The organism is Stenotrophomonas sp. a6 (assembly GCF_030913325.1).
GTDB classification, from domain to species: domain Bacteria; phylum Pseudomonadota; class Gammaproteobacteria; order Xanthomonadales; family Xanthomonadaceae; genus Stenotrophomonas; species Stenotrophomonas maltophilia.
This window is the reverse complement of the sequence record NZ_CP133161.1, coordinates 113,519-167,982: the sequence shown is the minus strand read 5'-3', so window position 1 is coordinate 167,982 and position 54,464 is coordinate 113,519. Positions and strand designations below refer to the sequence as shown.

General features: G+C 66.4%; 58 protein-coding genes, 1 pseudogene and 1 riboswitch (2 of these 60 running past the window's edge). Of the genes and pseudogenes, 26 read left to right on the top strand and 33 right to left on the bottom strand.

The window, feature by feature from the left end; translation table 11 throughout:
* From Q9Q79_RS00770 to pnuC, 5 genes are all read left to right on the top strand, one after another.
* A protein-coding gene (locus Q9Q79_RS00770) for a peptidoglycan-binding protein (protein ID WP_201862202.1) crosses the window boundary here: on the top strand, positions 1-140 show its final stretch. Its footprint begins 1,852 nt before the window's first position; only the last 140 of its 1,992 coding nucleotides appear in the window; its start codon lies beyond the left edge, outside the window; it ends in the stop codon at positions 138-140.
* A gap of 245 nt (positions 141-385) precedes the next feature.
* Positions 386-793: a glycine zipper 2TM domain-containing protein gene (locus Q9Q79_RS00765; RefSeq protein ID WP_014645533.1), complete on the top strand. Its 408-nt coding sequence runs from the start codon at positions 386-388 to the stop codon at positions 791-793.
* A gap of 125 nt (positions 794-918) precedes the next feature.
* Positions 919-2,043 (top strand): phosphotransferase, encoded by a 1,125-nt coding sequence (locus Q9Q79_RS00760; RefSeq protein WP_201862173.1) that lies wholly within the window; start codon positions 919-921, stop codon positions 2,041-2,043.
* A gap of 123 nt (positions 2,044-2,166) precedes the next feature.
* A riboswitch (TPP riboswitch) is annotated at positions 2,167-2,262 on the top strand.
* A 71-nt stretch (positions 2,263-2,333) separates the two neighbouring features.
* Positions 2,334-4,523, top strand: coding sequence for a TonB-dependent siderophore receptor (locus tag Q9Q79_RS00755; protein WP_201862174.1), 2,190 nt, complete (start codon positions 2,334-2,336; stop codon positions 4,521-4,523).
* Positions 4,524-4,531: 8 nt separating this feature from the next.
* Positions 4,532-5,101, top strand: a complete 570-nt coding sequence (pnuC, locus tag Q9Q79_RS00750; RefSeq protein ID WP_024956293.1) for a nicotinamide riboside transporter PnuC — start codon at positions 4,532-4,534, stop codon at positions 5,099-5,101.
* Between the two features lie 104 nt (positions 5,102-5,205).
* Here pnuC and Q9Q79_RS00745 read toward each other — a convergent pair whose 3' ends face one another.
* The 5 genes from Q9Q79_RS00745 to Q9Q79_RS00725 form a co-directional block, all read right to left on the bottom strand.
* The gene (locus tag Q9Q79_RS00745) at positions 5,206-5,622 is read right to left on the bottom strand and encodes a hypothetical protein (protein WP_201862175.1); all 417 of its coding nucleotides are present in this window, start codon (positions 5,620-5,622) and stop codon (positions 5,206-5,208) included.
* An 85-nt stretch (positions 5,623-5,707) separates the two neighbouring features.
* Positions 5,708-6,682: a Dyp-type peroxidase gene (locus Q9Q79_RS00740; protein ID WP_010487139.1), complete on the bottom strand. Its 975-nt coding sequence runs from the start codon at positions 6,680-6,682 to the stop codon at positions 5,708-5,710.
* Between the two features lie 123 nt (positions 6,683-6,805).
* Positions 6,806-7,174: a VOC family protein gene (locus Q9Q79_RS00735; RefSeq protein ID WP_010487140.1), complete on the bottom strand. Its 369-nt coding sequence runs from the start codon at positions 7,172-7,174 to the stop codon at positions 6,806-6,808.
* 68 nt (positions 7,175-7,242) lie between these two features.
* Positions 7,243-8,010, bottom strand: a complete 768-nt coding sequence (locus Q9Q79_RS00730; RefSeq protein WP_201862176.1) for a DUF6597 domain-containing transcriptional factor — start codon at positions 8,008-8,010, stop codon at positions 7,243-7,245.
* A 121-nt stretch (positions 8,011-8,131) separates the two neighbouring features.
* Positions 8,132-8,707 (bottom strand): Ax21 family protein, encoded by a 576-nt coding sequence (locus Q9Q79_RS00725; protein ID WP_004134798.1) that lies wholly within the window; start codon positions 8,705-8,707, stop codon positions 8,132-8,134.
* A 374-nt stretch (positions 8,708-9,081) separates the two neighbouring features.
* On the opposite strand from Q9Q79_RS00725, the gene Q9Q79_RS00720 reads away from it, so the two are divergent.
* Positions 9,082-9,621 (top strand): hypothetical protein, encoded by a 540-nt coding sequence (locus Q9Q79_RS00720; protein WP_201862177.1) that lies wholly within the window; start codon positions 9,082-9,084, stop codon positions 9,619-9,621.
* A 192-nt stretch (positions 9,622-9,813) separates the two neighbouring features.
* On the top strand, positions 9,814-10,398 hold the full coding sequence (locus Q9Q79_RS00715; RefSeq protein WP_201862179.1) for a hypothetical protein: 585 nt from the start codon (positions 9,814-9,816) through the stop codon (positions 10,396-10,398).
* 181 nt (positions 10,399-10,579) lie between these two features.
* Here the strand turns inward: Q9Q79_RS00715 and Q9Q79_RS00710 are convergent, their stop codons facing one another.
* Positions 10,580-10,750 carry a hypothetical protein gene (locus Q9Q79_RS00710; RefSeq protein ID WP_201862181.1) on the bottom strand — a complete coding sequence of 57 codons (171 nt, stop codon included), beginning with the start codon at positions 10,748-10,750 and terminating at the stop codon, positions 10,580-10,582.
* 539 nt (positions 10,751-11,289) lie between these two features.
* On the opposite strand from Q9Q79_RS00710, the gene Q9Q79_RS00705 reads away from it, so the two are divergent.
* The 6 genes from Q9Q79_RS00705 (at position 11,290) to Q9Q79_RS00680 (ending at position 17,272) form a co-directional block, all read left to right on the top strand.
* Entirely contained in the window at positions 11,290-12,312 is a 1,023-nt protein-coding gene (locus Q9Q79_RS00705) for a hypothetical protein (RefSeq protein WP_201862182.1), read from the top strand.
* A 1,318-nt stretch (positions 12,313-13,630) separates the two neighbouring features.
* Positions 13,631-14,221, top strand: coding sequence for a hypothetical protein (locus tag Q9Q79_RS00700; protein ID WP_201862183.1), 591 nt, complete (start codon positions 13,631-13,633; stop codon positions 14,219-14,221).
* 38 nt (positions 14,222-14,259) lie between these two features.
* Positions 14,260-14,847 carry a hypothetical protein gene (locus Q9Q79_RS00695; protein ID WP_201862184.1) on the top strand — a complete coding sequence of 196 codons (588 nt, stop codon included), beginning with the start codon at positions 14,260-14,262 and terminating at the stop codon, positions 14,845-14,847.
* Between the two features lie 145 nt (positions 14,848-14,992).
* Complete coding sequence (locus Q9Q79_RS00690) at positions 14,993-15,943, top strand: DUF2268 domain-containing putative Zn-dependent protease (protein WP_236672501.1); 951 nt, start codon at positions 14,993-14,995, stop codon at positions 15,941-15,943.
* A 212-nt stretch (positions 15,944-16,155) separates the two neighbouring features.
* Positions 16,156-16,428, top strand: a complete 273-nt coding sequence (locus tag Q9Q79_RS00685; protein WP_010487149.1) for a hypothetical protein — start codon at positions 16,156-16,158, stop codon at positions 16,426-16,428.
* Positions 16,429-16,585: 157 nt separating this feature from the next.
* Positions 16,586-17,272 carry a hypothetical protein gene (locus Q9Q79_RS00680; protein WP_043034949.1) on the top strand — a complete coding sequence of 229 codons (687 nt, stop codon included), beginning with the start codon at positions 16,586-16,588 and terminating at the stop codon, positions 17,270-17,272.
* Positions 17,273-17,295: 23 nt separating this feature from the next.
* On the opposite strand, the gene arsH is transcribed toward Q9Q79_RS00680, so the two are convergent.
* Positions 17,296-18,024, bottom strand: coding sequence for an arsenical resistance protein ArsH (gene arsH, locus Q9Q79_RS00675; protein WP_029380128.1), 729 nt, complete (start codon positions 18,022-18,024; stop codon positions 17,296-17,298).
* A 17-nt stretch (positions 18,025-18,041) separates the two neighbouring features.
* Here arsH and Q9Q79_RS00670 point away from each other — a divergent pair, with 17 nt between their 5' ends.
* The 5 genes and pseudogenes from Q9Q79_RS00670 to Q9Q79_RS00650 all read left to right on the top strand — a co-directional run bounded on the left by Q9Q79_RS00670 (position 18,042) and on the right by Q9Q79_RS00650 (position 21,242).
* The gene (locus Q9Q79_RS00670; RefSeq protein WP_010487154.1) at positions 18,042-18,371 is read left to right on the top strand and encodes a metalloregulator ArsR/SmtB family transcription factor; all 330 of its coding nucleotides are present in this window, start codon (positions 18,042-18,044) and stop codon (positions 18,369-18,371) included.
* A 1-nt stretch (position 18,372) separates the two neighbouring features.
* Positions 18,373-18,744, top strand: a pseudogene (locus Q9Q79_RS00665) (GNAT family N-acetyltransferase); the annotation flags it as partial.
* Between the two features lie 84 nt (positions 18,745-18,828).
* Entirely contained in the window at positions 18,829-19,332 is a 504-nt protein-coding gene (locus Q9Q79_RS00660) for an arsenate reductase ArsC (RefSeq protein WP_138970100.1), read from the top strand.
* Positions 19,333-19,345: 13 nt separating this feature from the next.
* Positions 19,346-20,377: an ACR3 family arsenite efflux transporter gene (gene arsB / locus Q9Q79_RS00655; protein ID WP_010487158.1), complete on the top strand. Its 1,032-nt coding sequence runs from the start codon at positions 19,346-19,348 to the stop codon at positions 20,375-20,377.
* A gap of 490 nt (positions 20,378-20,867) precedes the next feature.
* Positions 20,868-21,242, top strand: coding sequence for a hypothetical protein (locus Q9Q79_RS00650; protein ID WP_100443442.1), 375 nt, complete (start codon positions 20,868-20,870; stop codon positions 21,240-21,242).
* A 60-nt stretch (positions 21,243-21,302) separates the two neighbouring features.
* Here Q9Q79_RS00650 and Q9Q79_RS00645 read toward each other — a convergent pair whose 3' ends face one another.
* Positions 21,303-21,977, bottom strand: coding sequence for an Ivy family c-type lysozyme inhibitor (locus Q9Q79_RS00645; protein WP_100443441.1), 675 nt, complete (start codon positions 21,975-21,977; stop codon positions 21,303-21,305).
* A 135-nt stretch (positions 21,978-22,112) separates the two neighbouring features.
* Here Q9Q79_RS00645 and Q9Q79_RS00640 point away from each other — a divergent pair, with 135 nt between their 5' ends.
* Positions 22,113-22,565: a nuclear transport factor 2 family protein gene (locus Q9Q79_RS00640; RefSeq protein ID WP_100443440.1), complete on the top strand. Its 453-nt coding sequence runs from the start codon at positions 22,113-22,115 to the stop codon at positions 22,563-22,565.
* Between the two features lie 143 nt (positions 22,566-22,708).
* Here Q9Q79_RS00640 and Q9Q79_RS00635 read toward each other — a convergent pair whose 3' ends face one another.
* From Q9Q79_RS00635 to Q9Q79_RS00615, 5 genes are all read right to left on the bottom strand, one after another.
* Positions 22,709-23,734 carry an NAD(P)H-dependent glycerol-3-phosphate dehydrogenase gene (locus Q9Q79_RS00635; RefSeq protein WP_010487166.1) on the bottom strand — a complete coding sequence of 342 codons (1,026 nt, stop codon included), beginning with the start codon at positions 23,732-23,734 and terminating at the stop codon, positions 22,709-22,711.
* A 20-nt stretch (positions 23,735-23,754) separates the two neighbouring features.
* Positions 23,755-24,273, bottom strand: coding sequence for a protein-export chaperone SecB (gene secB, locus Q9Q79_RS00630; RefSeq protein WP_004153553.1), 519 nt, complete (start codon positions 24,271-24,273; stop codon positions 23,755-23,757).
* A gap of 99 nt (positions 24,274-24,372) precedes the next feature.
* Entirely contained in the window at positions 24,373-24,810 is a 438-nt protein-coding gene (locus tag Q9Q79_RS00625; protein WP_005411869.1) for a rhodanese-like domain-containing protein, read from the bottom strand.
* Positions 24,811-24,867: 57 nt separating this feature from the next.
* Complete coding sequence (locus Q9Q79_RS00620) at positions 24,868-25,293, bottom strand: hypothetical protein (RefSeq protein WP_019338209.1); 426 nt, start codon at positions 25,291-25,293, stop codon at positions 24,868-24,870.
* A gap of 32 nt (positions 25,294-25,325) precedes the next feature.
* A complete protein-coding gene (locus tag Q9Q79_RS00615; RefSeq protein WP_005407593.1) occupies positions 25,326-25,793 on the bottom strand; it encodes a YiiD C-terminal domain-containing protein in 468 nt (155 codons plus the stop codon).
* A 35-nt stretch (positions 25,794-25,828) separates the two neighbouring features.
* Here Q9Q79_RS00615 and Q9Q79_RS00610 point away from each other — a divergent pair, with 35 nt between their 5' ends.
* From Q9Q79_RS00610 to Q9Q79_RS00600, 3 genes are all read left to right on the top strand, one after another.
* Complete coding sequence (locus Q9Q79_RS00610) at positions 25,829-26,638, top strand: uroporphyrinogen-III synthase (RefSeq protein ID WP_109814520.1); 810 nt, start codon at positions 25,829-25,831, stop codon at positions 26,636-26,638.
* Between the two features lie 104 nt (positions 26,639-26,742).
* Entirely contained in the window at positions 26,743-27,720 is a 978-nt protein-coding gene (locus tag Q9Q79_RS00605) for a uroporphyrinogen-III C-methyltransferase (RefSeq protein WP_109814519.1), read from the top strand.
* A gap of 6 nt (positions 27,721-27,726) precedes the next feature.
* Positions 27,727-29,022, top strand: coding sequence for a heme biosynthesis HemY N-terminal domain-containing protein (locus Q9Q79_RS00600; protein WP_019338206.1), 1,296 nt, complete (start codon positions 27,727-27,729; stop codon positions 29,020-29,022).
* Positions 29,023-29,140: 118 nt separating this feature from the next.
* On the opposite strand, the gene Q9Q79_RS00595 is transcribed toward Q9Q79_RS00600, so the two are convergent.
* Positions 29,141-30,436, bottom strand: coding sequence for an acetyl-CoA C-acetyltransferase (locus Q9Q79_RS00595; protein ID WP_029550824.1), 1,296 nt, complete (start codon positions 30,434-30,436; stop codon positions 29,141-29,143).
* 93 nt (positions 30,437-30,529) lie between these two features.
* Here Q9Q79_RS00595 and Q9Q79_RS00590 point away from each other — a divergent pair, with 93 nt between their 5' ends.
* A complete protein-coding gene (locus tag Q9Q79_RS00590; RefSeq protein ID WP_201862186.1) occupies positions 30,530-31,417 on the top strand; it encodes a hypothetical protein in 888 nt (295 codons plus the stop codon).
* 151 nt (positions 31,418-31,568) lie between these two features.
* On the opposite strand, the gene Q9Q79_RS00585 is transcribed toward Q9Q79_RS00590, so the two are convergent.
* The 11 genes from Q9Q79_RS00585 to glnA form a co-directional block, all read right to left on the bottom strand.
* Entirely contained in the window at positions 31,569-32,195 is a 627-nt protein-coding gene (locus Q9Q79_RS00585; protein ID WP_043034935.1) for a superoxide dismutase family protein, read from the bottom strand.
* Between the two features lie 31 nt (positions 32,196-32,226).
* Positions 32,227-32,796, bottom strand: a complete 570-nt coding sequence (locus Q9Q79_RS00580; RefSeq protein WP_010487189.1) for a superoxide dismutase family protein — start codon at positions 32,794-32,796, stop codon at positions 32,227-32,229.
* A gap of 93 nt (positions 32,797-32,889) precedes the next feature.
* Positions 32,890-34,338: a nitrogen regulation protein NR(I) gene (gene ntrC / locus Q9Q79_RS00575; protein WP_201862190.1), complete on the bottom strand. Its 1,449-nt coding sequence runs from the start codon at positions 34,336-34,338 to the stop codon at positions 32,890-32,892.
* On the bottom strand, positions 34,331-35,392 hold the full coding sequence (locus Q9Q79_RS00570; RefSeq protein WP_029380135.1) for an ATP-binding protein: 1,062 nt from the start codon (positions 35,390-35,392) through the stop codon (positions 34,331-34,333). The genes ntrC and Q9Q79_RS00570 overlap by 8 nt, the downstream gene beginning before the upstream one ends.
* A gap of 171 nt (positions 35,393-35,563) precedes the next feature.
* On the bottom strand, positions 35,564-37,609 hold the full coding sequence (locus tag Q9Q79_RS00565) for a TonB-dependent receptor (protein ID WP_201862192.1): 2,046 nt from the start codon (positions 37,607-37,609) through the stop codon (positions 35,564-35,566).
* Positions 37,610-37,716: 107 nt separating this feature from the next.
* On the bottom strand, positions 37,717-38,031 hold the full coding sequence (locus tag Q9Q79_RS00560; protein WP_012478730.1) for a hypothetical protein: 315 nt from the start codon (positions 38,029-38,031) through the stop codon (positions 37,717-37,719).
* A gap of 108 nt (positions 38,032-38,139) precedes the next feature.
* On the bottom strand, positions 38,140-39,306 hold the full coding sequence (locus Q9Q79_RS00555; protein ID WP_111197141.1) for an MltA domain-containing protein: 1,167 nt from the start codon (positions 39,304-39,306) through the stop codon (positions 38,140-38,142).
* A gap of 67 nt (positions 39,307-39,373) precedes the next feature.
* On the bottom strand, positions 39,374-40,120 hold the full coding sequence (locus Q9Q79_RS00550; protein WP_201862194.1) for an N-acetylmuramoyl-L-alanine amidase: 747 nt from the start codon (positions 40,118-40,120) through the stop codon (positions 39,374-39,376).
* Between the two features lie 221 nt (positions 40,121-40,341).
* Positions 40,342-41,772, bottom strand: coding sequence for an ammonium transporter (gene amt, locus Q9Q79_RS00545; RefSeq protein ID WP_201862196.1), 1,431 nt, complete (start codon positions 41,770-41,772; stop codon positions 40,342-40,344).
* A 21-nt stretch (positions 41,773-41,793) separates the two neighbouring features.
* Positions 41,794-42,132, bottom strand: a complete 339-nt coding sequence (locus tag Q9Q79_RS00540) for a P-II family nitrogen regulator (protein WP_004134334.1) — start codon at positions 42,130-42,132, stop codon at positions 41,794-41,796.
* A gap of 323 nt (positions 42,133-42,455) precedes the next feature.
* Positions 42,456-43,865 carry a type I glutamate--ammonia ligase gene (gene glnA / locus Q9Q79_RS00535; protein WP_005407550.1) on the bottom strand — a complete coding sequence of 470 codons (1,410 nt, stop codon included), beginning with the start codon at positions 43,863-43,865 and terminating at the stop codon, positions 42,456-42,458.
* Between the two features lie 223 nt (positions 43,866-44,088).
* Between glnA and Q9Q79_RS00530 the strand changes: the two genes are divergently transcribed.
* From Q9Q79_RS00530 to Q9Q79_RS00520, 3 genes are all read left to right on the top strand, one after another.
* Positions 44,089-44,883: an undecaprenyl-diphosphate phosphatase gene (locus Q9Q79_RS00530; RefSeq protein ID WP_024956253.1), complete on the top strand. Its 795-nt coding sequence runs from the start codon at positions 44,089-44,091 to the stop codon at positions 44,881-44,883.
* A 73-nt stretch (positions 44,884-44,956) separates the two neighbouring features.
* Positions 44,957-45,784, top strand: coding sequence for an META and DUF4377 domain-containing protein (locus Q9Q79_RS00525; protein ID WP_201862198.1), 828 nt, complete (start codon positions 44,957-44,959; stop codon positions 45,782-45,784).
* 124 nt (positions 45,785-45,908) lie between these two features.
* A complete protein-coding gene (locus Q9Q79_RS00520) occupies positions 45,909-46,394 on the top strand; it encodes an META domain-containing protein (protein ID WP_236672500.1) in 486 nt (161 codons plus the stop codon).
* Between the two features lie 85 nt (positions 46,395-46,479).
* Here Q9Q79_RS00520 and Q9Q79_RS00515 read toward each other — a convergent pair whose 3' ends face one another.
* The 8 genes from Q9Q79_RS00515 to Q9Q79_RS00480 all read right to left on the bottom strand — a co-directional run.
* The gene (locus tag Q9Q79_RS00515; RefSeq protein ID WP_005407546.1) at positions 46,480-47,091 is read right to left on the bottom strand and encodes a YbhB/YbcL family Raf kinase inhibitor-like protein; all 612 of its coding nucleotides are present in this window, start codon (positions 47,089-47,091) and stop codon (positions 46,480-46,482) included.
* A gap of 10 nt (positions 47,092-47,101) precedes the next feature.
* Complete coding sequence (locus Q9Q79_RS00510) at positions 47,102-49,171, bottom strand: tetratricopeptide repeat protein (RefSeq protein WP_201862200.1); 2,070 nt, start codon at positions 49,169-49,171, stop codon at positions 47,102-47,104.
* A gap of 56 nt (positions 49,172-49,227) precedes the next feature.
* Positions 49,228-50,217 carry an alpha/beta fold hydrolase gene (locus tag Q9Q79_RS00505; protein ID WP_032965474.1) on the bottom strand — a complete coding sequence of 330 codons (990 nt, stop codon included), beginning with the start codon at positions 50,215-50,217 and terminating at the stop codon, positions 49,228-49,230.
* 52 nt (positions 50,218-50,269) lie between these two features.
* Positions 50,270-51,061 (bottom strand): lysophospholipid acyltransferase family protein, encoded by a 792-nt coding sequence (locus tag Q9Q79_RS00500; protein WP_024956258.1) that lies wholly within the window; start codon positions 51,059-51,061, stop codon positions 50,270-50,272.
* Between the two features lie 121 nt (positions 51,062-51,182).
* Complete coding sequence (locus Q9Q79_RS00495; RefSeq protein ID WP_005407542.1) at positions 51,183-51,617, bottom strand: hotdog fold thioesterase; 435 nt, start codon at positions 51,615-51,617, stop codon at positions 51,183-51,185.
* Between the two features lie 10 nt (positions 51,618-51,627).
* Complete coding sequence (locus Q9Q79_RS00490) at positions 51,628-53,676, bottom strand: phospholipase D family protein (protein WP_076738900.1); 2,049 nt, start codon at positions 53,674-53,676, stop codon at positions 51,628-51,630.
* A complete protein-coding gene (locus Q9Q79_RS00485) occupies positions 53,673-54,290 on the bottom strand; it encodes a YceI family protein (RefSeq protein ID WP_005407540.1) in 618 nt (205 codons plus the stop codon). Before Q9Q79_RS00485 ends, Q9Q79_RS00490 begins: the two co-directional genes overlap by 4 nt.
* 4 nt (positions 54,291-54,294) lie before the next feature.
* Positions 54,295-54,464, bottom strand: the 3' end of a protein-coding gene (locus Q9Q79_RS00480; RefSeq protein ID WP_005407539.1) for a histidine phosphatase family protein. The gene runs 307 nt beyond the window's last position; 170 of the gene's 477 nt are visible here — the last part of the coding sequence; its start codon lies off the right edge, out of view; it ends in the stop codon at positions 54,295-54,297.

Sequence of the window (54,464 nt, the reverse complement as noted above, 5' to 3'; positions counted from 1 at the left end):
CGGTGGAGGCCCGAGCCGCCAGCGAGCAGAGCATCGCGCTCAGCAGCGGTGCCGTGCAGGGCGCGCCTAACGTGCTGCACCAGCAGCAGGACGCCCAGCAGGAGCAGGCCCGGCAGGCACAGAAGGCGATGGGCGTCTGAGCCCGCAACGCCTTGGCAGAGAAGGGAGGGCCACGTCCGCGTGGCCTTTTCCCTTTCTGCCAGCTGAGCGGCCGAGGCCGCTTTCAGCCTTGCTTCATGCCACCTGCCGCTAGATGAATGCGCAAGCCGCACGGTGGACCAGGCAATGTTCCGGCAATGTTGGAACGTCAGCGTGGTCTCCACGGCAGCCGGGGCGCCCGCGCCCTCCCTGCCCAGCGTGGCATGCACCTCACAGGAGAACGAACATGCTCAGTACTTCCACACTCAGCTTCCGTGGTCTGGCGATGGCCCTGGCACTGGTGGCCGGTGTCGCCGTGGTCAGCGATGCCAGCGCGATGTCGAGGAAGGACAAGCGCACCCTGGTCGGCGCCGTGGTCGGTGGCGTGGCCGGCAACCTGCTCTCCAACGGCGATCCCGCTGCCACCGTCGGCGGCGCCGTGGCCGGCGGCGCGATCGGCAACCTGACCACCTCCGACCGCCGCGACCGCCGTTACTACGACAATCGCCGTTACGACGACCGCTACGATCGCCGTTACGACCGTGGCTACTACCGCAGCGGCTACTACGACCGCGGTGATGACCGTCGCTGGCAACGCGAGCGCTACTACGACAACCGCTACTACCACGACCGCGGTCGCCATCGCGGCTGGTAAGCAGCGCGGCATCTTCCATGCCGATGCACGGACGGGCGGGTCGATGACCCGCCCGTTTGCGTTGGCCGCGTGCATGGCGTTGAATGCGCAGCCTTGGATGTGACTTTCCCAACTGGGGCTGCGGCATGACTTCTTCCTCCCACCGCGTGCAGGGCCTCAACAACGACGAGGTCGCTGCCGACTGGCCACCGATCAGCGCGGCGGACATCGCGTGGCTGCGCCAGCACTACCCGCAGCTGGACGAGCGCAGCCAACCGCACTGGCACAGCCCGCGGCCGCTGTCGGCTGCCGCCATCGTCAACGGCGCGAACGGAGCGGTGTTCGTCAAGCGCCATCACCACAGCGTGCGCAGTGCGGCCTGCCTGGAAGAAGAGCACCACTTCATCACCCATCTCGCCGCAGCGGGCGTACCGGTGGTGCAGGTGCTGCCAGCGGCCGATGGCCACACGGCGGCCGAACATGGCGAATGGACGTTCGAGCTGCATGCGATCGGCGTCGGCGAGGACCTGTACCGCGATGCCGTGTCGTGGTCGCTGTTGACCGATGCCGCGCAGGCCCGCGAGGCTGGTCGCATGCTGGCCCGGTTACACCACGCCGCCGCCAGCTACCACGCGCCCCAGCGCAGCACCCATGTGCTGGTCGCGCGCGACGATCTGATCCGTGCCGACGATCCGATCGCGGCCATCAAGGCAGGGCTGCACGAGCGTCCCGGGCTGGCCCGCTATCTCGCGCGCATTCCATGGGAAGCGCAGCTGCAGCGCGACGTGCTGCCGTGGCATGCCGGCCTGGCCGAGCGCCTGCGCGATGAGCCACGATTGTGGGCGCACAACGACTGGCACGTTTCCAACCTGCTGTGGCGCGATGGGCAGATCAGTACCGTGCTGGATTTTGGCCTGGCCTCGCCCACCAGTGCGCTGTTCGACCTCGCCACGGCGATCGAGCGCAACGCGGTGGCGTGGCTGGAACTGGAGCGCGGCATGGAGGCGGTGCGCATCGATATCGCGCTGGCCCTGCTCGACGGCTACCGCCAGGTGCTGCCGCTGTCGGCGGCACGCGTGCACCTGCTGGCCGACCTGCTGCCGATGGTTCATTTCGACTTCGCACTGTCCGAAGTGGAGTACTTCGAAGGGGCCACCGGCTCGACCGCCAATGCCGATGTCGCGTGGCAGCCCTTCATGCTGGGGCATCCGGCGTGGTTCCACAGTGCGCCGGGACAGGCACTGCTGCAGGCGCTGCACGCGGCGGCGTGACCCGGTTGGCGCACCATTGGGGTCAGATCCCTTTCCTGTGGAAAGGGATCTGACCCCGCAGCCTGGACCCCGCAGCCTGAAGGACGCCGGCTCGCAAATCCGTACCATTTGTAGTGAAATGGTCACCTGAAGCGGGGGTGCCTGGATCTGCCAGGCTGAGAGAGTCCCTTGGAACCTGATCCGGTTTGCACCGGCGTAGGGAGCTTTGAGCCGCAGCCACACCCCCATCATGGGCCCTGTGCACCTGCGCGCCGTCGCTTCGTCTCCCTTGTTGTCCGAAGACGAACCGAATGAACCGCTGCCTGCGCCCCACCCTGCTCTCCCTCGCCCTCTGCGCTGCGCTGCCACTGCACGCCAGCGAGGCCGATGCGTCCCCTGATGCGGCTGCCACCGGCGCCGAGCGCTCGCCCACCGAACTGGCGGCGGTACGCGTGCAGGCCGGCAAACCTAAGGCCGATACCTCACGCGTGAACGCCTTCGGTGGCGGCAGCTGGAAGGACACGCCGGCCTCGGTGAACGTGCTCGAGCGCGATTACCTCGACCGTCGCCAGGTGCGTTCGCTGTCCGAGCTGGCCAGCAACGATGCCTCGCTGGGTGATGCGTATGCGCCGGTGGGTTACTACCAGAACGTCGCCATCCGTGGCTTTGCGCTGGACGCCGCCACCGGCTACCGCTTCAACGGCCTGTCCATCGCCGGCGAACAGCGCCTGGCGCTGGAGAACGTGCAGTCGGTGGAGATCCTCAAGGGTGAAGCCGGCCTGGCCGCAGGCGTGATGGCGCCGGGCGGCATCATCAACTACATCGGCAAGCGCCCGGCCGAAGTGCGCACCGCCACGCTCGGTACCGATTCGGAAGGCTCGCGCTACGTCGCCGTCGATGTCGGCCACTGGATCACCCCGCGTTTCGGCCTGCGCCTGAATGCCGCATGGGATTCCAGCAACTCCTATGTCGAGCACGCCGATGGCCGCCGCAATTTCTACTCGCTCGCGGCCGACTGGCTGATCGGCGAACGCGGCAAGCTGGAGGTGGACGCCAATTACCAGACCAGTTCGCAGCGTTCGGTGTCCGGCTACCAGCTGCTGGGCGCACGTGACCTGCCGCGCGGCGTCGACCGCGAACACCTGCTGGGTTACCAGCCGTGGCAGCGCCCGGTGGATATCGCCAGCACCAACATCACCGCGCTGCATACCTACGACTTCAACGAGGCCTGGCAGTCGCGCATCTCGGTCGGCCACAGCCGTTCGGTGATCGATGACAACGTCGCCTTCGCCTACGGCTGCTACTACGCCGTGCTGTGCGCCGATGGCAGCGTGCCGGGCAACTACTTCGCGCCCAACGGCGACTATGACGTCTACGACTACCGCAGCCCGGACGACACCCGTCGCAACCAGCAGGCCCGTGCCGAGCTGCGTGGCCGCTTCGAGACCGGCAGCGTCGGCCATGAGCTGACCGTCGGTGCCGACTACTTCCGCCGCACCGTGGACAAGCGCCCGAGCGTCAACGAGTACGTCGGCACCAGCAACATCCACGAAGCACCGGTGCCGGTATTCGCGCCGTCGCCGAAGATGCCGGGACCGTCCGCACGTCGCCTGGACAGCCGCCAGACCGCGTTCTTCGCGCTGGACCGGATGAGCTTCGGCGATGACTGGCAGTGGCTGGCCGGTGGCCGCTTCGTGCGCCTCGATGAGCGCGCCTACGACAAGCGTGGCACCCCGCAGCGGCACAGCCGCTTGTCGCGCTTCCTGCCGCAGACCGCGGTGGTGTGGAAGGCCACCGACCAGCTCAATGCCTATGCCAGCTACGTGCGCGGCATTTCGCTGGGCCAGGAAGCGCCGTTCTGGACCAGCAACGCCGACACCTTCCTGCCGTCCGTGCAGTCGCGGCAGCTGGAAGTGGGCGTGAAGTACGTGCCGGTCGAAGCGCTGACCCTGGGCGCGGCCGTGTTCCGCATTTCGCAGCCGTACCAGTACGCCAGACCGGACAGCAGCGACGTCGGCTACACCTTCGTCGAGGAAGGCACGCAGACCCACACCGGCCTGGAGCTGACCGCCAACGGCCAGCTGACCGATGCGCTGCAGATCGTGGCCAGCGCCAGCGTGCTGCAGGCGCGCGCGCGCGACACCGGCACGCCGGCCTATGAAGGCCATCAGCTGGTGAACGTGCCGAAGGTGCGCGCCAGCGTGCACCTGGCCTATGCGCTGCCGTTCGTGCAGGGCCTGGACGTGACCGGCGGCTGGCGCTATGCCGGTGCCAACGTGGCCCGCGCCGACGGTGGCGTGCGCGCACCCGACTATTCAGTGTTCGACGCTGGCCTGCGTTTCCAGCATCGCCTGCGCGAGCGCGCAGTGACCTGGAACCTGTCGGTGGACAACGTGTTCAACCGCTTCTACTGGCGCGATACCGGCAGCAGCGGCGGTGACTACTACCTGTTCCCCGGCGCACCGCGACAGGCCCGCCTGTCGGTGACGTTCGCGCTGTGAGCGGCGTGATGCTCGAGTGGACCGCCGCACTGTGCAGCATCCTCGGCGTCTGGCTGATGGCCCGGCGCCGGCTGGCGGCGTGGCCGGTGGGCCTGCTGTCGGTGGCGCTGTATGGCCTGGTGTTCGCCGAGGCCAAGCTGTACTCGGACACCCTGCTGCAGGTCGCCTTCGGTGGTTTCCTGGTCTATGGCTGGCTCAACTGGCGACAGCATGCCGCCGATGAGGGCAGCATCCGCATCGTGCCGCTGGCGCGCGGCACGCTGCTGCGCGACCTGTCCATCGGCCTGTGCGGTGGCGTGGCGCTGGGTGCGGCCATGCACAGCTTCACCGACGCTGCCCTGCCGTGGTTGGATGCGCTGCTGACCGGTCTGAGCCTGGTCGGGCAATGGTGGCAGGCACGCCGCCACGTGGCCTGCTGGTGGGTGTGGATCGCAGTGGACGTGGTCTATGTGGGTGCGTACCTGTTCAAGTCGCTGCACGTGACCGCCGCGCTGTACGTGTTCTTCCTCGGCCTGGCCGTGTTCGGCCTGCGCGCATGGAGCGCCGCCGCTCGCGAGCCACAGGTGGCAACCCGGTAGAGCCACGCCATACGTGGCTGGGCTACCGGTAGTCGCCAACCTTGGTTGGCGTGCGTGCCGACCAAGGTCGGCATCTACCCAGAACATCCACGCATGGCGTGGATCTACTGGGTAAGCACCAAACCCAGCCGCAGCGGCTGGCGCATGTCGGCCGGTGGCGCGGCCTGCAGGGGTGCACTCTGCAGGGTCGCGCGCAGGGCGGCGTCGACCTGGGTATCACCCAGGCTGTCGAATTCTAGCTTCGAAATGCGGCCATCCGCCGCGATCCACACGCTCACCGGCAGCGGCGTCGGTGCGTCCGGATGTGCCTGCAGCCATTCCAGCACGCGCTGCGCCTGCGGGTCCTGCTCCTGCTGCAGGCGCTGCTGCAGCTGGCCCCCCACGGCGGCGGCATAGGCCATCCAGTGTTCAGGAGCTTCCTGCGCGGACACCGCGGCGCTCCCCAGTGCCAGCGCACCGAACAACGCGGCCAGCGGCCGCCACCAGCGGCGTGCGCCGGTTGTGTTCCTTGCCATCGCCATCGCCTGCCTCCTGCACTCGCATCCAACAGCAGATGGTCGAGGCGGTAGATGACAGGCAGATGGCGGTCGCCGATGCCCGGCGCGATCAATCGCCCAGATCGGCCAGCACTTTGCGCGAGGGCGCGAAGAAGGTCACGCCGGTGGTGGCGGTGGAGAAATCGAGGATGCGGTCGTGCAGCGGCGCGGGATTGCCGATGAACATGCGCTCGAGCATCTTCTCGATCACCCACAGGCGGCGGGTGTAACCAATGAAATAGGTGCCGTACTCGCCACGGCCCGGGTTGGCGAACGGCATGTTGTCGCGCAGGATCTCGTGCTCACCGTCGGCGTCTTCAATGGTGCACAGGGTCTTGTGCGACTTCTGCGCATCGGCCGGTGCGTCATCCAGCTCGATGTTGTCGTGCTTGGTGCGGCCGATGATGGCTTCCTGCGCTTCAGTCTTCTGTGCGCGCCAGGCATCAAGGTTGTGCAGGTACTTCTGCACCACCACATAGCTGCCACCGGCATGTTCGGGATCTTCCTCGCCCACGATGGTGGCTTCCGGCAGCGACAGCCCTTCCGGATTGGCGGTGCCATCAACGAAATCGAGCAGATCGCGGCCATCGAAATAACGGAAGCCGGCCACGTCATCGACCGTCTCCACCGCATCGCCGAAGGCCATCAGCAGGTTGCGCTCGAACGCCACGATCAGGTCCATGGTGCGTGCGCGGATGTGATACAGCAGGTCGCCGGGCGTGGACACGGCGGTGTGGGTCGCGCCCTTGATCTCGCGGAACGGCTGCAGCTCACGCGGCGGCGTGGTGCCCACCAGCGGCTTCCACACGCGGTGACCAATGGCCACGTTGCAGGTGAAGGTGCGCTCGATCTCGCGGATGGCGGTGTTCTTGATCAGGTCATCGGTGCTGGCCAGGACCTCGCGTGCCTTCGCGATCGACGCCTCGTCGTCCTTCACCTTCAGCACCAGGAACGCCGCCGAATGGGTCAGTGGCGCAGTGATCTGCTGCGGCTCGTTGTCGAGCGTGTGGTTGAGGGCGGTGATCGGTGCGGGCTGGGAGTTCACGGCGGTTCCTGCTGGCTTGAGGCGGGCGCATCGCGTGTGGCGATGTGCGGGCGATCATAGCGGAACCGACTGACCGGGGACGGAGCGGTTCTCGTTCCGTCCACCAGCGGAGGTACGAAGACCTCAATCCACGTCACTCCAGACCGCCAACTCGTAGCCATCCAGATCGCGGAACTGGAAGCGGCGGCCACCGGGGAACGCGAACACCGCCTGCACCACCTCGCCCCCAGCGGCAGTCACACGCTGCTGTGCATCGGCCAGGTCCGCGCAGTAGAGGATCACCAGCGGCCCGCCGTGGGCACGCACCGGCGCGTCGGCCACGAAGCCGCCTTTCAGGCGGCCATCGTCGAACTCGGTGTAGGCCGGCCCGTAGTCGGTGAAGTGCCAACCGAACACCTCGCCGTAGAAGCGTTTGCTGCGGGCGATGTCGGCGACGTTGAATTCGATGTTGTCGATGCGGCGTTCGGCATCGTGGGGTGCGACGTGGCTCATGGCGTGGCTCCGTGGTGGGAGCCCCAGCTTCAATCAGCGCGGTATCGAGGTCTTGAACGAAACGGCCATCATTGGCCCCACTCCAGACGCAGTTCGCGTGCGGTCATGCCACCCAGCTCACGCGCCTCGCGACTGAGATGGGCCTGGTCGGCATAGCCGGCCTCGGCGGCCAGCATCGCCAGCGAGTGCTGCGGCAGCGCGCGGCTGTGGCGAAGAAAACGTTGCAGGCGCAGGATCCGCTCCAGCGTCTTGGTGCCGTAGCCGAACTGCGACTGGCTGAAGCGCCGCAGGCTGCGCGGACTCAGGCTCAGGCGTGCCGCCAGCGTATCCAGCGTGGCGTCACCAATGGCGAGCGCCTGGAACAGGGCATGTGCACGCTGCGCCGGGGTATCGAGCGCGGACGCACCCATATGCTGTTGCAGGCAGTGCGCCATCCGCTGCAGGCGCTGTGCAGGCGCGGTGTCACCAATGGAGGCCGCCGCCTTGCTCGCCCACGCGCCCTTCAGATCGGCCAGTGGCACGGCCTGGCCGATGATCTCGGCCAGGGGCAGGCCCAGCGCGGCCAATGCCTGGCCGGGACGAAAGCGTGCCCCCAGCACCTGCGCACCGGGTGCCAGCGCCGGGTGCGCGGCCACGCGGTCCGGGCCGACCACGAACAACCCATCGTCGCGCCAGAGGATATCCACGCAGCCATCGGGCAGTACGGTGATGTGCCCATCGGCATCGGCAGGAAGCTGGCTCTGCCACAGCTGGCCAAAGTGGCCGCGCAGCGGCGCAGGCGCCGGATGCTCCTGGTAGGCCGTGCCAGTACCTGCGAGGGGGGAAGAGTCGCCCATGCCGCATTGTCGCGCTACAGGGCCCATAAAAGTGAAGCCCGGCGCGAGGCCGGGCTTCGGTTGGCGTGTGGGAGAGAGAGAGTCACACGCCAGCACAACACGCACTAACGACAGGCGTTTGTTACCAGGTGAAGCGCGGGCCCACGAACCACTCGCGGTCGCCAGCCTTGGCCAGCTTCACTTCGCCGCTCAGGCCCCAGTTCTGGTTGAACTTGGCGGTGGCGCCGACACGGCCGTAGAACTCGCCGTCCGGGTTGTAACCGTGCTTCTTGCTGAAATCTTCGTAGCCGGCCATCACGTAGCCTTCCACGTACGGGTTGAACGCGGTGCGCACGCCCACTTCAGTGGAGTAGCCGTTGAAGTCCAGGCCGCGCTTCTCGTCGTACTTCTGGTACGCAACACGGGCCACCAGATCGGTGTTCGGTGCGATGCCGTAGTTGTAGCCGACACCCAGGCGCCACTGGTCGACGTCATTCTTGAACTTGTCGGTTTCCTGGGCGCTGTAGTCGCCAAAGACGTGGAAGTTCGGGTGCACCGCAACGGAACCCTTCACCTTCCAGCCATCGGCGTCGCCGCCCTTGGCATCGGTGTTCACGTAGCCGCCTTCAACGTAGTTGTACGACAGGCCATCGGTTGCCGATGCAGCGAACGGCAGGGCAGCCAGAAGACCCAGGGCAAGCAGCGAATTCTTGTTCATCGGGACACACCTTTAATTATTTTGGTTTCGTCGACCGCCTCCCGGGAGGGGGAGAGAAAGGAGGCGGTCGACAGGTGTGAATTATCCGTTAGGGGGTCTAATCAACCCTGAATATTGAACTGACTGGTGTATAAATAAGGCTGGCGTTCAGGGAACTCTGCATGGCATTGCTGGGGGAAACGGCATAGTTGGACGCCCGCACGAGCTGGTCGCTGTGTGTTTCTGCGCCCGCAGTAGCTTTACGGAAGAAGCTCGGGGCCCGTCATTAGAAAGGAGTATCTCGCGCCAAGCTCTGGGAAGCAGTCAAGGGCAAAGCTATGAAGATTGAGTTCTTACCGATCGAAGAAGCGATCACGGGAGCATGAGGTGACGCCATGGCAGCCAAGACCCCCGAAGAGATTGCGGACTACGAGGAACGAACGACCGCCTTCGGCCTGCTGCATTACGCACATCAGTACCAACGGGCCTCCACCCTAGTGATGGAGGAGGACAGTAGGTCCGTCGTCCCGTACATGTTGATTGCACACGCGCTGGAGCTGGCCCTGAAGGCATACCTCCGCACCCGTGGCGCCGCTATGGGGGACTTGAAGAAGGCCCGACACAGCCTTTCGAAGCTCCACGATGGCGCCATGAAGAAGGGCCTTGGTACCCTCTGGCCACCTGCGGCTGACATACTGGTGACGCTGCAGATCCTGGAGTCTGCGAACGACCAACAGGCTCTGCGGTACATTGTCACCGGCATAGCTTCCCGACCGAACTGGACGGTCGTCACGGTGCAAGCTGAAGGGATCATCGACGCGTTGAAGGAAATCTGCCTGATCCACACCCTCGGCGAGACCGAAGCAGCAGTCGCGCTGCGGAATCGAGGACGGGCCAACGTGTTTGCCCCTCCTGTCCCGAAGAGCACCCGGTAGCCGCTAGAGCAACCTGCACATGCCTGCTACTGTCCGCTCAGTCACTTCTCCTTCTCGAGGTGCCTACTGAGTTGGTGGGGACGTAAGGCCAAAAACATCAATGGTTAATTTCGTGGTTATTTGACGGCCCGACGAACTAAAGATCGGCTCCACTTAACCGATGTATCTAGTCCAAGACTCGATTTGAGCACCATGCCATACGACTACGAACGTGAGTACACCGCAGCCTGCGAGCAGACAGCAAGCCTGAAATTGCAGGTACCTGTCCTAGGGCATATCTCACCGCGTCAGTTCTCAGACCGACACTGCCACAGGCTGGCCGGACTGGTCTCTGAGTTGGTGCGCGATTTGGAAGCCAAGGACCTTGTAGGCCAGTGTTTTGCTGTTCACTTGGCCGCCGCTCCTTTGATTGAGAAGGAGTTCGGCGTGAAAGCTGTTCCAACCTTCGGCTGGATCAAAGTGGCTGATGAGGAGCTCTTCCACACAGACGAACAGGTCCTCGCCCGCTATCTGGCCGAGGGCGTCCCTAGCCGGATGATGAACCTTCATTGTTGGCTCACGCTTTCATCTTTCGAAATCGTAGACATCACGATCTCCACCTCGATTGCGATCGTCAATGGAACAGAAGAAGGCGTGGGCAACATGCTGGCCAAGCACTGGAGCAGGCTCACCGGTGGCGTTGAGTATCACCCTCAGCTGGTCGGAGAGCAGTACTTGGAGCGAACGGGAATGCTGTTGAATGTACCGCTTCATCAGCTTGCCGCCGGAGAGTGGTGATGAGTGTCAACGGAGGCAGCTACTTCGCTGCCTCCGTTAGATGGATACATCCAGCCACTGTTGATGGACGCTCCAATGGGAGCTGGGAGATCGATGCGGTCCCGCTTCTCCACCTGGACGCTCCCGTGCCATTGACCTGCTACGGACCGCCGGTGCTTGTCTGATGTTTAAAGCTCGGATCTCAGTCGAGCACGTACGCTTCATCAAATTCAGGATCAACCTCGAACGGATCTCGCAAGAAGCGAAGTTCGCCGACATCCTGCGGCAGAGCATTGAGTCTCTCAAGCGACGCATTGATGTCCGAGCATTGCTGAGCACTTAAGAACAGCCGACGATCGTGGAGCCAGTTCATCGAAAGATGATAGTTGTGAGCAGATAGATCTTCGCGGAGGTCCCGCCGTGGGTGGAGTAGGACATCACTGCCAAGGCTAGGGGACTTGGTACATACAACCAAGCAATTGGACACCGTCGCCAAATGAACTGGACAGTGGCGCCAGACTGGGAGCGGCCAAGCGATAATCGTGCGCGCCGGCGTCCTGTCAACGGTTGGCAGGGAATCCTTCCGACAACAGGCATTTCCCTGCTACATCATTGAATTAACTTGTGATGTCAAAGTTCTGCGGGGCATCTCTACGCAGATAACGGCCGCCTAGTCCTGCTTAACCGGGCTTTTCGCCCCACGGCGGTCGAGGTCGGGGTGCTCTGTACCGCTTACCTAAGTAGGATCGAACTTCCGGCGGGATCAGGCGAGATAACTCCAAATTATCCCGCCTTAATTCATGTCGGCCTGGCGGCTCCGACGTAATTACGTGGTACATACCACGGCACGAAATCGTTACCCTGTAGAGCACGATTCCCTGCCAACCTTCTAGGGCACTGGACAGGCAGCAAATGAACCCAAACTACTTGCAGGCCATCTTGGATGGCAACACAACCGAAGCCCAGCGACTCGCCGGATTGATGATGCCGAAGCTGCCGTCCACCACGATCGCTGAAGCGATCGAAACGGCTATGCCGTCTGGATTGAAGTCGCTGCTCAGCCATCGAAGTCAGCTAACGAGTTTCTACGACAGGATCGAGTCCATCGCGCCATTGGCAGCCGCACTGCGCGTGCAAGGTCGCGCCAGCAGTCGGCTTCAAGACGTGAACGACCGCATGCAGTTGCTCCAGGTAATGCTGCCGCAGGCCAAGTTTGCGGGCTTTGTGCAGGCGATGACGATGCCGTCGGCGAGCCTGCAGGAGCAGGTGGAGCGGATCAGTCAACTACTGGGAGAGCCGATCGATGGTGGACGCCCGCCGCCAGACGATCCCAGCGTGGAGGCGATCAATGCCAGTGCGGGGCTCCTGATTGGCGATGAGGTAGTAGCGCACGTCTACAGAAGGGCTGATCCGTACCGCGACGCACAATGGTGGGCATCGCTGTCCCACGATGCCAAGATTCAGATATGGGTGACCATCGTTCTTACCCTGATTCTGTTGTTGCCCCAGATCCCCGGTTACATCAACGACTACCGGGAGTGGCGTGACGGGCCCGATACCATGACCAAGGAGCAAGGCCAGCAAGTAATCGCAGCAACACAGGCCACGAAGGCGACACTGGCAGACCTGGTCGCGCTCGAACGTCAGAGCGCGGCGCGCAATGCCAACTTTCAGCGCGAGAGTATCGCCCTGCAGCGCCAGTCAGCGATGCTATTGGCCCCCTTGGTGGGGCGAATCTGTGAAGTCAGCATTGCTACCTCGGTCCGTGAATTAGGCCCCCAAAGGAAGGTGATACATAGCCTGAATCCTGGGGATCTGGTCCTGTGCATGGCGCATGAGGGCAAATGGCTTCAAGTCGCCTTTGACGACAGCAATGGCGAACGCGTTGATGGCTGGGTCCGCAAGAAGCACATCTCCTCAGATGACGTGCGGTGAACACCACTCGCCTGGCGCTGGGAGCTCACGAGATGCGGTCCCGATTCTGGCTTTTTCCGGTCCGATTCCCTGCCGACCCTGCTGTAGCGGCTTGTGCAGGGTGTAGGCAAGACTTCGCGTTAGAGATTACAGGCGCCGCCGGTGATGCCGGCCGGCGGCCACGCCGCGCATCGACCCGGCGCAGGCCCACAAGACAGATTCAGCGTGCTGTGCCCGCGGGGGCGGCCAAGGGCGGGCGCAGCGGCCGTCGCTGGCTATCCGGATCCACTGAGAGCGCGGCTAGGCGGTAGCCGTACGCGCCGGTGTTCTGCAGCAGCTCGCCGGGGCAGGGCGTGGCGTGGCGTGGCGTGGCGTTAGAGATTGCACGCGCCGCCTACCAACCCGGCACTGGCCCGCAAGACAGATTCAGCGTGCTGTGGCCACGCCGAGGCGGCCGCCTTAGTCTGGCGCTTGGCATCCAAGTGGTTGGCGTGTCGTATTTGAATCCAATCAATTGCCCGAGAAATGGCTGTTCTCGGAACGATTCCCTGCCAATCCGCCATCTGGCCGCAGCGTCCAGTCTGGCACTACTTTCCAGTTCATTTGGCGGCACTGTCCAGTTTGGTTGGCAACAGGTGTCCAGTCAGTTGGCGTTCGTACCTTGGCCCCACGATGCTCGCTTGTAAGAGTAGTGGCGCGACTATGGCGGCACCCTCTCGCCACTGCCCACCACCCGTGGTGGCACCAGAAGGCTCGACCGAGCACGGAAAATCCAGCCCGCCGTCTCCAGCCGTAGTAGCCGAGCTCATCTGGGATTCCTGGCTACGGCTTGGTCAAATCGCTGGTCCACCCAGGTCGCAAGAGTCGATAAGCCTTTGATTTTAGGTAGATTGTCCTGATTTCGTCCGAAATCATTGAATTCAGGACAATTGCTTAATAAACAGGCGGTTAGAAGAAAGTTTGTCGAGTTGCGGCGATTGATTCGGCGGGCACTAGTTCTCCCGCTCGAGCGTCGCTTGAGAGACGGGGTCAAGGACACAAACTATGCAGGTTTACGGTGCCTTGCCAAGGACGATCAAATCATTGATATACATAAACATTTATGGTTGGTGCACACGCTATGCCGGCCAAGGAAGGCATAGTGTGTGCGGCATTTAACTCACACAGCACAGACTTTGCGAAACAAGGCATCACAAACTATGCCGTTCTCCCCACAAGGGCTGAAGCACCGCCGTGCCGATACCACGGTCCCCTCAATTCAAATTTGCAACTTCTTGCATGGCCGGCCGCACGCGCCCTCTCTACCATCCGCGGCCACTTCCCCCTCCGAAGATCGCCCGTGAACCCTGTGCTGCTTGGAAGCCTCCTCTGTGTCGCCTGTCTTGCCCCGGTCGCGGCCATTGCGCAGAACCTCGTCGTCGAGCCCGCTGCCGCGCCAGACGTTGCGTCGCCCAAGACCTACACGAAGGACGGGTTGAAGATGCAGGTGCCCGGGAACTGGACCGTCGTGGAAGACCATCCCGGCGACGGAGAGAACCAGCGGCGTGTGTTCATCGAAGCCGACAAGAACCGTTTCGAAGTATTGAACCTGGATGTCGCGGTCATTCTGATCCACACGAGCGAGACCCTCACGTTGCCGGATTGGGCCGCCTACCTGTACTCGCTGGATGTGGGCGAGAGCGAGAGCTACGGACCGCCCACGTACACGCCCTTCCAGTTGGCGCCAGGCCTGAAGGCCCATGCCACGCAGTTCCAGCACACCGTTTTCGAAGACGACCAACCGTATGCCCGACGCCTGCACGTGCTGGCAGTCAAGCGGTGCGGCCAACAGTGGAACTGCTACGCGTCCACCTGGACGCTGGACGCAAATCGCAAGGCCGCAGAAGCGGGCATGCGAATGATCATGGAAACCGTCACGTTCGCGGATTGAACGCCTCGTGCTGTGCGCACGCCATCCCCGGTACCTGCATGAAACGTAGCCCGAACCACCTGTTGCTTGCCATCGCGCTGATCTTGCCAACGGCTACCATGGCCAGCAGTCACACGCCAGAGCCTGCGCCAAAGGCCGATGTCGCTTCGCCCAAGAGATATCGCATCGATGGGCTGAGGCTGGAGTTGCCGGGAAACTGGTCTGTGGCCCGGGTCGGACTCGACGACGAGACGAACAACCGCTACGTGCGTGTCGAAGCCGATCTGGAGCGGTCTGGACAGATCGCGCTTGAATCAAGAGTGGACGTTGCCTTCGTCGATCAAGCTGCGACGCTGTCGGAGTGGGCGTCTGCTAAGTATGCGTCGCAGCCGGACGTGGCGCTGTTGGGGGCACCCACCTACTCAGCATTCGAGCTTTCACCTACGATCCAGGCCTATGCGACCCGGTTCCGCGACGACCGTTTCCCCGTGGGTCATCCGAATCGTGATCGGCTGCAACTGGTGGCCATACGGGGCTGCGGCCGCGGCTGGTCCTGCTATGCCTCCGCTACTACGGTCGAGGCCAATCGTGAAGCGGCTGAGGCGGGGATTCGCCTGATGCTCGAGTCGATGACCTATACCCTTTGACCGGGATTACCGGGAACTGGAGTCCCGATGCACGCCCTCGCGCCACCGCCGCGCTATCGTAACGGTCTGTGCATGAGGCTGGGGAAACCTGATGAAGCCGTCATCCGCTGAATCGCACGTTGCTCCTGGCCGCCTCTTCGGATTGCTGCGGATGTTGCTGCCCGTACTCCTGCCTGCTTCTGCGCTGCCCGCGCAGGCCGCCGGGCGCGCGCCTGCCGTCGAACACGTGGTCATCCAGACAGAGGATGTCGCGCGCTTCTTCCAGGTGCTCGACGCCAGCAAAGGACGGCCGAGCGCGCAGGATCTGGAACGCCACTACCTGGATCCCGGCAGCAAAGCATTGCACGGTTTCACCGCAAGCCGTATCGGCTCGATGGAGCGGCTGGCCAGGGCCATCCAGGACAAGCCGGCATTGTTTGCGAAAGCGAGAACCTGCGCGACAGCATTGCCATCGATCCGCACGCGCGTCGCCGCTGCCGTCGATCAGCTGGGCGCCTTGTTGCCGTCTGCGCGCTTTCCCCCGGTCACCGTACTGGTGGGCCGCGGCAACAGTGGTGGCGTGACCACCGAAGCAGGCGTGGTCATCGGCCTGGAAGCGCTGTGCAACGCCGACTGGATGCAGGCCGATGTGAGTGACCGCTTCGTGCATCTGATCGCCCATGAGTATGTGCACGTGCAACAGCCTGGTGCACGCGTGGAGGTCGAGCAGCCCACCCTGCTCTATCAGACGCTGCTGGAAGGCGGCGCCGAGTACGTGGCCGAACGGATCTCCGGGCAACCGGCCAACGCGCATCTGCAGCGTTGGACGCAGGGTCGTGAGTGTGCGCTGGAGCGCGCGTTCCTGCAGGACAGCATGGGCACCGATCTTTCGAGGTGGCTGTACAACGGCCCCGGCGACGATGCGCGCCGTGGAGATCTCGGCTACTGGATCGGCTACCGCATTGCCCATGCCTACGTTGCGCGCGCGCCCGACACGCGCAACGCCATCGCCGAACTGCTGAATGTCCAGCCTGGAAACGCTGCAGCGCTGCTGGAAGCAAGTGGATGGCAACCTGCGTGCGGAGCAGGCGAAAGCGCGCAGGCGCAGATACCGTGATGCCGGCTTCATGCTGGTGAATGGGTGATATTGAACAGGCACAAGGCGCTTGGCCGGCGCAGATCAGCTCGCCTGATCCCGCTTGTTAAGGTTTGTTGATTTACAGGCCTTCACAGCCCATCCACGTACTCAAATTCCAGCTGAAAGCGCTTGGTAGCGACGGGAACAAACGCCGCTATATTCCAGCTTCCCCAGACGAAGGAGGGAGTGCAATGAACCTGAACCCGCAACACATGAAGACGGCCCGCGCACTTGCTGTAGCGCTCATCGCCACCGTCAGCCTTGGCGCCTGCGCCTCTTACAAGAACGAGTTTGCAACCATCAACTCGCGTCTCGATCAGCTCGACGTCAAGGTGCAGGGTGCTGCGCAGAGTGCGGAATCCGCCAACCAGTCCGCACAGCAGGCCAACCAGCGTCTGGACCAGATCGAAGGCCGCGTGCAGCAGCTTGAAAGGGCACCGGCCGGCCGCAAGCCGCGCGGGTAATCGCTCCCTCACTGCTTGAATTGATCCATCTCTGTATCGGGAACCAGTGGCCTTCGCCGGCCACTGGCGTCCTTCCACCCAAGACTGCATTGCAAGGAGCCGTCCCATTCGTACCTACTCCTCCCCTGCACGCCGCGCCCTCCATGCCGCACTGGCCATGGCACTGGTCGTTGCGTGCAGCGGCGTAGCCAACGCCAGGGACAAGGACGCACCTGCATCACCGGTAGCCGCCGTTGATGAACTTCCGGCTGACCAGAGCGTGTCCGAAACGGTGATCGAGCTGGCCGGCTGGGTCGTCGCCAGCAAGGACAACCAGGGCTATCCGTTCGCAGTCATGGACAAGGCGGCGGCGCAGGTTCTGATCTTCAGCGGCGACGGCAAGCTGCGTGGCGCGGCACCGGCGCTGTTCGGTTCGGCCATCGGCGATCATTCCGCACCCGGCGTCGCCAAGCTGGCACTGAGTGCGATTCCCGGCCACGACCGCACCACGCCGGCCGGCCGCTTCATCGGTGGCTACGGCCCCTCCGACGATGCCGGGCGCGTGCTGTGGGTGGATTACGATTCCGCGGTTTCAATGCACCCGCTGCCGCCGGGCAGCCCGAAGGAAAAGCGTGCCGAACGACTGGCATCGCCCACGCCGGACGACAACCGCGTCACCCACGGTTGCATCAATGTCTCGCCCGCGTTCTACGGGCAGATCGTGCAGCCCATGTTCGAGAAGGGCGGCGTGTTCTACATCCTGCCGGACAAGGATTCGATCGCGAAGACCTTCCCGGAGTTCGCGCAGAGCCGCGGGGATGCGAAGGACGAAGACGAGAAGGGCGCGCGGCGCGCAAGCAAGTAATACGCTCGTCGGCAGATTGGAATTCAGGAAGCCGCAGCCCCTGCGGCCCGCGCCAATACCGCGGCATGCGCGTCGCCCTTCCGCTCGCTGTAGCGGTCCACCAGGTAGTCCGACCGCCCTCGCGTCAGCAGCGTGAACTTCACAAGCTCCTCCATCACATCCACCACGCGGTCGTAGTACGGCGAGGGCTTCATGCGCCCATCGTCATCGAATTCCTGCCAGGCCTTGGCCACCGATGACTGGTTGGGGATGGTCAGCATGCGCATCCACCGGCCGAGCACGCGTAGCGTATTGACGGTGTTGAACGACTGCGAGCCACCGCTCACCTGCATCACCGCCAGCGTCCTGCCCTGCGTGGGCCGCACGCTGCCATCTTCCAGCGGCAACCAGTCGATCTGGTTCTTGAACACGCCGGTGACCGTGCCATGCCGCTCGGGGCTGACCCAGACCTGGCCTTCCGACCACTGCGACCACGCACGCAACCGCTGCACTTCAGGGTGGCTCGTGTCCACGCTGTCGAGCATGGGCAGCGCATGCGGATCGAACATGCGGGTTTCGCACCCCAGATGGCGCAGCAATCGCTCGGCTTCCAGCGCCAGCTTGCGGCTGAACGACTGCGGCCGCAGCGAGCCGTAGAGCAGGAGGATGCGTGGCGGCCCCAGATCTGCCGCGGCGAGCTGGTGATGATTGGGCTGGGGCAATGACGATTCCACCAGATTGGGCAGATCAGGGCTTGTGATTGGCTTATTCATTCGATTATTCTAGAAATATGGAAACGTTAAATGCAATCACCGCCCTCACCGCGCTCGGTCATGCCACCCGCCTGGCTGCCTTCCGCCTGCTGGTGGAGGCTGGCCCGGCAGGGCGCATGGCGGGCGACATCGCCACGGCCCTGCAGGTGCCCCCAGCCACGCTCAGCTTCCACCTGAAGGAGCTGGTGCAGGCCGGGCTGGTGGAGAGTGAAAGCCAGGGCCGCCATGTCTGCTATCGGGCCAACTTCGATGCCATGAACGGCTTGATCGAGTACCTGACGCACAACTGCTGCGCGGGCTCGCCGGACGAGCGGTGCGCGGTGAGCGAACCGGCATGCAGGTGCTGAGATGAAGCCAGACCCCGTGATTCGTGCCGGCACACGCGACGACCTGTCCTCCATCCGGGACCTTCTGCAGCAGGCGCAGTTACCCGTGGCCGATCTGGAAAGCAGCAAGGTCGTGTTTTTCGTCGCAGACCTCGACGGCGTCCCCGTGGGCGCCGTTGGATTGCAGGTTTTCGGCGCCTCGGCGCTGCTCCGCTCCCTGGTGGTGTCTGATGACCGACGCAATACCGGCCTTGGGCGCGCATTGCTGGCAGCGGCCGAAGAGGTGGCCTGCCGTATGCAGGTCAGGGAACTGGTGCTGCTGACAACATCGGCAGGCACGTGGTTCGCGCGGCACGGCTATGCCGGATGTGATCGCGCGCAGATAGCGGAGGCGATCCGCAGCTCTGCCGAGTTCACTCGTCTCTGCCCGGCCAGCGCGCTTTGCATGTCCAAACCGCTCACTGACCATGAAAGCCACATGACCCGCAATGTCCTCTTCCTCTGCACCGGCAACAGCGCCCGCAGCGTGCTTGCCGAAGCCACTTTGCGTGCCTGGGACAGTGATCGCTTCACCGCCTTCAGTGCGGGCAGCCAGCCCACTGGCCAGATCAACCCCTTCGCGCTGGCCCAGTTGCAGGCCGAAGGAATGCCCATTGAAGGGCTGCGCAGCAAGTCGTGGGATGAGTTCGTGGATGCAGCCCCGATGGACCTGGTGATCACCGTATGCGATTCAGCCGCAGCGGAGGCCTGCCCGGTGGTGTTCGGTGACTTCATCCGCAGCCACTGGGGCCTGCCCGATCCGGCGGCCGTCGCGGGTAGCGATGCCGACAAGGCCGCAGCATTCGCGCAGGCCCATGCCATCGTGAAGCTGCGACTGCGTGCATTGCTCGCGCTGCCCGAATCGTTGTGGTCCGACCGCACGACGCTGCAGCACGCGCTGGACCGGATCGGCCGGCTGCTGCCGACCGACGGCGCGCAGTGACGGTGCCACTGCCATGAGCCTGTTCGAGCGACACCTGACGCTGTGGGTTGTGCTGTGCATCGCGGCTGGCACCCTGCTGGGCCACTTCCTGCCCGGCGCTTTTGCCGCGCTGGCATCCGCAGAGGTCGCCAAGGTCAACCTGCCGGTTGCGGTGCTGATCTGGCTGATGATCATCCCGATGCTGCTGAAGGTCGACTTCACTGCGATGCGCCAGTTGCAGCAGCACTGGAAGGGCATCGGCGTGACGCTGTTCATCAACTGGGCGGTGAAGCCGTTCTCAATGGCGCTGCTGGGCTGGCTGTTCCTGCGCCATGCCTTCGCCGACTGGTTGCCCGCAGCACAGATCGACAGCTACATCGCCGGGCTGATCCTGCTGGCGGCCGCGCCCTGCACCGCCATGGTGTTCGTGTGGAGCAACCTGTGCCGTGGCGATGCCAACTTCACCCTGAGCCAGGTGGCGTTGAACGACGCGATCATGGTGGTTGCCTACGCGCCGGTGGTTGCACTGCTGCTGGGCCTGTCGGCGATCACCGTGCCGTGGGATACCCTGCTGCTGTCGGTGGGCCTCTACATCGCGGTGCCGGTGCTGGTGGCGGCGTTGCTGCGGCGCTGGATACTGATGCGTCGTGGCGAGGCGGCATTGCAGCGGGTGCTTCGCAAGCTTGGGCCCGTCTCGCTGTGCGCGCTGCTGCTCACACTGGTCCTGCTGTTCGGCTTCCAGGGCCGACAGATCGTGGAGCAGCCGCTGGTGATCGCACTGATTGCAGTGCCGATCCTGATCCAGGTCTATTTCACTTCCGGCCTGGCCTACCTGCTCAATCGTCGCCTGGGCGTGGCGCATTGCGTGGCCGGCCCTTCGGCGTTGATTGGTGCCAGCAATTTCTTCGAACTGGCGGTAGCCACCGCGGTGGGGCTGTTCGGCGTGCATTCGGGGGCTGCGCTGGCGACGGTAGTTGGTGTGCTGATCGAGGTGCCGGTCATGTTGTCTGTGGTGCGGATCGTGAACCGTACTCAAGCCTGGTATGAGAGACGCGAAGAGCACTGACACACCGGAGTGCGCCGAAGTCGATTTACGTTCTTCGCCCCACACTGTCGTCATCGGCCTGGTGGAGTGCCCGTACGCCACGTCATCAACTTCGACCCATGTCGCATATTCCCCATGCCGCTACGGACGTTGCGGCGCCTGCGTCTGCGACGGCTTAACAGCATGCAAAAATGCCAAAAGCGTCTTTGATCCAGCGTTGAATGCAACTCTTCTGATTGGCGTTGCGCAGCGACGGCGGTACAGATGGTGGGCCGCCGGAAAATGGGTGGCCGGGCCTCGAAAACCCGTTAGATCACGAACGTTGTTTGCGCTTGCCAGCCGGCGTCACCCCGCGTGGCGCCGGCTGGCATTCCGTCTGCCGGCTATGGCGGGCGGAGCGTGGAGGCCTTGCGCCTGCCGGTCTTGTTCGTGATCTCCCGGTTTTCGAGCCACGTCTCCGCCCGCCACCTCTATGTGGCGGTTACCGTCTGTCCTGCACGGAGCCCTTGCCATGAGCACACCCGAATCCTCCCGCCTGCGCGCGCAGTACGTGCCCGCCAACGCGGACGCGCCCTCGGAAGCACTGCACCCGCACGATCCGCACGGTTTCATCGCCACGCTCGACCGCATCGGCAAGGGCGCGGCCGCCGACGGCCAGCCCTGGCCCGAACGTCATCAGATGCCAGGGCGCCGCATGGCGCTGGCCGACGCGGACTGTGCGTTGGCCGGGCTGCGCGTGGCGCTGGAAATGCTGCTGGCTGCCGAGCGCGTGCGCCAGAACGGACCCGACGAGGAGTACGTGGGCGACCGCGTGATGGAGGGCCTGATGATGGCCAGCCTGTCGCTGGCCGCACAGGTCAGCGCGCGCATGCGGCCGGAAGGGTAATACGGGGAGCAACGCTCACTGCAGCACCGGGCACGGCCCGGCGCTGCGGAGCGCGCCACATCACTCGCAGAGCGCGCTGTCTTCCTTCAACGCGGCATCCTGCAGTGGCTGGCGCTGTTCGATCTGCGCACGCTGTTCCGCCGTCGGCTCGCCCAGCCACCACACACGGCAGCGCGCGGTAAGACGGCCGACCAGCTTCGACTGATCGGGCGAGTACAACATCGCCAACGCGGTGCCGGGGCAATCGTGGGCCTGGCAGGCGGTGTAGAACCACCACGGCTCGCCCTGCAGCACCAGCAGCTCGCCAGGGCCGCTGGGTCCGCTCAACAGGCGCTTGCGCAGCGACGGAATGTCCTTGTCGGTGGATTCGGCGTCCTGCGTGCCCTTCATCAGCGCATCGAACGCGGCCAGCACCTTCGGGTCCTTGCGGCCGCAGTCATCCACGGTGTTGCCGCCCACCAGAGTAAAGAAGTGGGTCGCCAGCGGATTGTCCGCGCAGGTGAGCTCGCCGCCGGCGGCCGGGTCTTCCGGTTCGCCTTCGTTGTCCCATACCGCGGGATCCACGCCGTCTTCGACGGAGGATTCCTTCTCGACCACGGTGGCCGTGGCGGCCGGTGCTTCGGTGGTCGGCGCTGGCGCCGCAGCAGGTGCAGTCTCACCAGTCTTCTCCGGTGCCTGCCCGCAGGCTGCCAGCAGCGCAGCCATCATCGCCATCCCTGTGATTCGCATCTTCATCGCGTGTCCTTGTCTGATCTGCGCTGCATCCGCCGAATCGGCGGCCGCGTGATTCTAACCAGCACCGCGCTAGGATGCGTTCGCAGCTTCCCGTCATCGCCTGGAGCCGGACGCATGCGCCGTAGACCACTCGCCATGATCTTCTGCAGTGCCCTGCTGCTGGCAACGCCGGCAATTTCCCACGATGCAGAAGGCACGACGTCTGCGCGCCTGCCCGATACCCCCCTGCCCGCACCACTGGATCGCGTACTGCGCGACTACGAGCAGGCGTGGCGCACCGGTGATGCCAAGGTACTGGCTGCGCTGTTCGCCGAAGATGGCTTTGTGCTGCAGAGCAACCAGCCGCCGGTGCGCGGCCGCAGCGCGATCGAGGCCGCGTATGCCGGCCAGGGCAGCAGTCCGTTGCGGCTGCGTGCGTTGGCGTATGCGGTGGAGGGGAATACGGGCTACATCATCGGTGCGTACAGCTACGGCAACAACGTGGGAGATACCGGCAAGTTCACGCTGACGCTGAAGCGTGAGGGGGATGGGCCGTGGGTGATCTTCTCGGACATGGACAACAGCAACGCGCGGCCGCGCGCGCGGTGATGAATGCCGCCGGGCATGGCCCGGCGCTACCGGGCGCCAACCAAGGTTGGCAGCTACCACAGAAGCGGGTTCCGTCCTAGATCCACGCTATGCGTGGATGGGCCGCGCACAGAAAACCCCGGCGCGTGGCCGGGGTTTTCGATTCACTTGAACAGCGTGTCCGGGTATTCCGGTTTCTGTTCCCGCGCCAGCAGTGCGCGCAGGCCTTCTTCCGGCGTCTGCTCGCCGTGCAGCACGGCGCGCACGCGGTCGGAAATCGGCAGGTCGATGCCATGGCGGCGTGCCTGTCGCATCACTTCGTCGGCGGTCTGCACCGACTCGACAACCTGGCCGATTTCGCGCACGGCATCCTGCAGCGTCTGGCCACGGCCCAGGGCCAGGCCCAGGCGGCGGTTGCGCGACAGGTCGCCGGTGCAGGTCAGCACCAGATCGCCCAGGCCAGCCAGGCCCATCAGCGTTTCCGGCTTGGCGCCGATGGCAGCGGCCAGGCGCAGCATCTCGTTGAGGCCACGCGTGATCAGGCCGGCACGAGCGTTCAGGCCCAACTGCATGCCATCGGCCACGCCGGTGGCAACGGCCAGCACGTTCTTCATCGCACCGCCCAGCTCGGCACCGACCATGTCGTCGCCGGTGTAGGCGCGGAACGCTGGGCCATGCATCGCTTCGGCCACCGTCTGCGCGAACTCGGGCACGTCGCCGTGCACGGTGATCGCGGTCGGCAGGCCCTGAGTCACTTCCTTGGCGAACGACGGGCCGGTGACCACGGCCAGCGGCACGTCCTCACCCAGCACTTCGCGCGCTACTTCATGCAGGAAGCGGCCCGAACCGGGCTCGAAGCCCTTGGTGGCCCAGGCCACACCGGCACCGGCCGGGCGCAGCGGCGCCAGCGCACGCACGGTTTCACCGAAGGCGTGCGACGGGGTCACCACCAGGATCCAGGCCGCGCCCTCCACCGCCGACGCCAGGTCGGTGGTGGCACGCAGGCTGTCCGGCAGCGGGATGCCCGGCAGGTAACGCGGGTTCTCGTGGCGCTGGTCGATGGCTTCGACCACGGCAGCGTCGCGCCCCCACAGCACGGTCGGGTGACCGTGCCGTGCGAGCAGGCTGGCCAGCGCGGTTCCCCAGGAACCGGCGCCAAGCACGGCGATCTTGTCAGCGGGAGTGCTCATCCGTGACGTCGCGGCAGGAATCAGGCGTTGCCAGCCGGCTCGGAGTCAGCCAGCGACGGTGCGTCGCCCTGCTCCTGGCGCTGGCGCAGGGTTTCTGCGTACAGGCCTTCGAAGTTGATCGGCTGCAGGAAGAACGGCGGGAAGCCGCCGGCCTGGATCAGGTCGCTGACCAGCTGGCGCACGTACGGGAACAGGATGTTCGGGCACTGGGTGCCGAGCAGCACGTCGATCGACTGCGGGTCCAGGCCGACCAGGCCGAACACGCCGGCCTGCTTCACTTCGGCCACGTAGGCGGTGCGCTCACCGGCCTGGCAGGTCAGGGTCACGGCCAGCACGACTTCGAAGGCGTTCTCACCCAGGCGCTGCACCTGCTGGTTCAGGTTCAGCTGCAGCTCCGGCTGCACCTGGTCATTGAAGATGGTCGGAGCGTTCGGCGACTCGAAGGAGACGTCCTTGACGTAGATCTTCTCGACGGTGAAAGCGGGGCCGGTGGCGGCATCGACCGGCGCAGCGGCGCCGTTGGTGATCTCTTCGGACATTTCCAGTAACTCCAATGAATGCAATGAAAACGATGGTCGAATTACTGCGATGGGGGCGGCATCAGGCCCATACAAGGCCGGATCCGCCACCTGCGGCAATCAGTTGCGGCCCTTGACCAGCGGCAGCTCGGCCTGCTGCCAGGCGGGAATGCCGCCGTCGAGCACGTAGACCTTCTCGAAACCGGCCTTCTTCAGCGCCTTGGCGGCGGTTTCCGAAGCGTTGCCGCTGCGGCACACCAGCACCACCGGCGACTGCTTGGCGTTGGCCACCAGCTTGTGGTCCGGGCCGAAGGCACTGGCCTGGGCGTTGCGGCTGCCGGCAATGTGGCCCTTCTCGAAGTCACCGCTGGCCGACAGGTCGACCACCACCGTGCCGCCCGCGTTCATCAGCTGGGTCAGTTCGGCGGGCTTGATGCCCTTGAAGCCCCGGAACAGGCGGCGGATCTCGGTGACGATGATGGCCACGGTCAGGCCGACCAGGGCCGCGGACAGCATCGGGTTTCGGCCTGCAAAGGCCAGCAACTCTTCGTAATTCACTCAGGTCACGGGTCGATTAAGCGGGCGCCGATTGTCGCACAAGCCGGACGCGGCCCGTCACTGCCCCTTCCACAGGTCCGGCAGGCCGGCCGTCTGCCACCAGCGCTTGGCCTCGGCATCCCAGCGCCAGCGCTCGACCACCACCACGGTGCGTTCGGCCTGGGTGTTCTGGTTGATCACCCCGATTTCGACCCGGCGCTCGACCAGGCCACCGTCCAGCGAGGCGCTGCTGCGCTCGCGGTAGGACGACACGCGCAGCTGCGCGTAGCGGTTGAGCTCGAACTCGGTGGGCGGCTTCTCCTTGCGCAGCTTGGGGTCCAGATAGCCGATCGCATCGTCCATGCTGCCCCAGCGGATGGTGGCGCCGTAGGCGATCTGGGTCTCTTCCAGCAGCTTGCGCTGCTTGCGGCTGAGGTCGTCGGCCGAAGCCACGGCGCTGACCAGCAGCAGGGAACACATCAGGAACTGGATGAGGCGGCGCATCGGTGGTTTCCCCAGAACGTCAGCCTGCCATCCTACCCTTTGGCGAAGGCAACGAAGCGACCGCTGAACTCGGCGGCAGGCTTGCCATCGGCACCGGGCTGGGTGGCGATGATGCTGATGCGGGCTTTGCGGCGCTGCCGGAAGGTGTTCAGGAAAGCGTCCCAGCCGGTGGCTTCGGCCGCTTCGGCGTGGGCGTGCAGGTCTTCGTAGACCGGCGCCAGGTAGCGCAGGTTGCTGTCGGCCACGTAGACCTCGGCATCGTGGCCGGCCAGGCGCAGGCGCAGGCTGACCAGTGCCCAGCCCGACAGGGTCAGCACCGAGGCCAGGCTGCCACCGAAGGCGTTGCCCTTGTCGTTGACGTTGGCGGCCAGCGGCGCGGTGATGCGCAGCACCCCATCGGCATAGCCGTCGAGCTGGATCTGCATGGCGCGGACCGCCGGCATGCAGTCCAGCACGTCCTGCAGGGCGGCCAGCGAGGAAGTCAGAGCATCAACGGACATCGGAGCAGAGACCACGACAACGAAGGGCCCGCATAATGCAGGCAATGGCCGACCATACGATACCCACTGGCGCCGCCGGTTCCGAGCCGGGCTGGACCTTCATTTCGCTGCGACCGCAGGGCCAGAATTCCGCGCTGCGCCGCGCCGTTGCTGGGCTGGGCGGGCATGTGGTGGCCCTGCCGCCCTGGCGCCTGCAGCGCCTGAACGGCACGCCAGTGGTGCGTCAGCTGCAACGCGCGCTGAACTGCGATCGGGTGGTGTTCACCAGCCCGGCCGCCGTTACCGCGGCCGCCACCCTGCTGCCACTGGCCGAGGCGCAACGCAGCCCGTGGCTGACCGTGGGCGAAGGCACCGCGCGCGCGCTGCGGGCGCAGGGCGTCGCCGAGGTGCATGCACCGCAGCGGATGGACAGCGAGGGGCTGCTCGCGATGCCGGTGCTGGCCAATGTACAGGGCCTGTGCATCGGCCTGGTCACCGCCCCTGGCGGGCGCGGCCTGATTGCCGCGCAACTGCAGGCGGCGGGCGCCACGATCGAACGCGCCGACGTCTACCAGCGCCGATTGCTGCGCCTGCCGCCCCGCACATTGGCTCGATTGGCGCGTTCAGCGCAGCCGTGGGTGCTGGCGGTGAGCAGTGGCGAAGCGCTGCAGCATTTCTGGCAGCAGCTTCCGCCGGCATTGCAGCAACGCTTTCAGGCGCACGCCACCGTCGTCGTGGCCAGCGAACGGCTCGGCGAACAGGCGCACGCATTGGGGCTGCAACGCGTGGTGCGCGCGGCCGGGCCCACCACGGCACAACTGGTGGCCGCTGCACACGCTACGCTCACCGTCCCGGCAGCGACCTGAACAGGGACGTGGGTCACGCTTGCCGCTGTGGTCGGCAACAGTGATGCTGTGCACAACGCGGCCTGCCGGAACCTGACCGGCGACGTTGCCGACAAGGAAGCCCCATGAACGAGACTCCGCCCGTTTCCCCGCCCCGTCGATCTGTGCGCTGGCTGTTGCCGCTGGCCGGGGTGGTCGTGCTTGGCGTGGGCGGCTATGCCGGCTGGTACGTCTGGCAACAGCAACAGCACGAACAGAAAGCGCAGGCACAGACCACGGCCGTGCAGCTGCAGGGCCTGCAGGCGACGCTGGATGCATTGCGCCGCGACCAGCGCGCGACCAGCCAGCGCCTGCAGGATGCGGCGACCACCAACCGCGTGCTGCGCGACGAGATGCTGGGCCTTTCGCAGCGCAGTGCATTGCTGGAAGAGAACCTGGCCAAGCTGGCCGACAGCGCCAACCAGGGCCGCCAGGCGGTACAGCGCGATGAGGCCGAGCTGCTGTTGACCCAGGCGGCACAGCGACTGAACTACGCCGACGACGTGGAAGGCGCACGCCGCCTGTATGCACAGGCCGCCACCGCGTTGGCCGATCTGCCCGACAGCGACGGCCTGAATCTGCGCCAGGCCCTGGTGCAGGAGCGCGATGCACTGGATTCCCTTGGTGCCGGCCCGCGCGCGCAATCGCTGCAGCGCCTGGATAGCCTGGCCAAAGCCCTGCAGGGCCTGCCCTCGCAGGTAACAGGCGACAGCGCTCCCGGCGCCGGCAAGACCTGGTGGCAGGCCACGCTGGCCCCGTTCGTGGACATCAGCCCCAGCCGCCAGAACGGTCCGCTGACCGCCGCCGAGCGCCGCAATGCAGACGATGCACTGCAACTGGAACTGACCCTGGCGCGCGCCGCGATCGAACGTGGCGACCGCACCGGCCGCGATACTGCGCTGGCACGCGTGGAGCATTGGGCGCAGCGGCGTTGGCCGGATTCACCGGCCCTGCGCGCGCAACGTGCTGAACTGAAGGCCTTGCGCGAGCTTCCGCTGCAGGCCAGCAACGCTGTTCTTGGCAGCACCCTGCAGCAGCTGCGTACCCAGACCGACCGGAGGTAATCCCACATGAAACCCCTGCAATCCCTGGTCGTGCTGTTGCTGGCCGTGGCCATCGGCGTGGTTGCCGCGCAATGGCTCGGCGCCGATGACCTCAACCGCTTCGGCGAAGTGACGCTGCGCTACGGCGGCTACGACTACCACAGCAACCTGCCCAAGGTGGCGCTGCTGTCGGTGATCGCGGTGCTGGTACTGTGGCTGCTGTGGAGCCTGATCGCTGCACCGTTCCGCGCCTGGGGCCGCTACCGCCGCAAGCAGGGCCGGGTGCGCCTGATCGACGGCCTGCAGGCCTATGAGCACGGCCAGTGGCAGCGTGCCGAGAAGCTGCTGGACGGCGCCGCCAAGGATCCGGAAGTGAGCGCGGTGGCGCTGGCCAACGCCGTGCGCAGTGCGCAGGCGCGTGCCGACGGCCCCGCCGGTGAAGCGCTGCTGCAGCGCCTGGGCGAAAGCGATGCCACCCTGCAGGCGCTGCTGCGCGCCGAACAGCTGCTGGCGCGCGATCTGCCGGTGGATGCAATCAACGCATTGGACGTGGCGGCGATCCAGCCGCTGCCGCCGCGCGGCCTGTGGCTGCGCACCGAAGCACTGGCACAGGCGGGCCGCGCCCACGAGGCGTATGGCCAGCTGGGTGCACTGCGCCAGAGCAAGGTGCTGCCCGCCGACGCCAACAGCGAACTGGAAGCACGCCTGGCCGCACAGGCGCTGCTGGAAGCGGCCGACGTCAACGCGCTGGCCGCGCAGTGGGAAGCCACGCCGAAGGCGCTGCGCCCCACCCCGGACGTGGTCGGCGCGTATGCCAGCCGCGCGGTGGCCCTGAACTGGGATGAGCCGGCGCTGCTGGCGCTGGAACAGGCCCTGGACCATCGCTGGGACGACGAACTGGTGGCGCTGTATGGCCGCCTGCCGGCCGAGCGCCTGGCCACCCGCCAGAGCAACCTGGCGCGCTGGCGCAACGTGCATGACGAGTCGGCCGCGCTGCGCTTGGCACAGGGCCGCGTGGCCCTGGCCCAGCAGCAGTGGGATGCCGCCGATGCGTTCCTGCATGAGGCCATCGCCGCCGGCGCTGGTGCTCCTGCATGGGAAGCACTGGGTGAGCTGTTCGCGCAGCGTGGCGAGCACGCGCTGGCCGCGCAATGCCTGGCCAATGCGTTGCGACTGCAGCGCGGCGAGGACAGCGTGGAGCTGGTGCGCGGCATTGAAGCACCTGCACGGGCCACGGTGGAAGAGCAGCCCATCACGGTGCAGCCGCCGGTGTATGACGCCAACGAAGAGCGCGACGAATTCGGTAATCCGCGGTTGCCGTGAAGCGTGCCGACCAACGGTCGGCACTCACCAGAGCAAGAAAAAACGCCGCCCATTGGGCGGCGTTTTCATGTGTGGAACCCGGTAGTCGCCAACCTTGGTTGGCGTGCGGTCGCAACAATCAGCGTTCGACGATCGCCACCACGCCCATGCCGCCGGCGGTGCAGATCGACACCAGCGCGCGGCCGCCGCCGCGTTCGGCCAGCTGCTTGGCGGCCGTAGCAATCACGCGGGCGCCGGTGGCAGCGAACGGGTGGCCGGTGGCCAGCGACGAACCCAGCAGGTTGATCTTGTCCGGGTCGATGCGGCCCATCGGTGCATCCAGGCCCAGGCGGTTGCGGCAGTAATCCTCGCTCTCCCACGCACGCAGGGTGCACAGCACCTGCGCGGCGAAGGCTTCGTGGATCTCGTAGATGTCGAAGTCCTGCAGGGTCAGGCCATTGCGCTTGAGCATCTCCGGCACAGCCACGGTCGGTGCCATCAGCAGGCCTTCACCATGCACGAAATCAACGGCCGAGACGTGGGCATCACGCAGGTACGCCTGCGGTTCGTGGCCGTGTGCGCGGGCCCATTCCTCGCTGGCCAGCAGCACCGCGGCAGCGCCATCGGTGAGCGGGGTGGAATTGGCTGCGGTCAGGGTGCCGCGGCCGGAGACCTTGTCGAAGGCCGGCTTCAGCGTGGCGAGCTTTTCCAGCGAGGTATCCGGGCGCAGGATGTTGTCGCGCTCGACGCCACGGAACGGTGCGATCAGGTCGTTGAAGAAGCCACGCTCATAGGCGGCAGCCAGCTTCTTGTGCGACGACACCGCCCACTCGTCCTGCGAGTCGCGCGAGATGTTCCATTCCTTGGCCATGTCCTCGCAATGGTCACCCATGCTCTTGCCGGTGCGCGGCTCGGCCACGCCCGGGAACTCGGGCTTCAGTTCGGAGAACTTGAAGCCGGCGGTGAGCGCACGGATCTTGTCGCCGGTGCTCTTGGCACGGTTGGCGGCCAGCAGGCGCGCGCGCAGCTTCTTGCCGTAGACGATCGGCACGTCGGAGGTGGTGTCCGAACCACCGCCGATGCCGGATTCGATCTGGCCCAGCGCGATCTTGTTGGCGACGGTGATGATGCTGTCCAGCGAAGTACCGCAGGCGCGCTGCAGGGTGATGCCCGGGGTCAGCGGCGACAGGCCGGAGGACAGCGTGGCTTCGCGGCCCAGGTTCCAGTCGCTGGAGTGCTTGATCACCGCACCCATCGCCACTTCACCCAGCTGCTGGCCGTGCAGGCCGAAACGTTCGACCAGCGCGCCCAGCGTACGGACCGACATGCCGAGGTTGCCGACATCCGAATACGCGGTGTTCTGGCGGCAGAACGGAATGCGGACGCCACCGAGGATGGCGACGGGACGAGCGTTGGGCATGGAGATACCTGGCATGGATGAGGGTGTCTGCAACATGGCCTGCACGGCGGAGCAGGCATAATGGAGCCAAGTGTAGCTGCCGCCCTGTGATGGGCCAACCGTGGAACCATGAGCAAACCCGACCCCGCGATGAATGCCCTTGGCGTGCTGGCCCTGGAACTGGCCGGCGGCGAAATCCCCCGCCAGGCGGTGCTCAGCGCCGAACAGGCCGGTGAACTGGCCGAACGCGTCGGCCGCGACCTGTCCAAGCTGGTGCCGCAGGTGGCCGAGCTGGACCTGGTGTTCGCCGCCGCCCATTTCGACCCGGCCGAAGTGCTGCGCCCGGGTTGGCCGATCCATCGCCGGCTGGAAGAACTGCAGATGCGTGCGCCGGGCCGCAACCAGGGCCCGCGCCTGCTGGCGTTCGGTACCGACGCCCAGGGTGACGTGCCGCTGCCGTTCCAGGCCGATGCCAGCCTGGTGGGTGGTGGCCTGCGTGTGGTGCCGTTCCTGCTGACCGGCAGTGACGTGGCCACCACCGATGCGGTGGCCGAGGCGCTGGAAGATACGCTGCTGGCCAACGGCATGGCCCATGCCGACACCGCGTTGATGGCGCAGAACACCTTTGGTGCCCGCATCGAGCACGCACGCTATTTCACCGTGAATGATCTGGCCGCGATGATGTCGATGCAGTACGACAACCAGGGCCTGGCCGCGCTGTGGCCGCTGATCGAGACGGCGATCATGGCCCCGGGCGAGGATGAGTGGCTCAACGCCGCGCCCGAGCCGCTGCTGCGCTATACCCATGGTGAAGCACGCATGGCGCTGTTCGACCCGGCAGGCTGGTGCGCGCACTACAACCACGGCAAGAACGACTGCGACCGCCTGAAGGGCATCTACGAGCAGTTCCTGATGCGCCAGCGGCAGATGGCCGCGGTGCTGGAAGCGCACGGCGTGCCGGTGCTGTTCGTGCACTGCGAGGCCGGGCAGGACGCGCGCGAGTTGCTGGCGCGCTGATAGGAAGCGGCCGCCGCGTGTTGTAGCGCCGAGCCCATGCTCGGCTCAGGCCGCCGGAAGAGCAGCCGAGCGTGGGCTCGGCGCTACAGAAAGCGATGCAAAGAAAAACGCCGGCTTGCGCCGGCGTTTTCCGTTTCCAGCAAAAGCGCCCTTACGGGGCCTTCTGGATCACCGCACATGCCAGGCGCGCGCCGGCGTTGCCGGTCGGCTGGGTCTTGTAGTCGTCCGCATCAGCGTGGACGATCAGGCCGCGGCCGATGATGTCGAAGTCATCACCCTTGCCGATGTTGACGTTGCTCGACACCGGGCCGTCGATGGTGGCCACGCCCTTGTCGTCGGCCTTGATGTTGGGCATGTCGCCGCCGTGGTGCGGATCGGCGGACACGCTGCCGTGATCCTGCTTGCCCGGGTTGAAGTGGCCACCGGCGCTCATGCCGTCCGGCGCGCTGCAGTCGCCCTTCTCGTGGATATGGAAGCCGTGTTCGCTACCCGGCTTCAGGCCGCTGATCTGGCCGGTCACGTGGACCTTGCCGTCAACCACCTTGAAGGTGACGCTGCCCTTGGTCTCGTTGCCCTGGGTCGGCGCCAGCTCGGCCGTGGCCGAGGCATCGGCAGCCGGTGCAGCCGCCGGGGCCGGCGTTGCAGCCGGTTCGGTGGTGGCGCCGTCGGCCGGAGCGGCCGGCGGGGTTTCAGCCTGCGGCGCGGCCGGCTGCTGGTTGCAGGCCGCCAGGCCCAGAGCAGCAATGGCTGCGAACAGCGACGTGTGGATCAAACGCATGGAATCTCTCCCTGGATGATGCCTGCAGTGATCAGCGGACAACCCGGATCACGCCACAGGCGATGCGGACGCCGGCATTGCCGGCGGGCTGGCTGCGATAGTCGTCGGCGTTGGCATGCACGACCAGTGCACGTCCGGCGATATCGGTGGCGGCGCCTCCGCCAAGGGTAACGCCCTTGAGGTGGATATCGACGTTGGCGCGGCCCTGGGCGTCGGCACGCAGATTGTCCATGTCGCCCAGGTGGTGCTTGCCGGTGCCGGCGCGGCCATGCGCAGCGCCACCGGGATTGAAGTGATTGCCGGCACTGCTGGCATCCACCGCGCTGCAGTCGCCGCGCTCGTGGATGTGGAAGCCGGCCTGCTGCATCGGCTGCAGGCCACCGATCAGGCCAGTGATGTGGAGGCCACCGGGCTCCACCATCAGCGCGATGCGGCCACTGACGATACTGGCCGAGGCCGGCGACAGATTGGCCTCGGCCTGTTTCGCGGCGCTGACCACGGTCGGTGGTGGCGGGGTGGGCTCGGCCTTCTTCGGCGCACTGCCACAGGCAGACAGTAGCACGGCGGCGGACAACGGCAGGATGGCAAAGGACAGACGCATCGAAGACTCCTTGCAGGTGACACTACGGACGGCATCGTCCATGAACGATCAACGGTTCGGCAAGCGCGCGCGAGGATCGCGTGCAGGGACCGTTCAATGGCCCCCGCGGCGGCGCCCGGCGCCCAGCTTGCGGGTAAGGGTATTGCGGCCGAGGCCCAGGCGGGCCGCGGCTTCGGCACGGCGGCCATGGGTGATCTGCAGCGCGGCTTCCAGCAGGGCATGGTCGACCCGCTCGCGCACCTGCGCGTGCAGCCCTTCCACGCCTTCGGCCAGCTGACGGCGTGCCCATTCGGCCAGCAGCGCTTCCCACTGCCCCGGATCGGCGCCGGTGGTGCTGCTGCGGCGACCGCGCGTACGGTTGAGCGCGGTATCGACGTCGGCCACGCCGATGGTGTCGGCGGCGGCCAACGCTGCCATCCGCCAGCACACATTTTCCAGTTCGCGCACGTTGCCCGGCCAGTCGTGCTCGCGCAGCGCCTGCAGAGCGGCGGCGGTCAGGCGCTTCGGTGGCGTGTCCAGCTTGCGCGCGGCGGCGGCCAGGAACGTACTGGCCAGCTGTGCGATGTCCTCGCGGCGCTCGCGCAGCGGTGGCAGCTGCAGGCGCACCACGTCCAGGCGATGCAGCAGATCGGCGCGGAACTTCCCCTGCGCGACCAGCCCTTCCAGATCCTGGTGGGTGGCGGCCACCACGCGCACGTCGACGCGGATCAGTTCACGGCCACCGACACGGAAGAACTCGCCCTGTGCCAGCACGCGAAGCAGTCGCGTCTGCAACGGCAGCGGCATGTCGCCGATCTCATCCAGGAACAGCGTGCCCCCGTTGGCCTGCTCGAAACGGCCGATATGGCGGCGCTGCGCGCCAGTGAAGGCGCCGGCCTCGTGGCCGAACAACTCGCTTTCCAGCAGCTCGGACGGGATTGCAGCGGTATTGAGCGCGACGAACGGCCCCTGCGCGCGCGGTGATTCGCGATGCAGCGCATTGGCTACCAGCTCCTTGCCGGTGCCGGTCTCGCCGGTGATCAGCACCGCCAGCGGCGCCTGCGCCAGGCGGCCGATGGCACGGAACAGCGCGCGCATCGGCGGGGTATCGCCCACCAGTTGCGGCGGTTGGTCGCTATGCGCTTCCGCCGCAGGTGTGGGCGCCGCCAGTGCCGGCGCAATTGCCGGCAGCACACGCTGTGCCAGCGCCACCGCGTCGTCCAGGTCGAACGGTTTGGACAGGAATTCATGCGCGCCACCACGGAACGCACCGGCCGTGCTGGCCACATCGGTATAGGCCGACATCACCACCACCGGCAGCTGCGGCAATGCGGCTTTCAGCTTGTCCAGCAGCACCAGGCCGTCGTCGCCGGGCATGCGCACGTCGGTGAACAGCAGCGCCGGCGGTGGGCCCTCGTTCAACGCCTGCAACGCGGGCGCAGCGCTGTCGAAATCGACGACCTGGTAGCCCGCCTCGCGCAGCGCGGTGCACAGCACGAAGCGCACGGCACGATCGTCATCGACCACCCAGATGCGCTGCGGGGACGAAGAAGACTCAGACATCGCGCGGGGCCTCCTCGGCCGGGGCGGTGCCACTGACGATCGGCAGCAGCAGGGTGAACACGGTATGGCCCGGGCGCGAGCGGTAGGTCAGCGTGCCGCGGTGCTCGCGCGCCACCTGCTGGGCCAGCGCCAGGCCCAGGCCAGTGCCTTCGGCGCGGCCACTGACCAGCGGCAGGAACAGGTGCTCGGCCAGTTCCTCGGGTACACCACGGCCGTCGTCGGCAATTTCCAGGCGCAACGCCAGCGTGTGCAGCTGCTCGGCGATGCGCACGCCATGCTCCACGCGGGTACGCAGGGTGATGTTGCCGGCACCGGCCTGGATCGCGTTGCGCACCAGGTTCCACACCGCCTGGGTGAGGCGGTCGGCGTCGCCATGGAATTCGGGAATGCTGGGGTCGTAGTCGCGCTGCAGGCGTACCGCCCAGCCGGCCTCGTTCTCGGCCAGTCGCAGCACGCGCTCAAGCGCGGCATGGATGTTCAGTTCGGCATGCGGCGCGGCCGGGGCCGGCGACAGCAGCTGGTCGAGCAGGCCGTTGAGGCGCTCGATCTCCGAGCCGATCAGTTCGATCAGCTCGCGTTCGCTGGCATCGCGCTGGGCCGCGCGGCGGGCCAGCAGCTGGGCCGCGCCCTTCAGCCCGGCCAGCGGGTTGCGCAGCTCGTGGGCCAGCCCCTTCAGCGCTGCACTGAGCGCGCTGGGCAGGGCCTGGGTCGGGTCCAGCCCGGGAAATTCATCGACCGGATGCGCCTCCAGCAGCCAGCCGCCATCGTCGCGGCGGCTCATCCAGCCCTCAGCGAAGCGCGGGGCCTCGCCGGGCACCGCCAGCGCCAGCCGGTTCAGGCGCAGGCTGTCGCGTTCATCGCGGGCCAGGAAATGGGCCAGTGCCTCGCCCTGGACTTCCAGTGCGGCCAGCGGCCGACCCAACAGGCGCCGGACGCTGACGCCCAGCCAGCGGGCGAACGCCGGATTGCAGCCGGCAATGCAGCCATCGGCCCCGGCCCAGGCCAGCGGCGTGCCGAGGGCATCAAGGGACGGCGGGGGTGCGGGGTCGGACATTGCACCAATGTAGTGCAAAACGGGGGGTTCGGGGTCAGAGCCCTTTCCTGGCGGAAAGGGATCTGACCCCTTGCGCTGCGGGTTCCGGGGACGGATCCCTTTCCGTCAGGAAAGGGCTCTGACCCCTGCCGCAGGTCGAGCAGGCTCGACCACTACCGGGTGCGTGGCCGATTACAGCTTCATGTTCAGGCCGACGAACACGCTGCGGCCCGGGGCCGGCGAGAACATCGGGCGGGCGCTGTCCCAGAAGAAGCTGTCGTACCAGGCGTAGGCGTACTCGCGGCCGGTGACGTTCTTCAGCTGCAGGTCCACGCTCCAGCGCGGGTTGATCTGGTACGCGGCGCTGAGGTCGAGCACGGCGAAGCCTCCGAACTTGCCGGCCGCGTTGCGCTCTTCCAGGTAGTAATCGCCCTGTGCACGCGCCTGCAGGCCCAGCCGCAGCGCATCAGTGGCGCGGTAGTCCACGCCCAGATTGCTGATGTGGCGCGGGGTGGCGGCCACTTCGCGGCCCTGCAGGGAAACGCTGGCATCGCGGTCGTCGCGGGTGATCTTCGCTTCCTGGTAGGCGTGCGAGGCCCAGACCGTCCAGTCGTCGCCCATCTGCAGGCTCAGCTGCGCATCCACGCCGCGTCGGCGGGTCTTGCCCAAGGTGACCGTCGTACCGGTAGCCGGCATGTTGGATACCTCGTTCTCCGCATCCTGCTGCCACACCGCCAGGCGTGCCTGGCTGCCGGCAAACGGCTGGAATTTCAGGCCCAGCTCCGTGCCGGTGTTGGTGGACGGCTGCATCGGCGCCTGCCCCGGGGTGAGGTAGGCCGGTGCGGTGGAGCCGGTCAGTACCTGGAAGGTGCGGCCCCAGTTCGCGTAGACGTGGGTGGTCTGGCCCAGGCTGTGGATGACGCTCAGCTTGGGCTGGCCGATCGTGCCGTAGTCCTGCAGGCGGCCGCTGATCCCGCTCATCAGGTGCGTGCTACCACTGAAGCGGTCGATACGGTAGGCCGGCACGATCTTCCACGCCTCGCCGGGCTGGTAGATGGCCTGCACGTAGGCACCCCAGTTGTCGAAGCTGTGGCGGTCGTTGTTCTGCACGCGCGCCGGTGCCTGGCTGAAATCGGTGGGTTCGGCGTAGGCGTAGCGCTCGCGGACGTAGCCGTTGTCCTGCTGCTCGTAGTTCAGGCCGCCTTCGACGGTAAGCGCGGGGCTGGCCTGCCAGGTGAGCGTGCTGAGCAGGCCGGTCTGGCGCTCATCCCACACGCGGCGCTGGCGCGGCAGGTTGCCGGTGGGCAGGTCGCTGAAAGTCACGCGGCGATCGTCTTCGTAGCGGTTGTAGTACAGCCGCGTGCCGAAGGTGAGCGCGTCGGACAGCTTCAGATCCACGTGCGCGGCGATCTGGCGCATGTCGCGGTCATCGCCATCGTTGCCGTTGCGCAGGTCGCTGCCACGACGATGCGTACGCAGTTCGTCGGCCGTCATGAAGCCGGGTTCGTCCGCTTCGTGGTGGTAGGCGCGTGCGGTCAGGCCCACGCGCAGGCCGTCGTCCAGCGAGCCATGGAACCACTTGCCGCCGAGCGAGTACTTCTTCGAGGTGTCGTGGTCGCGGTAGCCATCACTGGCCTGGGTGCCGACGAAGTAGTTCTGCGCGAAGCCATCGCTTTCGCGGCCGATCGCCAGCTGCGCATCGCGGGTGTTGTAGCTGCCGTAGGCCAGCCGCGCATCGGTGTAGTCGCCGCCCTGGCGCGTACCGAAGTTCACGTTGCCGCCGATGTTGTGCAGGCCGTAGCGCGGGTCGTTGGTTCCGCGCACCACTTCGATGTAGCTGATCTCCAGCGGGAACAGCATGTCGATGAAGCGCTGGTTGCCGCTGTTGACGTTGCTGGGGATGCCGTCGATGAGGGTCTTGATGGCGTTGAGGTAGCCCTCGCCGTTGAAGGCGCGGAAGCTGACCTTGCCCGATTCGGCACCCTGCCGCGTTTCGGTGAGCTGGATGCCGGGCATCTGCCCCAGCAGCTCCCAGCTGTGCGAGACGTTGCGGTCTTCGATCTGGTCCGCGCCGAGCACGTCCACCGAAGTCAGCACCTGGTGCGCGCTGAGCTGGCCTTCGCCATGCTGGTGCACCTGCACCTTGCCGAGGGTGAGCGCGGCATCGGCGGACTGTGCGAAAGCTTCAGGGGCGAACGGAGCGGCCGCGAGGGCGGCCACAAGGGTGGGAGTCTTCATGGGAAGGGGCGGCTGCGGTGAAATGTAATCATATAACATTTCAACTGCCCACTTTTGCAGCGTCGAGCAAGGCTCGGCGCTACAAGGGCGGGTGCCGGGGGCTGGGATTACACCGGGTAGCCGGTGGCTTCCCGTGCCTTCTTCCAGGCGGCTTCGAATTCACGCGCGGAGATTTCGTCGTCCTCGTCGAAATCCAGGAACGACACCGGCTGGTCGGCCAGCAGGAAACGGTCATCGCTGTGGGCGTGCTCGTCGGCCCAGACCATCTTGGTGCCGTAGATTTCCACCTGGCGCACGATCTTCTCGCCACGGGCTTCCATCAGCACGTTGCCCTTGCCCAGCCCCGATTCGGCCCAGTGCTTGTAGTACTTCTTTGCGGCGGACTTCGCGCCGCGTTTTGCGTTGTGCTTTGCGTAGGTCATTGCAGGGGTCCTGGCCGCAGGCGCGGCCGGAAAGTTCGGAATGGCGCCATTATCAGGCATCCGGGGTCAGAGCCCTTCCCTTTGGAAAGGGATCCGACCCCTGCTGCTTCAGTTCGGCAGGGGCGCGCCCTTCGGCCACAGCATCCAGATATTGCCCTTCTGCTTCATGTCGCCGGCCAGCTTGCCGGCGGCATCGCCGCTGCCCCAGTACAGGTCGGCGCGCACCTCACCGGCGATGGCGCCGCCGGTGTCCTGCGCGGCCACCGGGCGCACCACCGGGGTGCCGTCCGGGCGCGTGGTGGAGAGCCACAGCAGGCTGCCCAGCGGCACCACGCTGCGGTCCACCGCCACGCTGTAGCCGGCGGTGAGCGGCACGTTCAGCGAACCACGCGGGCCTTCCGGGCTGTCCGGGTTGCGCACGAAGAACACGTAGCTGGGGTTGCTGCGCAGCAGTTCCGGCACGCGCGCGGGATTGGCCCGGGCCCAGGCGCGGATCGCGTCCATGGTGACGTCTTCCTTCTTCAGCTGGCCCTGGTCGACCAGCCAGCGCCCGACGGCGCGGTAGGGGTGGCCATTCTGTTCCGCATAGGCCAGCCGCACCTGCTTGCCATCGGCCAGGCGCACGCGGCCGGACCCCTGGATCTGCAGCAGCTGCAGGTCCATCGGGTCGGTCAGCCAGGCCAGCACCGGGGCGTTGGCGCCCTTGGCCGCGATGGTGCCGGCGTCGTCATAGGGCTTGAGCACCTTGCCTTCGACGCGACCGCGCAGGCGCTTGCCCTTCAGTTCCGGGTAGAGGCTCTCCAGCTGCACCACCACCAGATCATCGGGAGTGCCGTAGACCGGCACCGTCGCCTTGTCGGTGCGGGTCAGGCTGCCGGCATAGATCGGCTCGTAGTAGCCGGTAATCAGTCCGTCGGCCTGGTGGCCACCGGCACGCAGCGCATAGGCATCAAGGTCGCGCTGCAGGAACTGGCGGATCGCGGCCGGGTCCTTGTCTGACACTGCTGCGGCGGTGGCGCAGGGTTTGGCCCAGACCGCATCGTTCTTCAGGCGGGTGCAGCTGCTGCGCCAGGCAACGAAACCGGCCTGCAGATCGCTGTTGGAGACGGGTGGCAGCGCGCTCCATGCAGCCTTGGCATAGGTCGCTGCAGGCGGCATGGTGGGCGTGGGCGCTTCAGACCCGGTGCGGGGGGCGGTGGTGGCGCAACCGGCGAGCACGGCCGCTGCCAGCAGGATGCAGTGCCTGCGCTTGACGAAGGTGGCGGAATCGATCATGCCGCCATGGTGGCGGGCCGGCCGCTGGGCGGCAACCCGGCGCGGGGTCAAGCGTTCATGCGCGGGGTCACGGCGTCTGCAGCAGCAGCGAGTACAGGATGCGCGCGTCTTCGGCATCCAGCGTCATCGGCAGGTCGTCGCGGCCACGGAAGCGGCGGTGGAAGGCGGCGACGGTGGCTTCGCGGTTGTCCAGTGGATAGCCGAAGCGGGCCAGCGCATTCCACGCGTCGAAGCCTTCCGGTGCCGCGCCGTCGGCGGCGCGCGGCCACACCCCGAAGCCGGCCTCGGCCAGCTGCTGCCAAGGGAAGAAGCGGCTCGGATCCTGCTTGCGCGTCGGCGCCAGGTCGGCATGGGCGATGACCTGACGCGGCGGGATGTTCAGGCGGGTGGTGAGATCGCGCAGCAGCAAGATCAATGATTCGATCTGCGCCTGGCTGAACGGGCTGCGGCCATCGTTGTCGAGCTCGATGCCGATCGAGGCCGAGTTGAGATCGGTGATGGTGCCCCAGCGCCCGGCACCGGCGTGCCATGCACGGCGCTCATCGGCGACCAGCTGGTAACGTCGGCCATCGGCGCCGATCAGGTAGTGCGCACTGACCGGCCCACCGCTGTTGGCGGTACGCAGCGTATGCAGGCTCTGCTGCACCGACTTCTGCTCGGTGTGGTGGATGACGATGATGACCGGCGTGCGCGCGTTCTGGTTGGGTGATGGCACCCAGGTGGCGAGCGGGTTGCGGGTTTCCTGCGGCGCGGAGGCACAGGCAGCCAGCAGCAGGCAGGCCGAGAGCATCAGGACAGTGCGGATCGGGTGCATGGCCTGATTGTGCGCGATCAGGCGCGATGATGCATGTCACAAGGAAGATTCGGTAGGTCCACGCCAGGCGTGGATGCGCCACTCCGGCTGTGCCGACCAACGGTCGGCACCCACCAGAGCAGACCCAGCCCCCGTGCCAAGCAAGCTTGGCACCTACCAGAACGAGGACAGTGGAAGTGCCGACCAACGGTCGGCACCCACCCCGTCCATGCACCGCTACTTCAGGCCTCGTAGGCGGATTCGCCGTGCGAAGTCACATCCAGGCCGGTGCGTTCGGCCTCTTCGGTCACGCGCAGGCCGACCACGACCTTGACCACCAACAAGATGACCGCGGTCACCACCGCCGACCACACCACGGTGAGGCCGACGCTGACCACCTGCACCCAGACCTGGTGCGCGATATCCAGATCCGCCTTGGTACCACCCAGCGACTGTGCACTGAACACACCGGTAAGGATCGCGCCGACGATGCCGCCGACACCATGCACACCGAACACGTCGGCGGTGTCGTCCACTTTCAGCAGGCGCTTGAGGCCCGTGACGCCCCAGACGCAGACCACGCCGGCCACGAAACCAATCAAGATCGCGCCGAGCGGACCGACGGTACCGCAGGCCGGGGTGATGCCGACCAGGCCGGCCACCGCACCCGAAGCAGCGCCCAGTGCCGATGGCTTGCCCTTGCTGATTGCTTCCACCAGCGTCCAGCCGAGCACCGCTGCGGCGGTGGCCAGCACGGTATTGAGGAAGGCCAGCGAAGCCACGGTGTCGGCGGCGGCGGCGGAACCGGCATTGAAGCCGAACCAGCCCACCCACAGCAGCATCGCGCCGATGTAGGTGAACGGCACGTTGTGCGGCTTCAGCGCGGTCTGGCCATAGCCCAGCCGCTTGCCGACGAACCACGCGGCGACCAGGCCGGCGACGCCCGCATTGATGTGGACCACGGTGCCGCCGGCGAAATCGATCGCGCCCAGCTCGCCCAGGTAACCGCCACCCCAGACGATGTGGGCCATCGGAATGTAGCTGAGGGTGAACCACAGCGCCGAGAACAGCAGCACCGCGCGGAACTTGATGCGCTCGGCGAAGGCACCGACGATCAGCGCGGTGGTGATGCCGGCAAAGGTCGACTGGAACGCGACGAACAGATAGTCCGGCAGGCCCTTGATCGGTGTGTTGCCGACCGACTCGGGGGTGAAGCCCTTGAGGAAGGCGAACTCGGTGAACGACCCGAAGAACGGATTGCCCGCGCTGAACACCGCGCTGTAGCCGTAGGCCACCCACAGCAGCAGCACCAGCGAGAACACCACCAGGATCTGGCTGAGTACCGACAGCACGTTCTTCGAACGCACCAGGCCACCGTAGAACAGGGCCAGGCCCGGCACAACCATCAGCAGCACCAGCAGGGTGGAGGTGAGCATCCAGGCCACGTCGCCATGATCATAGGCGGCGGCCGCTTCGGCCACGGCCGGCGCAGCGGCTGCAGCTGCAGGGTCCTGCAGCGGTTCAACGGCCACGCTTTCGCTCGGCAGCGGCGACACCTGCGTCTGGGCGTGGGCATTGCCTGGCCAGGCACCCGCGGCCAGCGCACTCAGCAGCATCAACAGGCACACGATATGGAACCGGGCTTGCCACCCGGTGAGAAGGCGCATCTTCATGGGGGAGTCTCCGGAAGGGGGTTACAGCGCGTCGGCACCGATTTCGCCGGTGCGGATGCGGATGACCTGTTCGACGGCGGTGACGAAGATCTTGCCGTCACCGATCTTGCCGGTGCCTGCCGACGATTGGATCGCTTCGATCACCGCATCGGCACGCTCGTCGGTGACTACGGTTTCGATCTTGATCTTGGGCAGGAAATCGACGACGTACTCGGCGCCGCGATACAGCTCGGTGTGGCCCTTCTGGCGGCCGAAGCCTTTCACTTCGGTCACGGTAATGCCCGACACGCCTGCGTCGGACAAGGCCTCGCGGACCTCGTCGAGCTTGAACGGCCGGATGATGGCGGAGATCAGTTTCATGCGCATGTCCCGATGGTGGATGGGGCCAGCGCGCCAGCGCGCGTTGGCATCAGGCAACCACGGGTCATCAGGATGATGACCGTGGCTGTTGCACCGGACACGTACAGGGCCGGGACGGCCGTGCCTCTCTCCTTGCACGACCGACGCGGGAGGGAGGGCGGCCCTGGTCGCGTATCCGGTCTCTCTCTTGCCCCTGGATCAGGGGTCAGAGCCCATTCGTAAACGAACGGGATCCGACCCCGATCTGACCGCGGCTCCCCAGCCGCGAAAACGGAAGCGATGGCGGCAGGTGGGAGGGGGAAGCCCACCGCCATCGCATCCGGTCAGCTGGCGTAGTACAGCTGGTATTCCAGCGGGTGGGTGGCCGCGCGGAACTTGGTCACTTCCTGCATCTTCAGCGCGATGTAGCCGTCGATGAAGTCATCGCTCATCACGCCACCGGCCTTCAGGAACTCGCGGTCCTTGTCCAGCGCTTCCAGCGCCTGGTCCAGCGAGGAGCAGACCTGCGGGATCAGCTTCTCTTCTTCCGGCGGCAGGTCGTACAGGTCCTTGTCGCTCGGTGCGCCCGGGTCGATCTGGTTCTTGATGCCGTCCAGGCCGGCCATCATCAGCGCAGTGAAGGTGAGGTAGCCGGACTGGATCGGGTCCGGGAAGCGCATTTCGATACGGCGCGCCTTCGGGTTGGAGACCCACGGAATGCGGCACGATGCCGAACGGTTGCGGGCCGAATAGGCCAGCATCACCGGCGCTTCGAAGCCCGGCACCAGGCGCTTGTAGCTGTTGGTGCCCGAGTTGGCGAAGGCATTGATGGCCTTGGCGTGCTTGAAGATGCCGCCGATGTACCACAGCGCCAGCTGGCTCAGGCCGCCGTAGCCGTCACCGGAGAACAGGTTGGTGCCGCCCTTGGACAGCGACTGGTGCACGTGCATGCCGCTGCCGTTGTCGCCGACGATCGGCTTGGGCATGAAGGTGACGGTCTTGCCGTTGCGGTGCGCGACGTTCTTGATCACGTACTTCATGCGCAGCAGTTCGTCGGCCTTCTGCACCAGGGTGCTGAACTTGGTGCCGATCTCGCACTGGCCGGCGGTGGCCACTTCGTGGTGCTGCACTTCCACTTCGATGCCGACCTGTTCCAGGGTCTTGCACATCTCGGCGCGCAGGTCGTGCAGGGTGTCGGTCGGCGGAACCGGGAAATAGCCACCCTTCACGCCCGGACGGTAACCGCTGTTGGCGCCGTCGTACTTGGCGCCGCTGTTCCAGGCGGCTTCTTCGGAATCGACCTTGAAGAAAGTGTTGCCCATTTCATTGGCGAAACGGACAGAGTCGAAGATGAAGAATTCCGGCTCCGGGCCGAAGAACGCGGTTTCGGCGATGCCGGAGGACTTCAGGTAGGCCTCGGCGCGCTTGGCGATGCCGCGCGGGCAACGGCCATACGGCTGCATGGTGGCCGGGTCGAGGATGTCGCAGCTGATCACGATGGTCGGATCGGCGTAGAACGGGTCGACGTAGGCGCTGGCGGTATCCGGCAGCAGCACCATGTCCGACTCGTTGATGCCCTTCCAGCCGGCGATCGAGCTGCCATCGAACATCTTGCCTTCTTCGAACAGCGACGGTTCGACGATGCTGACCGGGAAGGTCACGTGCTGCTCGACACCACGCATGTCGACAAAGCGCAGATCGACGAATTCGATCTGGTTGTCCTTGATCAGCTTCTCAACGTTTTCCACGGACATCGGTACGACCTCGGATGGGGATGAATGCCTGCTGAGGTAGAGCAACGACCGTGCCAACTTTTCAGATGCCGCAAGTCATTGATTTCATGAAGGCCGCCCCGTGCGGGTGCAGAACGCGGCGCACCAAACGAGTGCACCAACCACCAGACGCACCCGTTTGGTGCAGCGCGGATCGTCTATCCTCTCGCCCTTCTTCCTTCCGCCGCGCGTGCACGCACCGTCCATGTCCGACCTGCTCTCCGCCCTGCTGCTGGGCATCCTCGAAGGCTTGACCGAGTTCCTGCCGATCTCCAGCACCGGCCACCTGCTCATCGCCCAGCACTGGCTGGGTGCCCGTTCGGACTTCTTCAACATCGTCATCCAGGCCGGCGCCATCGTGGCCGTGGTACTGGTGTTCCGCCAGCGCCTGCTGCAGCTGGCCACCGGCTTCAACCAGCGCGGGAACCGCGAGTACGTGTTCAAGCTGGGCGCGGCGTTCCTGGTCACCGCGGTGGTCGGCCTGGTGGTACGCAAGGCCGGCTGGTCGCTGCCGGAAACGGTCAGCCCGGTGGCCTGGGCGCTGATCATCGGTGGCGTCTGGATGCTGCTGGTGGAGGCCTACACCGCGCGCCTGCCCGACCGCGACCAGGTGACCTGGACGGTGGCGATCGGCGTCGGCCTGGCGCAGGTCGTGGCCGGCGTGTTCCCCGGCACCTCGCGCTCGGCCTCGGCCATCTTCCTGGCCATGCTGCTGGGCCTGAGCCGCCGCGCGGCCGCCGCCGAGTTCGTGTTCCTGGTCGGCATTCCCACCATGTTCGCCGCCAGCGCCTACACCTTCCTGGAAATGGCCAAGGCTGGGCAGCTGGGCAGCGAGAACTGGACCGACGTGGGCGTGGCCTTCCTTGCCGCGGCCGTCACCGGCTTCGTCGTAGTGAAGTGGCTGATGGGCTACATCAAGTCGCACAGGTTCACCGCCTTCGCCATCTACCGCATCGCGCTGGGCGCGGCACTGCTGCTGTGGCTGCCTTCCGGCAGCTGAACAGCACCGGGGCATGGCAACCCCGTTGCCGGCCCTACCCCGTTTCCCCCACGGTTCCCCAAGGAGAATCACCATGAACCGCAAGCTCACCCTGCTCCTCCCGCTGGCCCTGTTGGCCGCCTGCAGCCAGACCCCGGCACCGGCCGGCACCGGCGGCGACGACGTGGCCCCGGCCGCGGCCAAGGCAGCAGACCAGCAGACGCTGGCGCACCTGGATGCGCAGCGCCTGCAGAGCCAGCACTGGCTGCTGCAGCAGGCCACCGGCGCCGACGGCAAGCGCATCGACGCGCTGTTCGCCCGCGAAGACAAGCCGGTCACCCTGGACTTCGCTGATGGCCGCCTGTCGGTCAGCAACGCCTGCAACCACATGGGTGGCGGCTACACCCTGGCCGACGGCAAGCTGACGGTCAGTGCTATGGCCTCGACCATGATGGCCTGCACCGACAAGGCGCTGATGGCGCTGGACGAGGCCGTGTCGAGCCGCCTGCAGGGCGAGCTGAAGGCCGAGCAGGATGCCGATGGCAAGCTGACCCTGACCACCGCCAAGGGCGAGGTGCTGGTGTTCAACCCGGAACCGACCGCTGAAACCCGCTACGGCGGCGCAGGCGAAACCGTGTTCCTGGAAGTGGCTGCGAAGACCGAGAAGTGCTCGCACCCGCTGATCCCGGACTACCAGTGCCTGCAGGTGCGCGAAGTGAAGTTCGACGACAAGGGCCTGAAGCAGGGCGAGCCGGGCAAGTTCGAGAACTTCTACGGCAACATCGAGGGTTACACCCACGAAGACGGCGTGCGCAACGTGGTGCGCGTGAAGCGCTACGAGGTGAAGAACCCGCCGGCTGATGCGCCGTCGCAGGCGTACGTGCTGGACATGGTGGTCGAGTCGGCCATCGAGAAGAAATAAAACGATGGAAGGGCGGCCGAGAGGCCGCCCTTCTTCATGGTCGGTAGGGCCGGCCGCTGGCCGGCTGCCCTGCGCCGCACTGCCAACACACGGATGCTGCCGGCCAGCGGCCGGCACTACCCGGATGCATCGGGAGATCGGCATGAAGCACGTCCCCGTCCTCATCATTGCTGCGCTGCTCGTCATGTCCGCGAATGTGGCCGCTGCCAGCACGCCCAGCACCGATCAGCTTGAAGCACACCTGTGGCAACTGGTGCGTGCCACCAACGCGCAAGGAAAGCGCATCGACGCGTTGTTCGTCCGCGGTCGCGCGCCCTACACACTGCGCTTCCAGTCCGGTTTCATGAGCGAGTTGAACCTGTGCAACCACGTCAGCAACGAGTACCGGCTGCAGGGCAACCTGCTGATCCTGCGCAACAGCGTGCAGACCACAGCGCTATGCGTCGATCAGAGACTGCCCACGCAGCAGAAGCTCGCCGGAAAGCTGATGCACGGCGAAGGCTCGGCACCGACGCTTGCGCTTGACGACTGCGGCGCGCTGGTGCTGCGCAACGCGAGAGGCGACACCGCAGGGTTCGAACCGGTGGCGCTGCAAGCGGATGGAAGGTAGAGCCGGCCGCTGGCCGGCATCTTCCCTGTGTTGCCGCCGTTGCCTGCGGCAGCCGGCCCGCGGCCGGCTCTACCCTGTGTGCTGCTCAGCCCAGCGCCGGGTTCAACGTGTAGGTGCCGTGCAGTGCGGCTTCGGCCAGCACGTGGCCGTGCATGGCGCGGTACGCATCGGCGGCGGTGAAGCGCTGCGGCAGGTCCAGCGACGCCACGTCCAGCGCGAATACCCGGAAGAAATAGCGGTGCATGCGCTCGTCGTTGAACGGCGGATATGGGCCGTCATAGCCCAGGTAATCACCGGCCATGTCCGGGTTGCCCGCGAACCAGCCGGTGAAGTCGTTCAGGCCCTGGCGGCTGCCGGCCGGGCCGGCGGGTGCGGGCTTGCCCTTCACCACGAAGCCGTCGCTGCAGCTGCCAGCGGCGATCTCCTGCACCGTGGCCGGGATATCGGCCATCACCCAGTGCACGAAATCGCAGCGCGGCTGGTCGCGCGGCACGCTCATGTCGCTGCGGCCAACCGTCTCCGGCACGGTCGGTACGTCCGGGTCCACGCATACCAGCAGGAACGAACGGGTGCCGGCCGGCGCCCCGCTCCAGGCCAGGTGCGGGTTGCGGTCCGGGGCGAAACCGTTGGCGTCGCCCGCGGCGAACTCACGATCGATCGGTGCGCCGTTGGTCAGGCTGTGGCTGGTCAACTGCATCGGACTCTCCTCACTCTTCCGGGTAACCCAGACGCACCGCAACCGGGGTGAGCTGGGCGAAGGCGGCGCTCATCACGTCGCGGTAGTTGCGCCAGTGGCCGGCCGGCAGGCGCGGGGCTCCCAGCTGTGCCGCCGGCGGCATCGGCCGCTCGAACAGGCGGCCCAGCAGTTCGGCCATCGCCTGCGGATCGTTGCCGATCTGGTCGATGCGCAGCAGCACGTGCGGGTACAGGTCGTCCTCATGCAGCGTGGCGATCTGGGTCAGCGCGCGGGTCAGCCATTCACTGGCTTCGGCCAGCGACGTCATCGCCAGCGGCGCGGCGGCACCGTAGGCCACCCAGTCCAGCAGCATGTCGCGCGGGTCGCGCAGCACCAGCACCAGGCGGCCCTGCGGCAGCTGCGGGCGCAGCGCCCACAGCAGGGCGTTGTCCCACCACAGCAGCCAGTCGATCACGGTGTCGCTCTGCAGGCCACGTGCCGGCAGCTGTTCACGCCAGCGCTGCACCAGCCGCTCCGGCGTCAGCACGCCTGAGGCCAGGTCCTGCAGCGTGTTGTAGTTCTGGAACGCATCATCGGGCGGCGTGTTGGTGTAGCGGTCGCTGCGCAGCACCGGGCTGGCAGCAGCCAAGCCGGTCGCTACCCGCTCAACGCCCGAACCCGGCGGGCCCCAGAGGAAGATCGGCGCGGAGCTGGCATCGCCGTCGATGCTGCCCTTGTCCGGCCAGCTCGGCGGGGACTTGGCCTGTGGCGGCAGTGGCAAGCGCTGCGGCGCCTGGTCAGCCTGCAGCGACAGCCAGGTGCGCAGGGCGTCCTGCGGCTGCCCGGCGCGGTCCTGGATCTCGCCCATCCACGTCCGCAGGTCGGCGCGATGCTCTTCCGGCGCCAGCTCGATCAGCGCCTGCACGCGGGCCACGGCGGCGGCGGGATCGCGCTGCAGCAGGGCTTCGACCAGCCGGGTCTCGCCGCTGACGCGGCCCGGTTCCAGGCTGACGATGCGTTCGGCGATCGCTTCGGCCTGAGCATGTTCGCCGGCCATGTCATGCAGGCGCAGGCGCGCCTCCAGGGCCGGCAGATGCGCGGGCATCGCCGCCATCCAGCGCTCGACCGCGGTCACGGCGCTTTCGCTGCCCACCTGCTCGATGGCCAGCCGTGCCAGCCACACATCGTGCAGCTGGTCATCGGCATCCAGTACCGCATCCAGGCGTGCACGCGCTTCATCCTCGCGCCCCAGGCGCTGCCATGACATCAGCAGCAGCTGCAGCACCTGGCGGTCTTCCGGCTGCGTCTCCAGCAGCGGCAGCAGGTAGTCCAGGGCCTGCAGCGGCTGGCCATTGCGCAGCGACAGTTCACCCGCCAGGCGGCGCATCGACGGTACGTCCATCTCCGGCTGCTGCAGGGCCACCTGCATGGCTTCGGCGGCGGCCGGTACGTTGCCCTGGCGCAGTGCCAGCTGCACCACCAGCCCATGCAGCGAGGACAGCGACGGATTGAGTACCAGCACGCGGCGGAACGACTGCTCTGCAAACGCCAGCATGTCCTTGCCCAGGTAGGCAAAGCCCAGTGCGTACAGCACGCGGGTATCGTCCGGCAGTGCCTTGCTGGCAGCCGACAGCAGCGCCAGTGCACGGTCGGCGTCACCGCGGCGCAGTGCAACCATGCCGTCGATGGTCAGCAGTTCCGGATGATCCGGCTCCACGCGCGCGGCCAGGGTGGAGATGCGCTGCGCTTCGTCGAAGTCATTGCGGCCGATTGCCAGGTGCGCCTGCATCAGATAGGCGGAGAACGAGTTCGGATCGAGGCCGGTGGTGCGCACCAGTGCTTCGTCGGCACCCTCGAACTGGCGCAGGGCCAGCAGCAGGCCGGCATGTTGCAGGTGCAGCTGGGCGTCGTCCGGGGCCAGCCGCAGCGCCTGCTGCAGGGCCTCCATCGCCTCCTCGGCGTTGCCCTGCTGCTGCAGCGCAAGCGCCAGCCAGCGGTGGGCGTTGGCCTGGCCGGGTTCGTCACGGGTCCACGCCTGGGCCAGCTGCACGGCCTGGTCGGCCTGGTTCTGGCGCAACGCTTGGATGATCTGGTCTTGCATGGCAGTCCGGTTCAAGTGCAAAGCCGCATTGTAGCGGGCTGCGCGCTGTCGCCGGTTCAGGCCTGCAGGACTCGCTGCAGGCGCTGGGCGACCCAGCGCTCGGAGAAGCCGTCGCCGCGCCAGTTTTCGATGAACCCGCAGTGGCCGCCCCAGCAGGCGGTTTCCAGGCGCGCCTGGCCCGGCAGCTGCCAGTTGCTGAAGGTCGCGTACGGAATCACCGGGTCATCCTGCGCCATCAGGATGTCGGCCGGTACCTGCAGGGTCGACAGGCGGTCGCCGGCGATCGAGTAGCCGTCGAAATAGGCCTGCAGCGAACCGAAGCTGGTGTGGCGCTCGACCAGCCAGGCGGTCAGCGCGCGGATGTCCAGCTTCAGCACGCGGTCGTCGCAGTCGCTCAGCTCGGGGAACAGATCGCGCTTGCGGCGCAGCGAGCCGGCCCACTTGCGGCGGAAGTACCAGTCGTACATCGCCGGGCCGTTCTCGATGCTCTCCATCGTCAGCGCCGGGTCCAGCACCGGGCACACCGAGGCGACGCGCAGCAGCGGCACGCCGGCCGCCGGCGCGCGCAGGGCCAGGCGCAGCACGAAGTTGCCACCCAGCGAATAACCGGCGGCCACCAGCGGCAGCTGCGGCCAGCGCTGGGCGATATCGCCCGCGGCGTGCACCACTTCATCGATGAGATTGGAGTGGAAGATGCCGGGGTTCAGGTGATGGGTGTTGCCGTGGTCGCGGAAGTTCAGCCGCACCACGTCGAAGCCCTGCTCGATCATGCGCGCGGCGGCCATGCGCATGTAGCTGGATTCGGCACTGCCTTCCCAGCCATGCAGCAGCAGCGCGATGCCCTTGGGCTCGCGGCCTTCGACATGGCTGTGCCAGCCCTGCAGGCGCACGCCATCACCACCATCGAGGATCAGCTCTTCGCTGACCGCACCGGTGGCCGCCAGCAGCAGCAGGCCGCGCTGCAGGCGCATGCGGCTGGAGCTGAGCATCGACTGCAGGTGCGGATTGCGCAGCCAGCGCGGCGGCTGATAGTCAGCCGCATGCAGCGTCGGCGTACCGGCGTCCAGGACAGGTGGCGGGATCAGGGCCACCGCAGCCTCACCCGGCGCTCATGGCCGCCACGATGCGCGCGCGCGAGGTTTCCGCGATGCGCCGACGGCCTTCCAGGTCCTGTGCACCGATCGGCGCCAGGAAGTGCACTTCGGCACGTCGCGCCGGCTCGCCGAGCAGGCGCAGGAAATTGGCAAAGAAGCTCTCGTTCGGGCCGAACGCGACGATGGTCTGCGCGTCGCCCTTCGCCCCGTACACCAGGGCCACCGGCTGCACCGGCACGCCGGTCTCGACCGCGGCCTGGAAGATGCGGGCGTGGAACGGGCCCACTTCGTGACCGCCGCGGGTCCGCCCTTCCGGGAACACGCCCACGGCCTTGCCCTCGCGCAGGCGGTCGGCCATCACCTGCATCACGCCACCGAGCGATTCGGTGTTGCCACGCTGGTGGAAGATGGTCTGGCCGCGCGCGGCCAGCCATCCCACCAGCGGCCAGCTGGCGATCTCGCGCTTGGCGACGAAGCCCATCATGCGCTGGCTGTGCAGGATGCAGATATCCACCCAGCTGACATGGTTGGCCACGAACAGCACGGCACCGGGCAGCGGCGCGCCGACCTGCACCAAGCGGAAGCCGAAGATCCACATCAGCCCGCCCTGCCACCAGTTGACCACCTTGGCGCCGAAGGTCGCCTCGCCCACGCGCAGTTCGCCCCACGGCGGAAGCATGCCGATCAGGATGAGCGGCAGGAACACGATGATGTGGACCAACAGCAGCGGTACGCGGTACAGGTAACGGCACACACGCGCCACGCCGCCACGGGGGGCCGGAGTGGGGGAAGTCATCCGCGCACGATACCGGAGGGCCGTCATCGCTGCCAGCCGATTTAGGCCATAACCGCCATCGACCGGGGCAATCGGCGGGGAACGCTGGGTTCCGCTGCCGTCAACGAGCCCCAGGGGGGGCTCAGCCGTGACCGGCAGCCACCACCGCCAGGGTCAGCCGCGAGATGCATACCAGGCGGCCCTGCTCGTCCTCGATGCGGATCTCCCACAGCTGGGTGCTGCGGCCGACGTGCAGCGCGCGGGCGGTGCCGGTGACCGTGCCCGAGCGCACGGCACGCACGTGGTTGGCATTGATCTCCAGGCCCACGCAGACCTGCTTGCCGGTATCCACGCACAGGTTGCCGGCGCTGCTGCCCAGGGTCTCGGCCAGCACCACCGAGGCACCGCCGTGCAGGATGCCGTAGGGCTGGCGGGTGCGCTCATCCACCGGCATGGTGGCCTGCAGCCAGTCCTCGCCGGCGGCACTGAAGACGATGCCCAGGGATTCAATCGCCGTGTTGCGGCTGAGCGCGTTGAGCTGCTCGATGGAAACGGCTTCGCGGAACACCTGGGCCATGCGGGTACCTTCAGAGGATGGGAACGAGACCGGCGCCGAATGCGGTCAGCATGCGCACCAGCAGCCACTTCGGGCCGACGTTGACTTCGGGGAAGTCGCCGACGGCGACGTAGCAGCGATGGAAATCAGGATCCTGCCGCGGCAGCGGCTGCGGGCACTCCGGGCCGGGCTTGAACTCGTAGTCGGTGGCGTAGCGCCAGGGCCAGAAATCAAGGATGGGCAGCGCTTCGGAGGCCTTGCCGACGCTGTAGTTCAGCCCCGACAGCACCGGTGGCTTGGCCCGTGGCGCCACCGTCCAGGAGTTCTGTGGGTGGGTGTCACGCAGGATGCTCTGCGCCAGTTCCTCGGCAAAAACCGGGTCGTCGATGATCACCGCGCCTTCGGTGTTGTAGTTCTCGCTGCGCGGATCGAAGTTGTGGGTGCCGACCACGCCGATGCGGCGGTCGACCACCAGCGACTTGGCGTGCAGGCCCATGCGCGCGCCCTTGCGGGTGACCGGCAACGGCTTGTTGACCGCCTTGCTGCCCAGGAACGACGGCCGCGTCTCGGTGCGCAGCAGGCGCGTTTCCACCTCGCTGCCGGCGGCGCGACGGCGTGCGCGTGCGTTGTCGTAGGCACCATCGCTGTGGCGATTCAACGGGCCCTGCCTGCTGCCGGCATCCGAACCACTGCTGCTGCCACCGCGTGCGTTGCTGCCGGCAGCACTGCCACCGATCAGCGGATTGCGACCGCCCTCGTCTTCCCCCCCGGGCGCAGCGATCGGGTCGGGCAGCAGGTTGCGGTAGTCAACTGGCGCGTCCAGCGGGAACGGCTTGTATTCGAAGATGTTGAAGCCCAGTTCGCGCATGTTGCGCCGCTTGTACTTGTACGACAACGCATACACGATCGGGTTGTCGGTCGCCGCCAGGCTGTTGCTGGACACCACCACGCGCGGTGGCTGCGGGCGCTTGCGCAGTTCACGGAACAGCTTCTGCGCCGGCTTGGACAGCACCAGGTACGGCGTCTGCAGGATCACTTCCTTCTGCGCACTGGCGATCAGCGCATCCAGCTGGGGCTCGGTCACATGCTGGCCGGCCAGCGGTGCATCGGCCTTCTCGCGGCGATGCTTGCGTGGCAGGTCGGCCACGTAGCGCACCGAAGCCACCGGTAGCGCGGTATCGACGAAGGAACGGGTGACGAACTCGGTGTCGTTGGCTTCGGCACTGACCCGCTGTACCCGTTCCGGGCGGCGGAAGCTGGCCGGCGGCAGCGTTGGCACGCCCTCGCGCAGCAACGTACGGCCCACGTCGTTGAGGCGCTCGGCCGGCACGCTGCGGTGTGCGCGCCAGAACGCGTCGAAGTTGGCCGCCATCGCACGTGCTTCCGGGCCGGCGATCAGTACATCGCGGTCGCGGAAGTTGTACTCGCGGTCCCAGTCGTAATAGTCGTCCTGGTAGTTGCGGCCACCGACCACGCCGATCGCATCGTCGATCACCAGCAGCTTGTTGTGCATGCGCTGGTTGAACCGGCGGAAGCAGCACAGCACGCTGCCGGCATAGTCGAAGTAGTTCAGCCGGGCCTTGCCGAAGGTCGGGTTGTAGACCCGCAGCTGGAAGTTCTGGTGGGCGCCGGACAGGGCGCCGAGGATCTGCAGGTCGGAGATCGCCGAGAGCTGGTCGATCAGCAGCCGCACCTTCACCCCGCGCCGCGATGCGGCCAGCAGTTCGTCGATGACCAGACGGGCGCTGTCGTCCTTGTCGAAGATGTAGGTCTGCAGGTCGATGCTGCGGGTGGCGCTGCGCAGCAGGTTCAGGCGTGCGACCAGGGCGCCCTCGCCCTCATCGAGCAGGGTGGCGTAGTGGCGCGGTCGTTCCGGGGTGGATTCGGTGAATGCCCGGCCGGCCAGCGCCCGCAGCGGCGAATCCTGTGCACAGCGGTCTGCACGCTGGCAGTCGACCACGGTCGAACGTGCCTGCACGGCGATCGCCTCGGCGCGGTCGCGCTCGGCATTCGACAGCGATGCACAACCGCTGCCCAGCAACACGGTTGCCAGCGCCAGTACACGCAGCAGGAAGTTCACGGTTTCGGCGCCTCGCTCAGGCGCGCACGCAGTACGAAAGTCACTCGGTCACTCAAGGCAAGCTGCCAGCTGTCCATGCCATACCGGCCTCGCTGCACGGTACCGCGGCTGACGACGTCGCAATCATAGCCGGGTCGGGCGCACTCCGCCTTCTCGACCTTCAGTGTCTCGGGGTGGCTGATCCCGCGCAGGGTCAGCCGGCCGTTGATGTCGCCACCGCTCTCCACGGTTTCCGGCCAGTACGGCAGCGAGTCGAACTCGACCACCGGATGGCGGCCGGCATCGAAGAACTCCTCGCCGCGCATCCACCCGGTATAGCGCGCCTTGCCGGGGATCTCGACCGAGCGCGTGAACATCTTCAGGTGCACCTGGTGGCGGCCGTCGGAGAGGATCTCGATGCGCCCTTCGAAGTGCGGGAACAGGCCTTCGATACGCTGCCCGAAACGGGTGCGCACCTCGAAGCCGATCTGCGAACGCTGGGTATCCAGGCGCATTACCCGGTGCGCTTCGGCGACCACCGGTGGCAGGGTGGTCGGCGTGGGCACGGCCGCCCAGGCCGGGCCGAGTGCCAGCAGCGCGGGCAGCAGATAGCGGCTGCGCCGCGCCAGGCTCATCGGATCACGGCCACCAGAATGCGTTCAGGCTGGCCACGCCTGGCTCGATCGAGGCCTCGCGCGGGAAGCCGAGCACGGCGATGCCGGCCGGCGGCATGCCGCGGTAGTCGCTGCTGGTGCCCTCGGTCATCAACGCCACCAGCCGCTCCAGGCCCGGGTTGTGGCCGACGATCA

What these genes read in the sequence shown, in the direction of transcription:
- Q9Q79_RS00570 (WP_029380135.1), bottom strand. Translation starts at nt 35,392, where the DNA reads ATGTCCGACCCCGCACCCCCGCCGTCCCTTGATGCCCTCGGCACGCCG.
- Q9Q79_RS00705 (WP_201862182.1), top strand. Translation starts at nt 11,290, where the DNA reads ATGAACCCAAACTACTTGCAGGCCATCTTGGATGGCAACACAACCGAA.
- Q9Q79_RS00735 (WP_010487140.1), bottom strand. Translation starts at nt 7,174, where the DNA reads ATGAGCCACGTCGCACCCCACGATGCCGAACGCCGCATCGACAACATC.
- Q9Q79_RS00585 (WP_043034935.1), bottom strand. Translation starts at nt 32,195, where the DNA reads ATGCGTTTGATCCACACGTCGCTGTTCGCAGCCATTGCTGCTCTGGGC.
- Q9Q79_RS00565 (WP_201862192.1), bottom strand. Translation starts at nt 37,609, where the DNA reads ATGAAGACTCCCACCCTTGTGGCCGCCCTCGCGGCCGCTCCGTTCGCC.
- Q9Q79_RS00605 (WP_109814519.1), top strand. Translation starts at nt 26,743, where the DNA reads ATGAACGAGACTCCGCCCGTTTCCCCGCCCCGTCGATCTGTGCGCTGG.
- Q9Q79_RS00485 (WP_005407540.1), bottom strand. Translation starts at nt 54,290, where the DNA reads ATGAGCCTGGCGCGGCGCAGCCGCTATCTGCTGCCCGCGCTGCTGGCA.
- Q9Q79_RS00680 (WP_043034949.1), top strand. Translation starts at nt 16,586, where the DNA reads ATGGCACTGGTCGTTGCGTGCAGCGGCGTAGCCAACGCCAGGGACAAG.
- Q9Q79_RS00500 (WP_024956258.1), bottom strand. Translation starts at nt 51,061, where the DNA reads ATGACTTCCCCCACTCCGGCCCCCCGTGGCGGCGTGGCGCGTGTGTGC.
- Q9Q79_RS00620 (WP_019338209.1), bottom strand. Translation starts at nt 25,293, where the DNA reads ATGCGCCGCCTCATCCAGTTCCTGATGTGTTCCCTGCTGCTGGTCAGC.
- Q9Q79_RS00560 (WP_012478730.1), bottom strand. Translation starts at nt 38,031, where the DNA reads ATGACCTACGCAAAGCACAACGCAAAACGCGGCGCGAAGTCCGCCGCA.
- Q9Q79_RS00645 (WP_100443441.1), bottom strand. Translation starts at nt 21,977, where the DNA reads ATGAAGATGCGAATCACAGGGATGGCGATGATGGCTGCGCTGCTGGCA.
- Q9Q79_RS00525 (WP_201862198.1), top strand. Translation starts at nt 44,957, where the DNA reads ATGAACCGCAAGCTCACCCTGCTCCTCCCGCTGGCCCTGTTGGCCGCC.
- Q9Q79_RS00600 (WP_019338206.1), top strand. Translation starts at nt 27,727, where the DNA reads ATGAAACCCCTGCAATCCCTGGTCGTGCTGTTGCTGGCCGTGGCCATC.
- secB (WP_004153553.1), bottom strand. Translation starts at nt 24,273, where the DNA reads ATGTCCGAAGAGATCACCAACGGCGCCGCTGCGCCGGTCGATGCCGCC.
- Q9Q79_RS00695 (WP_201862184.1), top strand. Translation starts at nt 14,260, where the DNA reads ATGAAACGTAGCCCGAACCACCTGTTGCTTGCCATCGCGCTGATCTTG.
- Q9Q79_RS00650 (WP_100443442.1), top strand. Translation starts at nt 20,868, where the DNA reads ATGAGCACACCCGAATCCTCCCGCCTGCGCGCGCAGTACGTGCCCGCC.
- Q9Q79_RS00510 (WP_201862200.1), bottom strand. Translation starts at nt 49,171, where the DNA reads ATGCAAGACCAGATCATCCAAGCGTTGCGCCAGAACCAGGCCGACCAG.
- arsB (WP_010487158.1), top strand. Translation starts at nt 19,346, where the DNA reads ATGAGCCTGTTCGAGCGACACCTGACGCTGTGGGTTGTGCTGTGCATC.
- Q9Q79_RS00610 (WP_109814520.1), top strand. Translation starts at nt 25,829, where the DNA reads ATGCAGGCAATGGCCGACCATACGATACCCACTGGCGCCGCCGGTTCC.
- Q9Q79_RS00550 (WP_201862194.1), bottom strand. Translation starts at nt 40,120, where the DNA reads ATGCACCCGATCCGCACTGTCCTGATGCTCTCGGCCTGCCTGCTGCTG.
- Q9Q79_RS00595 (WP_029550824.1), bottom strand. Translation starts at nt 30,436, where the DNA reads ATGCCAGGTATCTCCATGCCCAACGCTCGTCCCGTCGCCATCCTCGGT.
- ntrC (WP_201862190.1), bottom strand. Translation starts at nt 34,338, where the DNA reads ATGTCTGAGTCTTCTTCGTCCCCGCAGCGCATCTGGGTGGTCGATGAC.
- pnuC (WP_024956293.1), top strand. Translation starts at nt 4,532, where the DNA reads ATGCTCGAGTGGACCGCCGCACTGTGCAGCATCCTCGGCGTCTGGCTG.
- Q9Q79_RS00660 (WP_138970100.1), top strand. Translation starts at nt 18,829, where the DNA reads ATGACCCGCAATGTCCTCTTCCTCTGCACCGGCAACAGCGCCCGCAGC.
- Q9Q79_RS00520 (WP_236672500.1), top strand. Translation starts at nt 45,909, where the DNA reads ATGCATCGGGAGATCGGCATGAAGCACGTCCCCGTCCTCATCATTGCT.
- glnA (WP_005407550.1), bottom strand. Translation starts at nt 43,865, where the DNA reads ATGTCCGTGGAAAACGTTGAGAAGCTGATCAAGGACAACCAGATCGAA.
- Q9Q79_RS00720 (WP_201862177.1), top strand. Translation starts at nt 9,082, where the DNA reads ATGGCAGCCAAGACCCCCGAAGAGATTGCGGACTACGAGGAACGAACG.
- Q9Q79_RS00715 (WP_201862179.1), top strand. Translation starts at nt 9,814, where the DNA reads ATGCCATACGACTACGAACGTGAGTACACCGCAGCCTGCGAGCAGACA.
- Q9Q79_RS00725 (WP_004134798.1), bottom strand. Translation starts at nt 8,707, where the DNA reads ATGAACAAGAATTCGCTGCTTGCCCTGGGTCTTCTGGCTGCCCTGCCG.
- Q9Q79_RS00515 (WP_005407546.1), bottom strand. Translation starts at nt 47,091, where the DNA reads ATGCAGTTGACCAGCCACAGCCTGACCAACGGCGCACCGATCGATCGT.
- Q9Q79_RS00495 (WP_005407542.1), bottom strand. Translation starts at nt 51,617, where the DNA reads ATGGCCCAGGTGTTCCGCGAAGCCGTTTCCATCGAGCAGCTCAACGCG.
- Q9Q79_RS00580 (WP_010487189.1), bottom strand. Translation starts at nt 32,796, where the DNA reads ATGCGTCTGTCCTTTGCCATCCTGCCGTTGTCCGCCGCCGTGCTACTG.
- amt (WP_201862196.1), bottom strand. Translation starts at nt 41,772, where the DNA reads ATGAAGATGCGCCTTCTCACCGGGTGGCAAGCCCGGTTCCATATCGTG.
- Q9Q79_RS00615 (WP_005407593.1), bottom strand. Translation starts at nt 25,793, where the DNA reads ATGTCCGTTGATGCTCTGACTTCCTCGCTGGCCGCCCTGCAGGACGTG.
- Q9Q79_RS00670 (WP_010487154.1), top strand. Translation starts at nt 18,042, where the DNA reads ATGGAAACGTTAAATGCAATCACCGCCCTCACCGCGCTCGGTCATGCC.
- Q9Q79_RS00730 (WP_201862176.1), bottom strand. Translation starts at nt 8,010, where the DNA reads ATGGGCGACTCTTCCCCCCTCGCAGGTACTGGCACGGCCTACCAGGAG.
- Q9Q79_RS00745 (WP_201862175.1), bottom strand. Translation starts at nt 5,622, where the DNA reads ATGGCGATGGCAAGGAACACAACCGGCGCACGCCGCTGGTGGCGGCCG.
- Q9Q79_RS00635 (WP_010487166.1), bottom strand. Translation starts at nt 23,734, where the DNA reads ATGAGCACTCCCGCTGACAAGATCGCCGTGCTTGGCGCCGGTTCCTGG.
- Q9Q79_RS00590 (WP_201862186.1), top strand. Translation starts at nt 30,530, where the DNA reads ATGAGCAAACCCGACCCCGCGATGAATGCCCTTGGCGTGCTGGCCCTG.
- arsH (WP_029380128.1), bottom strand. Translation starts at nt 18,024, where the DNA reads ATGAATAAGCCAATCACAAGCCCTGATCTGCCCAATCTGGTGGAATCG.
- Q9Q79_RS00760 (WP_201862173.1), top strand. Translation starts at nt 919, where the DNA reads ATGACTTCTTCCTCCCACCGCGTGCAGGGCCTCAACAACGACGAGGTC.
- Q9Q79_RS00555 (WP_111197141.1), bottom strand. Translation starts at nt 39,306, where the DNA reads ATGATCGATTCCGCCACCTTCGTCAAGCGCAGGCACTGCATCCTGCTG.
- Q9Q79_RS00710 (WP_201862181.1), bottom strand. Translation starts at nt 10,750, where the DNA reads ATGAACTGGCTCCACGATCGTCGGCTGTTCTTAAGTGCTCAGCAATGC.
- Q9Q79_RS00640 (WP_100443440.1), top strand. Translation starts at nt 22,113, where the DNA reads ATGATCTTCTGCAGTGCCCTGCTGCTGGCAACGCCGGCAATTTCCCAC.
- Q9Q79_RS00755 (WP_201862174.1), top strand. Translation starts at nt 2,334, where the DNA reads ATGAACCGCTGCCTGCGCCCCACCCTGCTCTCCCTCGCCCTCTGCGCT.
- Q9Q79_RS00765 (WP_014645533.1), top strand. Translation starts at nt 386, where the DNA reads ATGCTCAGTACTTCCACACTCAGCTTCCGTGGTCTGGCGATGGCCCTG.
- Q9Q79_RS00540 (WP_004134334.1), bottom strand. Translation starts at nt 42,132, where the DNA reads ATGAAACTGATCTCCGCCATCATCCGGCCGTTCAAGCTCGACGAGGTC.
- Q9Q79_RS00530 (WP_024956253.1), top strand. Translation starts at nt 44,089, where the DNA reads ATGTCCGACCTGCTCTCCGCCCTGCTGCTGGGCATCCTCGAAGGCTTG.
- Q9Q79_RS00685 (WP_010487149.1), top strand. Translation starts at nt 16,156, where the DNA reads ATGAACCTGAACCCGCAACACATGAAGACGGCCCGCGCACTTGCTGTA.